This window comes from Glycomyces sp. YM15, from assembly GCF_016918015.1.
Taxonomy (GTDB): Bacteria; Actinomycetota; Actinomycetes; order Mycobacteriales; family Micromonosporaceae; genus Glycomyces.
The window spans coordinates 1-57,671 of the sequence record NZ_JAERMK010000001.1 but is presented as its reverse complement, the minus strand read 5'-3'; the positions used below and the strand labels follow the sequence as shown (position 1 = coordinate 57,671).

The 57,671-nt window shown below is 69.8% G+C and carries 49 protein-coding genes and 1 tRNA gene; 39 read left to right on the top strand and 11 right to left on the bottom strand.

The annotated features are described in order from the left end of the window. Positions 1-59 precede the first annotated feature (59 nt). The 4 genes from JHY01_RS00250 (at position 60) to coaE (ending at position 6,465) form a co-directional block, all read left to right on the top strand. Complete coding sequence (locus JHY01_RS00250) at positions 60-677, top strand: ANTAR domain-containing response regulator (protein WP_091038394.1); 618 nt, start codon at positions 60-62, stop codon at positions 675-677. A 119-nt stretch (positions 678-796) separates the two neighbouring features. Next, positions 797-3,496 carry a DNA polymerase I gene (gene polA, locus JHY01_RS00245; RefSeq protein WP_307814091.1) on the top strand — a complete coding sequence of 900 codons (2,700 nt, stop codon included), beginning with the start codon at positions 797-799 and terminating at the stop codon, positions 3,494-3,496. 212 nt (positions 3,497-3,708) lie between these two features. Further along, positions 3,709-5,202: a 30S ribosomal protein S1 gene (gene rpsA / locus JHY01_RS00240; RefSeq protein ID WP_205323588.1), complete on the top strand. Its 1,494-nt coding sequence runs from the start codon at positions 3,709-3,711 to the stop codon at positions 5,200-5,202. Between the two features lie 72 nt (positions 5,203-5,274). Continuing rightward, a complete protein-coding gene (gene coaE / locus JHY01_RS00235) occupies positions 5,275-6,465 on the top strand; it encodes a dephospho-CoA kinase (protein ID WP_205323587.1) in 1,191 nt (396 codons plus the stop codon). 60 nt (positions 6,466-6,525) lie between these two features. Here coaE and JHY01_RS00230 read toward each other — a convergent pair whose 3' ends face one another. Further along, entirely contained in the window at positions 6,526-7,893 is a 1,368-nt protein-coding gene (locus JHY01_RS00230) for a hypothetical protein (protein ID WP_205323586.1), read from the bottom strand. 127 nt (positions 7,894-8,020) lie between these two features. Here JHY01_RS00230 and uvrB point away from each other — a divergent pair, with 127 nt between their 5' ends. Further along, positions 8,021-10,081: an excinuclease ABC subunit UvrB gene (gene uvrB / locus JHY01_RS00225; RefSeq protein WP_307814088.1), complete on the top strand. Its 2,061-nt coding sequence runs from the start codon at positions 8,021-8,023 to the stop codon at positions 10,079-10,081. Between the two features lie 78 nt (positions 10,082-10,159). On the opposite strand, the gene JHY01_RS00220 is transcribed toward uvrB, so the two are convergent. Continuing rightward, entirely contained in the window at positions 10,160-10,450 is a 291-nt protein-coding gene (locus JHY01_RS00220; protein ID WP_205323585.1) for an antibiotic biosynthesis monooxygenase, read from the bottom strand. Positions 10,451-10,718: 268 nt separating this feature from the next. Here JHY01_RS00220 and JHY01_RS00215 point away from each other — a divergent pair, with 268 nt between their 5' ends. Beyond that, positions 10,719-11,786 (top strand): TerC/Alx family metal homeostasis membrane protein, encoded by a 1,068-nt coding sequence (locus JHY01_RS00215; RefSeq protein WP_205323584.1) that lies wholly within the window; start codon positions 10,719-10,721, stop codon positions 11,784-11,786. A gap of 58 nt (positions 11,787-11,844) precedes the next feature. On the opposite strand, the gene JHY01_RS00210 is transcribed toward JHY01_RS00215, so the two are convergent. Then, positions 11,845-12,789 (bottom strand): NlpC/P60 family protein, encoded by a 945-nt coding sequence (locus JHY01_RS00210; RefSeq protein WP_205323583.1) that lies wholly within the window; start codon positions 12,787-12,789, stop codon positions 11,845-11,847. 430 nt (positions 12,790-13,219) lie between these two features. Here JHY01_RS00210 and bioB point away from each other — a divergent pair, with 430 nt between their 5' ends. Further along, positions 13,220-14,287, top strand: coding sequence for a biotin synthase BioB (gene bioB / locus JHY01_RS00205; RefSeq protein WP_205323582.1), 1,068 nt, complete (start codon positions 13,220-13,222; stop codon positions 14,285-14,287). Between the two features lie 135 nt (positions 14,288-14,422). Continuing rightward, positions 14,423-15,682 (top strand): ABC transporter substrate-binding protein, encoded by a 1,260-nt coding sequence (locus JHY01_RS00200; protein ID WP_205323581.1) that lies wholly within the window; start codon positions 14,423-14,425, stop codon positions 15,680-15,682. Position 15,683: 1 nt separating this feature from the next. On the opposite strand, the gene JHY01_RS00195 is transcribed toward JHY01_RS00200, so the two are convergent. Further along, entirely contained in the window at positions 15,684-16,748 is a 1,065-nt protein-coding gene (locus JHY01_RS00195; protein WP_374199458.1) for a LacI family DNA-binding transcriptional regulator, read from the bottom strand. Positions 16,749-16,974: 226 nt separating this feature from the next. Here JHY01_RS00195 and JHY01_RS00190 point away from each other — a divergent pair, with 226 nt between their 5' ends. The 6 genes from JHY01_RS00190 (at position 16,975) to tyrS (ending at position 25,399) form a co-directional block, all read left to right on the top strand. After that, on the top strand, positions 16,975-19,299 hold the full coding sequence (locus JHY01_RS00190; protein ID WP_205323579.1) for a glycoside hydrolase family 3 N-terminal domain-containing protein: 2,325 nt from the start codon (positions 16,975-16,977) through the stop codon (positions 19,297-19,299). 55 nt (positions 19,300-19,354) lie between these two features. Continuing rightward, positions 19,355-20,452 (top strand): Gfo/Idh/MocA family protein, encoded by a 1,098-nt coding sequence (locus JHY01_RS00185; protein ID WP_205323578.1) that lies wholly within the window; start codon positions 19,355-19,357, stop codon positions 20,450-20,452. 31 nt (positions 20,453-20,483) lie between these two features. Further along, positions 20,484-21,395 (top strand): PmoA family protein, encoded by a 912-nt coding sequence (locus JHY01_RS00180; RefSeq protein WP_205323577.1) that lies wholly within the window; start codon positions 20,484-20,486, stop codon positions 21,393-21,395. A gap of 2 nt (positions 21,396-21,397) precedes the next feature. Beyond that, positions 21,398-22,117 (top strand): cupin domain-containing protein, encoded by a 720-nt coding sequence (locus JHY01_RS00175; protein ID WP_205323576.1) that lies wholly within the window; start codon positions 21,398-21,400, stop codon positions 22,115-22,117. Between the two features lie 112 nt (positions 22,118-22,229). Further along, positions 22,230-24,077, top strand: coding sequence for an RNB domain-containing ribonuclease (locus tag JHY01_RS00170; RefSeq protein ID WP_205323575.1), 1,848 nt, complete (start codon positions 22,230-22,232; stop codon positions 24,075-24,077). A 65-nt stretch (positions 24,078-24,142) separates the two neighbouring features. After that, a complete protein-coding gene (tyrS, locus tag JHY01_RS00165) occupies positions 24,143-25,399 on the top strand; it encodes a tyrosine--tRNA ligase (RefSeq protein WP_205323574.1) in 1,257 nt (418 codons plus the stop codon). Positions 25,400-25,432: 33 nt separating this feature from the next. On the opposite strand, the gene JHY01_RS00160 is transcribed toward tyrS, so the two are convergent. Next, positions 25,433-26,797 (bottom strand): hypothetical protein, encoded by a 1,365-nt coding sequence (locus JHY01_RS00160; RefSeq protein ID WP_205323573.1) that lies wholly within the window; start codon positions 26,795-26,797, stop codon positions 25,433-25,435. 15 nt (positions 26,798-26,812) lie between these two features. Here JHY01_RS00160 and JHY01_RS00155 point away from each other — a divergent pair, with 15 nt between their 5' ends. Next, a complete protein-coding gene (locus tag JHY01_RS00155) occupies positions 26,813-27,823 on the top strand; it encodes a hypothetical protein (RefSeq protein ID WP_205323572.1) in 1,011 nt (336 codons plus the stop codon). Further along, complete coding sequence (locus tag JHY01_RS00150) at positions 27,798-28,832, top strand: HAD-IIA family hydrolase (protein WP_205323571.1); 1,035 nt, start codon at positions 27,798-27,800, stop codon at positions 28,830-28,832. The genes JHY01_RS00155 and JHY01_RS00150 overlap by 26 nt, the downstream gene beginning before the upstream one ends. Before the next feature lie 94 nt (positions 28,833-28,926). Here the strand turns inward: JHY01_RS00150 and JHY01_RS00145 are convergent, their stop codons facing one another. Beyond that, positions 28,927-29,277, bottom strand: a complete 351-nt coding sequence (locus JHY01_RS00145; protein WP_205323570.1) for an SCP2 sterol-binding domain-containing protein — start codon at positions 29,275-29,277, stop codon at positions 28,927-28,929. 211 nt (positions 29,278-29,488) lie between these two features. Then, positions 29,489-29,827 (bottom strand): SCP2 sterol-binding domain-containing protein, encoded by a 339-nt coding sequence (locus JHY01_RS00140; protein WP_205323569.1) that lies wholly within the window; start codon positions 29,825-29,827, stop codon positions 29,489-29,491. A 202-nt stretch (positions 29,828-30,029) separates the two neighbouring features. On the opposite strand from JHY01_RS00140, the gene JHY01_RS00135 reads away from it, so the two are divergent. From JHY01_RS00135 to JHY01_RS00125, 3 genes are read left to right on the top strand one after another with little or no spacing between them, the layout of a single operon-like run. Then, complete coding sequence (locus JHY01_RS00135) at positions 30,030-30,467, top strand: phasin family protein (RefSeq protein WP_205323568.1); 438 nt, start codon at positions 30,030-30,032, stop codon at positions 30,465-30,467. After that, positions 30,464-30,664, top strand: coding sequence for a hypothetical protein (locus tag JHY01_RS00130; RefSeq protein ID WP_205323567.1), 201 nt, complete (start codon positions 30,464-30,466; stop codon positions 30,662-30,664). Before JHY01_RS00135 ends, JHY01_RS00130 begins: the two co-directional genes overlap by 4 nt. A gap of 32 nt (positions 30,665-30,696) precedes the next feature. Next, positions 30,697-31,485, top strand: a complete 789-nt coding sequence (locus tag JHY01_RS00125; RefSeq protein WP_205323566.1) for a TlyA family RNA methyltransferase — start codon at positions 30,697-30,699, stop codon at positions 31,483-31,485. On the opposite strand, the gene JHY01_RS27545 is transcribed toward JHY01_RS00125, so the two are convergent. Then, a complete protein-coding gene (locus JHY01_RS27545) occupies positions 31,482-33,077 on the bottom strand; it encodes a GMC oxidoreductase (protein ID WP_205323565.1) in 1,596 nt (531 codons plus the stop codon). The genes JHY01_RS00125 and JHY01_RS27545 overlap by 4 nt on opposite strands. Before the next feature lie 222 nt (positions 33,078-33,299). On the opposite strand from JHY01_RS27545, the gene JHY01_RS00115 reads away from it, so the two are divergent. From JHY01_RS00115 to JHY01_RS00075, 9 genes are all read left to right on the top strand, one after another. Then, positions 33,300-34,199, top strand: a complete 900-nt coding sequence (locus tag JHY01_RS00115; RefSeq protein ID WP_205323564.1) for an NAD kinase — start codon at positions 33,300-33,302, stop codon at positions 34,197-34,199. A 47-nt stretch (positions 34,200-34,246) separates the two neighbouring features. After that, on the top strand, positions 34,247-35,983 hold the full coding sequence (gene recN / locus JHY01_RS00110; RefSeq protein ID WP_307814084.1) for a DNA repair protein RecN: 1,737 nt from the start codon (positions 34,247-34,249) through the stop codon (positions 35,981-35,983). Between the two features lie 91 nt (positions 35,984-36,074). Next, positions 36,075-37,262, top strand: a complete 1,188-nt coding sequence (gene steA, locus JHY01_RS00105; RefSeq protein ID WP_374199469.1) for a putative cytokinetic ring protein SteA — start codon at positions 36,075-36,077, stop codon at positions 37,260-37,262. Further along, positions 37,259-38,188, top strand: a complete 930-nt coding sequence (locus tag JHY01_RS00100; protein ID WP_205323561.1) for a copper transporter — start codon at positions 37,259-37,261, stop codon at positions 38,186-38,188. Before steA ends, JHY01_RS00100 begins: the two co-directional genes overlap by 4 nt. A 10-nt stretch (positions 38,189-38,198) precedes the next feature. Then, positions 38,199-39,095, top strand: coding sequence for a hypothetical protein (locus JHY01_RS00095; RefSeq protein ID WP_205323560.1), 897 nt, complete (start codon positions 38,199-38,201; stop codon positions 39,093-39,095). Continuing rightward, the gene (murJ, locus tag JHY01_RS00090; RefSeq protein ID WP_205323559.1) at positions 39,092-40,831 is read left to right on the top strand and encodes a murein biosynthesis integral membrane protein MurJ; all 1,740 of its coding nucleotides are present in this window, start codon (positions 39,092-39,094) and stop codon (positions 40,829-40,831) included. The genes JHY01_RS00095 and murJ overlap by 4 nt, the downstream gene beginning before the upstream one ends. Further along, a complete protein-coding gene (locus JHY01_RS00085) occupies positions 40,828-41,925 on the top strand; it encodes a glycosyltransferase family 4 protein (protein ID WP_205323558.1) in 1,098 nt (365 codons plus the stop codon). The genes murJ and JHY01_RS00085 overlap by 4 nt, the downstream gene beginning before the upstream one ends. A 7-nt stretch (positions 41,926-41,932) precedes the next feature. Beyond that, a complete protein-coding gene (locus JHY01_RS00080) occupies positions 41,933-44,173 on the top strand; it encodes a hypothetical protein (protein WP_205323557.1) in 2,241 nt (746 codons plus the stop codon). Positions 44,174-44,233: 60 nt separating this feature from the next. After that, on the top strand, positions 44,234-45,928 hold the full coding sequence (locus JHY01_RS00075) for a CTP synthase (protein ID WP_275889623.1): 1,695 nt from the start codon (positions 44,234-44,236) through the stop codon (positions 45,926-45,928). Positions 45,929-45,989: 61 nt separating this feature from the next. Here JHY01_RS00075 and JHY01_RS00070 read toward each other — a convergent pair whose 3' ends face one another. The 3 genes from JHY01_RS00070 to JHY01_RS00060 all read right to left on the bottom strand — a co-directional run bounded on the left by JHY01_RS00070 (position 45,990) and on the right by JHY01_RS00060 (position 48,500). Then, the gene (locus JHY01_RS00070; protein WP_205323556.1) at positions 45,990-46,343 is read right to left on the bottom strand and encodes a DUF805 domain-containing protein; all 354 of its coding nucleotides are present in this window, start codon (positions 46,341-46,343) and stop codon (positions 45,990-45,992) included. A gap of 183 nt (positions 46,344-46,526) precedes the next feature. Next, positions 46,527-46,883: a DUF805 domain-containing protein gene (locus tag JHY01_RS00065; RefSeq protein WP_205323555.1), complete on the bottom strand. Its 357-nt coding sequence runs from the start codon at positions 46,881-46,883 to the stop codon at positions 46,527-46,529. A gap of 102 nt (positions 46,884-46,985) precedes the next feature. Beyond that, on the bottom strand, positions 46,986-48,500 hold the full coding sequence (locus tag JHY01_RS00060) for an MFS transporter (RefSeq protein ID WP_205323554.1): 1,515 nt from the start codon (positions 48,498-48,500) through the stop codon (positions 46,986-46,988). A 131-nt stretch (positions 48,501-48,631) separates the two neighbouring features. On the opposite strand from JHY01_RS00060, the gene JHY01_RS00055 reads away from it, so the two are divergent. From JHY01_RS00055 to JHY01_RS00005, 11 genes are all read left to right on the top strand, one after another. After that, entirely contained in the window at positions 48,632-49,171 is a 540-nt protein-coding gene (locus JHY01_RS00055; protein WP_205323553.1) for a TetR/AcrR family transcriptional regulator, read from the top strand. Between the two features lie 32 nt (positions 49,172-49,203). Further along, positions 49,204-49,758, top strand: coding sequence for an NUDIX hydrolase (locus JHY01_RS00050; RefSeq protein WP_307814082.1), 555 nt, complete (start codon positions 49,204-49,206; stop codon positions 49,756-49,758). Positions 49,759-49,957: 199 nt separating this feature from the next. Further along, positions 49,958-51,079, top strand: a complete 1,122-nt coding sequence (gene ald / locus JHY01_RS00045; RefSeq protein WP_205323552.1) for an alanine dehydrogenase — start codon at positions 49,958-49,960, stop codon at positions 51,077-51,079. A gap of 225 nt (positions 51,080-51,304) precedes the next feature. After that, positions 51,305-52,177: a ParA family protein gene (locus JHY01_RS00040; RefSeq protein ID WP_374199468.1), complete on the top strand. Its 873-nt coding sequence runs from the start codon at positions 51,305-51,307 to the stop codon at positions 52,175-52,177. A 91-nt stretch (positions 52,178-52,268) separates the two neighbouring features. Then, positions 52,269-53,147, top strand: a complete 879-nt coding sequence (locus JHY01_RS00035) for a ScpA family protein (protein ID WP_205323550.1) — start codon at positions 52,269-52,271, stop codon at positions 53,145-53,147. Further along, positions 53,144-53,896, top strand: coding sequence for an SMC-Scp complex subunit ScpB (gene scpB / locus JHY01_RS00030; protein WP_205323549.1), 753 nt, complete (start codon positions 53,144-53,146; stop codon positions 53,894-53,896). The genes JHY01_RS00035 and scpB overlap by 4 nt, the downstream gene beginning before the upstream one ends. Then, complete coding sequence (locus tag JHY01_RS00025; RefSeq protein ID WP_205323548.1) at positions 53,883-54,620, top strand: pseudouridine synthase; 738 nt, start codon at positions 53,883-53,885, stop codon at positions 54,618-54,620. The genes scpB and JHY01_RS00025 overlap by 14 nt, the downstream gene beginning before the upstream one ends. Positions 54,621-54,664: 44 nt before the next feature. Continuing rightward, positions 54,665-55,039 carry a YccF domain-containing protein gene (locus JHY01_RS00020; RefSeq protein ID WP_205323547.1) on the top strand — a complete coding sequence of 125 codons (375 nt, stop codon included), beginning with the start codon at positions 54,665-54,667 and terminating at the stop codon, positions 55,037-55,039. 137 nt (positions 55,040-55,176) lie between these two features. Continuing rightward, complete coding sequence (cmk, locus tag JHY01_RS00015; protein WP_205323546.1) at positions 55,177-55,854, top strand: (d)CMP kinase; 678 nt, start codon at positions 55,177-55,179, stop codon at positions 55,852-55,854. Beyond that, positions 55,847-57,238 carry a ribosome biogenesis GTPase Der gene (gene der, locus JHY01_RS00010; protein ID WP_205323545.1) on the top strand — a complete coding sequence of 464 codons (1,392 nt, stop codon included), beginning with the start codon at positions 55,847-55,849 and terminating at the stop codon, positions 57,236-57,238. The genes cmk and der overlap by 8 nt, the downstream gene beginning before the upstream one ends. An 85-nt stretch (positions 57,239-57,323) precedes the next feature. Then, positions 57,324-57,397, top strand: a tRNA-Pro gene (locus JHY01_RS00005). The last annotated feature ends 274 nt before the right edge of the window (positions 57,398-57,671 follow it).

Here is a 57,671-nt window from a genome sequence, read left to right as displayed (position 1 = left end):
GTGTGCCTGAACCTTCGCACGCCCCCACGTCCATCCGCGCAGGAAAGGTACGGACCCGCATGACGAGCAAGGCCGCCGAGGAGCCGCGCAAGCGCGTGCTCATCGCCGAAGACGAGGGGCTCATTCGCCTCGACCTGGCCGAGATGCTCACCGAGGAGGGCTACGAGGTCGTGGCCGAGGCCGCCGACGGCGAAGCCGCCGTGCGCCTCGCCCAGGAGCACCAGCCCGACCTGGTCATCTGCGATATCCAGATGCCGATCATGGACGGCCTCCAGGCCGCGGAGAAGATCGTCTCCGCGCGCATCGCCCCGGTCGTGATCCTCACCGCCTTCAGCCAGCGCGATCTCATCAGCCGCGCCCAGTCCGCCGGCGCCATGGCCTACCTCGTGAAGCCCTTCCAGAAGTCGGACCTCGTCCCCGCGATCGAGCTCTCCCTCACCCGCTTCGCCGAGATGACCGCCCTCGAGAAGGAGGTCGCGAACCTCACCGAGCGCCTCGAGGTCCGCAAGCTCGTCGACCGCGCCAAGGGCCTGCTCATGACCCAGTACGGCATGCCCGAGCCCGACGCGTTCCGCTGGATCCAGCGCGCCGCGATGGACCACCGCCTCTCCATGCGCGCCGTCGCCGAGCGCGTCATCGCCGAGGCCGAGCAGAAGGAAGCCCAGGAAGCCGAATAGGCCCCGAACGCTGCTGCAGGCCCGCGTCGCATCATGCGACGCGGGCCTCACCGCTTCCCCGAGCCACGCCGCCACCCTCTTGTGCCGGACATGTCGGACCCACTCGCTAGGCTCGGGGCGTGACCGCTTCGCAATCGCGCCTGCTCCTGATCGACGGCCATTCGATGGCCTTCCGCGCGTTCTTCGCGCTGCCCGCCGAGAAGTTCGCCACCGACGACGGGCAAGTCACCAACGCCGTCTACGGCTTCGCCTCGATGCTCATCAACCTGCTCAAGGCCGAGGAGCCCACCCACGTCGCGGTCGCCTTCGACGTCTCCCGCAAGTCCTTCCGCACCGAGGAGTACCCCGCCTACAAGGACGGCCGCGGCGAGACCCCCGAGGAGTTCAAGGGCCAGATCCCGATCATCCAGGAGCTCCTGGACGCCTTCGGCATCAAATGGCTCACCAAGCAGAACTTCGAGGCCGACGACATCATCGCCACCCTCGCCGCCCGGAGCGAGGCGGCGGGCCTGTCGACCCTCATCTCCTCCGGCGACCGGGACGCCCTCCAACTCGTCAACGAGGCCACCACCCTGCTCTACCCGGTCAAGGGCGTCACCGAGCTCGCCCGCTACACACCTGACAAGGTCGAGGAGAAGTACGGCGTCACCCCCGACCGCTACCGCGACCTCGCCGCGCTCGTGGGGGAGAAGGCCGACAACCTCGCCGGCGTCCCCGGCGTCGGTCCCAAGACCGCCGCGAAGTGGATCGTCAAGTACGGCTCCCTCGACGGGCTGGTCGCCAAGGTCGACGAGATCACCGGCAAGGCCGGGCAGAGCCTGCGCGACCACCTCGACGACGTGCTGCGCAACCACCGCCTCAACAACCTCGTGCGCGACCTCGAACTCGAGCAGGGCATCGACGACCTCGAATGGGAGGGCTGGTCCGTCGCCGAGACCAACCGCCTGTTCGACGCCCTCCAGTTCCGCGCCCTCGGCGAGCGGCTCAACGCCAACCTCGCCGCCAAGGCCGTCGGCGCCGTCGCCGCTCCCGCCGCCGAGGTCGACCACATCGAGGCGGCCGCGCTCGTGCCCGGCGGGCTCGCCGCCTGGCTCGCCGCCCGCGAACGGGACGTCGCGATCGCCTACACCGGCACGTTCGCCTCCGGCTCGGGCTCGTTCGACTCGATCGCGCTGGCCGAAGGCGGCCAGGCGCTCTGGTTCGAGCCCTCGCAGCTCGACGCCGAGGACGAGGCGACCTGGGCGGCCTGGCTCGCCGATCCCGCGAAGGGGAAGGTCCTCAACGACGCGAAGTCGTTCCTGTGGGGCGCCGACGCCGCGGGCTGGCCCGAGGTCCAGGGCATCAGGGCCGACACGGTGATCGCCGCGTACCTCCTCAAGCCCGAGCAGCGCTCGTACGCGCTCGGCGACCTCGCGATGCAGTTCCTCGGCCGCGAGCTGGAGACCGCGGAGACGCCGGCCGACGACGGCGCGCTCGTGGGCCTCGACGCCGCCATGAACGACGGCGCCGCCCGGTTGCAGGCCGATTGCGCCGCCGCGGCGGTCATCGGCGACCTCGCCGCCGAGCAGACCACCCGACTGGCCGACCGGCACCAGGAGCGCCTCGCCGAGAACATGGAGTACCCCCTCGCGAGCGTCCTGGCGCGCATGGAGATCCTCGGGATCGCCGCGGATGAGGGCCACTTCGCGGACATCGAGGCCGGGTTCGCCATGCAGTCGAAGGAGGCCACCGAGCGCGCCCACGAGATCGTGGGCCGCCCCTTCAACGTCGGCTCCCCGAAGCAGCTCCAGGAGATCCTCTTCGAGGAGCTGAAGATGCCGAAGACCAAGCGCACCAAGACCGGTTACACCACGAACGCCGAAGCGCTGCATCAGCTCTACGCGAAGAACCCGCACCCGCTCCTGGAGCAGCTGCTGCGGTTCCGCGACGTGGAGAAGCTCAAGCAGATCGTCGCGACGCTGCGGGCGACGATCCAGACCGACGGGCGGATCCACACCACGTTCCACCAGACCGTGGCCGCCACCGGGCGTCTCTCGTCGGCCGACCCGAACCTGCAGAACATCCCGGTCCGCTCCGAGGCCGGCCGCAACATCCGCGCCGGGTTCGTGGTCTCCGAGGGCTTCGAGTCGCTCATGACCATCGACTACAGCCAGATCGAGATGCGGATCATGGCGAGTCTCACCGGCGACGAGGGCCTGATCGACGCGTTCGTCTCGGGCGAGGACATCCACAGCGCGGTCGCCGCGAAGGTCTTCGGGGTCGCGCCCGCGGCGGTCACGGCCGAGCACCGCCGCAAGATCAAGGCCATGTCCTACGGGCTCGCCTACGGGCTGTCCACGTACGGCCTGAGCCAGCAGCTCGCGGTCTCCACCGAGGAGGCCCAGCAGCTCTCCGACGAGTACTTCGCGCGCTTCGGGAAGGTCCGCGACTACCTGCACCGGGTGGTCGAGGAGGCCCGCAAGACCGGCTACACCGAGACGATCATGGGCCGCCGCCGCTATTTCCCGGACCTCACCTCCGACAACCGCCAGCGCCGCGAGATGGCCGAGCGGGCCGCGCTCAACGCCCCGATCCAGGGCAGCGCCGCCGACATCATGAAGACCGCGATGCTCGGCGTCGACCGCGAGCTGCGGGCCTCCGGGCTCGCCTCGCGGGTGGTGCTCCAGGTGCATGACGAATTGGTGTGCGAGGTTGCACCCGGTGAAGCGAAAGCGCTCGAAACGCTCGTCCGCGAGCAGATGTCGAACGCCGCCGAACTCGCGGTGCCGCTCACGGTGCAGGCCGGATTCGGCGAATCGTGGGAAGCCGCTGCCCACTAGCGGTGGCAGTCGACACGAGCCCCCGGCCCGGACTGGCGCGGCGTTATCGCACACGGTAATCTGGGATGGCCTGGGCATGTCCGCGTCCTCAGAATGGAGTAGGACGCGTTGCCAGCGGCAAGGGCGGCCCGGGAACGAACTGCGAGCATTCGCGTCTAGCGAGGGCGCGGGCGCGAGCCCACGATTCTTACGTATCCGGAGCACCAGCCCACATGACGAGCAGCATCGAGGCCACCTCGAGCAACGCTGAGAACAGCACGGTCGAAGAAGTCTTTTCCGACGAGGAACTCCTCGCGGCGATCGACGCGACCATCAAATACTTCAATGACGGCGATATCGTCGAAGGTACCGTCGTCAAGGTCGACCGGGATGAAGTCCTGCTCGACATCGGCTACAAGACCGAGGGCGTCATCCCCTCGCGCGAGTTGTCGATCAAGCACGACGTGGACCCCGAAGACGTCGTCTCTGTGGGCGATCACGTTGAGGCCCTCGTCCTCCAGAAGGAGGACAAGGAAGGCCGTCTGATCCTCTCGAAGAAGCGCGCCCAGTACGAGCGTGCGTGGGGCACCATCGAGAAGATCAAGGAAGAGGACGGCGTCGTTCGCGGCTCGGTCATCGAAGTGGTCAAGGGCGGTCTCATCCTCGACATCGGCCTGCGCGGCTTCCTGCCCGCGTCGCTGGTCGAGATGCGTCGTGTGCGCGACCTGCAGCCGTACGTCGGCCGCGAGCTCGAAGCCAAGATCATCGAACTCGACAAGAACCGCAACAACGTGGTCCTGTCGCGTCGCGCCTGGCTCGAGCAGACCCAGTCCGAGGTCCGCACCGAGTTCCTCCACCAGCTCGCGAAGGGCCAGGTCCGCAAGGGCACGGTCTCCTCGATCGTCAACTTCGGCGCGTTCGTCGACCTCGGCGGGGTCGACGGCCTGGTGCACGTCTCCGAGCTGTCCTGGAAGCACATCGACCACCCGTCCGAGGTCGTCGAGGTCGGTCAGCCGGTCGAGGTCGAGGTCCTCGAGGTGGACCTGGACCGCGAGCGCGTCTCCCTGTCGCTGAAGGCGACCCAGGAAGACCCGTGGCGCCAGTTCGCCCGCACCCACGCGATCGGACAGATCGTGCCGGGCAAGGTCACCAAGCTCGTCCCCTTCGGCGCGTTCGTCCGCGTCGAGGACGGCATCGAGGGCCTGGTGCACATCTCCGAGCTGGCCGAGCGCCACGTGGAGGTGCCCGAGCAGGTCGTCAAGGTCGGCTCCGACGCCATGGTCAAGGTCATCGACATCGACCTGGACCGCCGCCGGATCTCGCTCTCGCTCAAGCAGGCCAACGAGGCCTTCGTCGAGAACGAGGAGCAGTTCGACCCGACGCTGTACGGCATGGCCGCGCAGTACGACGACCAGGGCAACTACATCTACCCGGAGGGCTTCGACTCGGAGACCGGCGAGTGGATGGAAGGCTACGACGAGGCCCGCGAAGAGTGGGAGCGTCAGTACGCCGAGGCCCGCACCCGGTGGGAGGAGCACGGCAAGCAGATCGCCGAGCGCGTCATCACCGAGGCTCCCGCCAAGCCCGCCGAGGGCGAAGCGGCCCCCAAGGGCGAGAAGAAGGGCGGCAAGGCCCCTGAGAAGAAGTCGGCTCCGGCCGAGCCTCAGGGCACCCTGGCCACCGACGAGGCGCTCGCGGCTCTGCGCGAGAAGCTCGCCGGCAACTAGGTTCGTCGCTCGTTCAGCTGAAATACACTGCCCGTCCCAGGCTGTTCGCCTGGGGCGGGTAGTGTTTTATTTGTGCTTAGAGTCGCATTGACAGGTGGCATCGGAGCCGGTAAGAGCACGGTGGCAGCGAAGCTGTCAGAGCTTGGGGCCCGCGTCATCGACGCGGACGCCCTCTCCCGCGAGGTCGTAGCCCCGAACACCGAGGGGCTCGCCGCGGTGGTCTCCCGTTTCGGCCGCGAAGTGCTCGACACCGACGGTGCGCTGGACCGCGCCGAACTCGCGAAGATCGTCTTCAGTGATCCGCCCGCCCGGTCGGAGCTCGAGGCGATCGTGCATCCGCGCGTTCGGGCCCGCGCCCGTGAGCTCACCGATGCCATGCCCGAGGACGCGATCGTCGTCCAAGACATCCCGCTCCTGGCCGAAACCGGTCAGGCGCCAGGCTTCCATCTCAACATCGACGTGGAAGCGCCGCGAGAGCTCAGGCTCGAACGGCTCGCCGAGCGGGGCCTGCCCCGCGCCGACGCCATCCGCCGCATCGACGCCCAGGCCTCCGACGCGGAGCGCCGCGAGGTCTGCGACGTCGTCATCCACAACCGGGACGGCCGCGAGGACCTGGAGCGCCGCGTCGCGATGCTCTGGGAGGAGCGCATCGTGCCGTTCGCGGAGAACCTGCAGGCCGGCCGTGCCGAGCCGCGCCCCGAGAAACTCCAGTTCGTCGAGTCCGACCCGGCCTGGCCGCGGCGCTTCGAGCACTTGGCCGCGCGGCTGCGCCGCGTCCTCGGCCCCAGCGCGGTCCGCATCGACCATGTGGGCTCCACCGCGGTCGCGGGCCTGCCCGCGAAGGACGTCATCGACATCCAGGTCACGGTGGTCGCGCTGCCGGTCATCGACGCGTTCGCCGACGCCCTCGGCGACGCCGGGTTCTACGGCAGTGCGCTGCACGATGCGCCCAAGCCCGAGTTCCCGAACCCGAGGGTGTGGGAGAAGCGCTTCTACGGGTACGCCGATCCCGGCAACGTCGCCCAGATCCATTTCCGGCCGATCGACAGCCCCGGTCAGCGGTTCGCGCTGCTGTTCCGCGACTGGATGCGCGCCGACGCGGCCGCCCGGGCCGATTACGCCCAGGCCAAGGGCGTGCTCGCCGCGAAGGCCGACTCGACCTCGGAGTACGCCGAGGCCAAGGAGCCCTGGTTCGACCATGAAGGCTGGCCCCGCGCGAACCGCTGGGCCGCCGAGACCGGATGGCACGCTCCGGTCTGCTAGCGGAGGTGAGATGAGGAGGGGCCCGGCCGCGTGTGCCGAGCCCCTTCCGAACGTCCTGGGTCAGCCGATCTGCTCGGCCAGCTCCCAGGGGATCTCGACCATCGGGAAATCCTCATCGGACAGTTCGGCGCTCGCGACGCCGTAGTACGACATCATCTCGACCTCGCTGAGCCGATCGCCGCTGAGGTGGTAGCGGAACGCCGACTGGCCCGCGGCCGCCGCCGTGTCGCCCGCGACCGGGAACTCGACCACGTTCACCGCCGCGCCGTCGACCTCGTCGACCCGGAGCAGGAACGCCTGCTCCGCGACCGCGTCGGCATCGTCGGCCTCCTCCGAGGCCATCTCCAGGAGCCGGAAGACCAGCGTCTCGACCGCTCCGAAATGCTCTGCGGCGTCCTCGTCGGCGAGCGCGTGCGCCTCCCAGCCCTCGGTGGGCGGCGTCTCGGGCGGTTCGTCGCCCTCGGCGGCTAGGGTCGCGTAGCCCCCGGGCCTGGCCAGGAACAGCCGCTGCCCGCTCGCGTCCGTCAGGTGCAGGTACGCGGTCATGGTGCGCCAGTCGATCGACCCGCGGCCGGTGGTCAGTTGCCCGTCGCCGGTCGGCACGGTCAGGTCCACGGTGGCGGTGTCCTCCCAGTTGCCTTCGCGCACTTCGGCAATGGTCTCGGCCAGGTCCTCGTCGACGGCGGTCGGCGCGATCGCCGGGCCGCCCAGGAGGTCGGTGGCCTCGAGCCCGCTCGCGTCGAACTCGACGTCGCGCAGGAAGTCCACGGCCGAGAGGTTCGGCTCGCCCGTGTTCACCTGGAAGCGGCGCAGGTCGCCGTCCGCGTCGAGCGAGTACAGCGCTTCAGGGCTCGCCTCCTGCTCACCGGACTCGCCGGTGTCGGTCTCGACCATGATCGGCGCGCGGAAGGAGTCGACCGGCTCGCCGTCGATGACGCCTTCCTCCCTCCAGGTGGCCTGCTGGGCGAGTTCGGCGGGGTCGTCGGCTTCGGCGGCGGTCAGCGTGAACAGCGATGACGCGAGGATGTCGATGGTCGTCTCCAGAGGCGTCACCGCGCCGGAGAGCATCTGCCTGGTCGTCCAGCCGTCCTCGGGGACGCGCAGCTCGCCGAAGGCCGCCGCGTCGTCGGCGCGAGTGGCGATGAGGCCCGGGATGGCCTGCACGAGCCTGTGGGCGCCCTCGGCGTCGGGAACGCGCGCGTACAGCATCGGGACCTGCCAGTCGAGGTAGCCGTCGGCGGTCACCGTCTCGCCGTCCATCGGGACGCTGATGCGCACCGCGACCGGATCGGCGCCGTGGTTGCGCTCGCGCATCCCGGCCAGCAGGGCGGCCTCCTCCTCGTTCACGGGCCGTTCGGCGCTGGAGGCGCCCGGACCGCACGAGACGGCGAACCATCCGGCGACCGCGATCGCGACCATGATGGCCATGACCCACATCAGGGCCGATTTCCAGGGAGTTGCGGTAGTGGAGCTCACGCAGGGACCAACGAGCCGGACCGGGAAAAGTCACTAGTAGGGTGCGGCCTCTGTCGTACCCCGGCGCTACCGTTGGACCGTGGCATTCGACATTCCCCGCGCCGAAGGGCGCTTCGAGGTGGTCAGCGACTGGGAGCCGTCGGGCGACCAGCCGACGGCGATCGCCGACCTGACCGAACGCATCAACCGAGGCGAGCGCGACGTGGTCCTGCTCGGCGCGACCGGCACGGGCAAGTCGGCCACCTCCGCCTGGCTGATCGAGCAGCTCCAGCGGCCCGCGCTGGTGATGGTCCACAACAAGACCCTCGCGGCGCAGCTGGCGAAGGAGCTCCGCGAGCTCCTCCCGAACAACGCGGTCGAGTACTACGTCTCCTACTACGACTACTACCAGCCCGAGGCGTACGTCGCGCAGTCCGACACCTACATCGAGAAGGACGCGTCGATCAACGAGGAGGTCGAGCGGCTGCGCCACCGCGCCACCTACTCGCTGCTGACCCGCCGCGACGTGGTCGTCGTGGCCACCGTCTCGGCGATCTACGGCCTCGCGACCCCCGCCGAGTACCTCGAACAGGCCACCGAGGTCGCGATCGGCCAGCAGTGGGACCGCGACAAGCTGCTCCGCCGCCTCGTCGACGTCCAGTACAGCCGCAACGACATCGCCTTCACCCGCGGCACCTTCCGGGTGCGCGGCGACACGATCGAGATCATCCCGGCCTACGAGGAACTCGCGATCCGCATCGAGATGTTCGGCGACGAGATCGACCGTCTCTACTACCTCCACCCGCTCACCGGCGACGTGGTCCGCGAGGTCGACCGGGTGCTCATCTTCCCCGGCTCGCACTACGCCACCGGCAACGACCGCATGGCCCGGGCGATCCGCACCATCGAAGCCGAACTCGAGGAGCGCCTCGCGGAACTGGAGTCCCAGGGCAAGCTCCTGGAAGCCCAGCGCCTGCGGATGCGTACCGTGTTCGACCTCGAGAACATGAAGCAGATCGGCACCTGCAACGGCATCGAGAACTACTCGCGGCACATCGACGGACGCGAGGCCGGCACGCCGCCGCACACGCTGATCGACTACTTCCCGTCCGACTTCGTCACCATCCTCGACGAGTCGCACCAGACCGTCCCGCAGATCGGCGCGATGTACGAGGGCGACGCCTCGCGCAAGCGCAACCTGGTCGACTACGGCTTCCGGCTGCCGAGCGCGCAGGACAACCGGCCGCTGCGCTTCGACGAGTTCCGCGAGCGCGTGGGCCAGAGCGTGTACCTCTCGGCCACCCCGGGCAAATGGGAGCTCGAGCAGACGAACGGCCAGTTCGTCGAGCAGGTCATCCGCCCCACCGGCCTGGTCGACCCGCACGTGGAGGTCCGCCCCACCAAGGGCCAGATCGACGACCTCATGCACGAGATCAGCGAGCGCGCCAAGAAGAACGAGCGCGTGCTCGTCACCACCCTGACCAAGAAGATGGCCGAGGACCTCACCGACTACTTCATGGACAACGGCATTCGGGTCCGGTACCTGCACTCCGAGGTCGAGACGCTCCGCCGGGTCGAGCTGCTGGGGGAGCTGCGGCGCGGCGACTACGACGTGCTCGTCGGCATCAACCTCCTCCGCGAGGGCCTCGACCTGCCCGAGGTCTCGCTGGTGGCGATCCTCGACGCGGACAAGGAGGGGTTCCTGCGCTCGGGGACCTCGCTGATCCAGACGATCGGGCGCGCGGCCCGCAACGTCTCCGGCGCCGTGATCATGTACGCCGACAAGCTCACCGATTCGATGAAGTCCGCGCTCGACGAGACCGACCGGCGCCGCGAGAAGCAGATCGCCTACAACAAGGAGCACGGCATCGACCCGCAGCCGCTGCGCAAGCGCATCGGCGACATCATGGAGGACCTCTACGACTCGGCCGCCGAGACCGCGAAGCTGGTCGAGGACGACCCGTGGGCGACGCTTCCGAAGGGCAAGCGCGAGCAGGGCGCCGGGAAGGTCCGTTCGGAGATCCTCAAGCAACTCGACGAGCGCAATGAACAGATGCTCGCGGCCGCAAGGGAACTCAGGTTCGAGCTGGCTGCCGCCTACCGCGACGAGATCGCCGATCTCAAACGCGAACTCCGAGAGATCGACGAAGCCGGGGCATGAGACGACGAGAACGGCTCGCAGCCCGGGCTGCGAGCCGTTCCGCGAAGCTTCATCTAGCCGACGCCCTCGCGGTGCCGCCTATTCGACTCCATCGAAGTGCTCGACCAACGGAGGCTGTGCGAAGAACGGGCCGATGGCCTCGCGCCACTTCGGGAACCTGTCGGTCTCGCGGAAGCCCTCCTCGTGGGCCTGGACCGAGTCCCATTCGATGAGGAGCACGAAGCGGCTCGGCGTTTCGACGCCCTGCGTCATGCGCATCGAGCGCAGGCCGGGGGAGACCTTCACGAATTCACGGGCGGCGCGGTACGCCTCCTTGAAGGCGTCCTCCTGCCCCGGGGTGATCTTGATTTCAGCGACTTCGAGAACCATAAACGGAGCTTTCCACAGCTTCTGCCACATCGACACCACGCGGCGTAGTGTCGAGAGTGAAGTCACAAACCTGACAGGTGACAAGTCGGGTTCAGGCAGGCAGAATGGTCCCGTCTGTTCAGAATCAGGTATGTGGGGAGTATCCCGCAGCGCTCGTCGCTGTTAGCGTCGTCGTCAATGCACGGGACCGCGATCGGTCCCCGGTGGCGCTGGTCCGCGAGGACCGGGAGAGACCATGTGACCCTCCAAAGGCAAGGAAGGCAACACATTGGACCTCCCCGCGTGGGCATGGGCTCTCACGATGGTGGTGCTGGCGTCCGTGGTCGTACTCGACCTTGCGATGGCCATCCGCAACCCCCACAAACTCTCTACAAAAGAAGCGGCCTCCTGGGCCGGCGTGTACATCGGCGCCGCGCTGGTGTTCGGCATCATCATGTTCGCCACGCAAGGCGCGGCCTACGGCGGGCAGTTCTACGCCGGCTACCTGACCGAGCTGGCGCTCTCGGTCGACAACCTCTTCGTCTTCCTGCTCATTATCCAGGGCTTCCGGGTTCCGGCGGTGCTCCAGTCGCGGGTGCTGCTGGTCGGCATCGTCCTCTCGATCATCCTTCGCGGCGGCTTCATCGCGGTGGGCTCCGTGCTCATCGCGAAGTTCAGCTGGGTCTTCCTCATCTTCGGCGCGATTCTCATCTGGACCGCGATCGGGCAGCTGCGCGAGAACGCCCACGAAGGCGAAGGCGAAGAGGAGCATTACGAGAAGTCCCGCTTCATGAAGTTCGCCGAGTCGAAGATGCGCGTCAGCGCCGACTACCACGGCAGCAAGCTCTTCGCCCGCATCGACGGCGTCAAGTTCGTGACGCCGCTGCTGCTGGCGATGATCGCGATCGGCTCCACGGACATCCTGTTCGCGCTCGACTCGATCCCGGCGATCTTTGGCCTCACCCAGGAGCCGTACCTGGTCTTCACCGCCACGATCTTCGCGCTCATGGGCCTGCGTCAGCTGTACTTCCTGCTGGCCGCGATGCTCAAGTCGCTGAAGTACCTGCACCTGGGCCTGGCCGCGATCCTCGGCTGGATCGGCGTCAAGCTGGTCATGAACGGCCTCGCCGAGAACCAGCTGCCGTTCATCAACGGCGGCCACCACATCGAGTGGATGCCGCACATCCCGACCACGCTCTCGCTCGGGATCATCGCCGGCGTGCTGGTCGCGGTCGTGTTCGCCAACTGGATCCTGCTGCGCCGCCAGGGCAAGTCGTTCAAGGAGCTCTTCGCGGAGTCCGAGGCATCGATGGAGGCCGGCAGCGGCACCCCCGCCGTGGCCGTCGCCGAGAAGTAAGCACCGCAAGCGAAACGGCCCGCCCTCCCGGTTTCGGGAGGGCGGGCCGTCCGGCGTCTCAGGCCTGTACGGGCAGGCGGCGGCAGGCGGTGATGCCGGCCAGTTCGGAGTCCTTGAGCGATTCGACGACGACCTTGCCGTAGACCGAGGACGAGAAGATCACCTCGGGCAGGTCGGACTGGCCGCGTTCGGCCATGATCGCCGGGGTCTTCGGATCGCCGCCGTGCTCGAGGAACACGAGGTCGCCCGGGTGGAGGTTCTCGAACTCGACCGCCTCGCCGGACTCGATGAGCGCGTCGTTGAAGCGCGGCACGTCGATCCCCAATTGGCGGTAGACGATCCAGATCAGCCCGGGGGCGTCGATCCCGTAGGCGCTGACGCCGCCGTGGAGGTAGGGGATCTCCAGGAGCTGCTGGGCGAGCTTCACCGCATCGAGCCCGGCGGAGATGAGCCCGGTCGAGGGCGGCTCCGCCTTCGAGAGCACTGCGACGGGTTCGTTGGCGAGGTCCCGCTGGGGCACCCAGCCGGGCTGCCGCGGCCCCGGCAGGCTCACGGGGACCCAGCCGCGGTAGGCGGCCCCGACGACCCGCAGGCGGGTGCCGAGCGTGACGCCGGGGATGGCGACGTCGCCGCCGGGTTCGTCGCGCACCGCGGTCGCGGTGGCGCTCACGAAGTGCTCGACGCCGTCGGCGTCGCCCTCGGCGGGGTACACGAGCTGGTCGAGCGGGACCCAGCCGGTGGCCTCCTGCTGCTCGCAGGACACCTCGGCCCAGCCGTCGGCGATCTGTCGGACCTCGACGCGGGTGCCGAGGAGGCACTGGGTGCGCACGCGTCCTTTGAGGCCGTTGGCGCGGATGTCGTTGGTGAGCCGGGCGACCCATTCCCGGATCGCGGAGGGCACGCCCAAAGCGAGTCGGTCCTCCGGTCCCGGGGCCGACGGTTGGGCCCAGAGGGTCGCGACTGCGACGGCGATCAACGCCGGTTGTCCAGGTGCGATCGGCACGGTGTGGTTCTCTCCGATATTCTCGGGTGTGCAAAGTGTCGGTGCGGGGCAGTGGCTGAACCTACTTCCCCGCGCTGTCAGCACCGACCACCCATTTTGGCATCCACTCCGGCATCGCTGCCAGAGCTTCCCGGCTCGGACGACGTCAGACGCCGACTCCACGGGTGGGTTCCTGTTTCCTTCCCTCGCGGGCGTTGCACTCATCGCCGACTATTGCCGGTCCTATATGAGTTCCACAGGCTTGACGTCCCGCATACCCTGCGGTAGGGCCTTCTCGGCTTGGTTCTCGCCGTCGGCCGTGTTCCAATGTAGCACCTCTGTGTCGTCGCGTCGCAACAGGTCTGAGGCTGACCTTCGTCGGCGATTTCGCCCAATGGCCGTGAACCATGCGAAACGTCCTGCCCGTCCGCGCTGTGGCAAGATTTTTGCCATGACCGCAGTGCATGATGCCCTCAGCCGCCTGTCCGCCGCCGCCGACGCGGGGGAGGACCCGGCCGCCGCCGATCTCGAGGCGGTGCTGGCGAGCACTGATGCCGAGCTCATGGACGTGGTGGCCGCCGCCGCGAGACTTCGCTTCCGCCACTTCGGGAACACCGTCAAACTCAACTACCTGGTGAACCTCAAGAGCGGGCTGTGCCCCGAGGACTGCGGCTACTGCTCGCAGCGCCTCGGCTCGAAGGCGGACGTCCTCAAGTACACGTGGCTGAGCCCGGAGCAGGCCGCCGATCAGGCCGCGGCCGGGGTCGCGGGCGGCGCCTCGCGGGTGTGCCTGGTCGCGAGCGGGCGCGGTCCGACCGATATGGACGTCGAGCGGGTGGGCAAGACGATCGCCGCGGTGAAGAACGCCGCGCCGGGCGTCGAGGTGTGCGCGTGCCTGGGCCTGCTCAAGGACGGCCAGGCCGAGCGTCTCGCCGACCTCGGCGCGGACGCCTACAACCACAACCTCAACACCTCCGAGGACTCGTACGCCGAGATCTGCTCGACCCACACGTTCAACGACCGGGTCGACACCGTCAACGCCGCGCACGGCGCGGGCCTCTCGCCGTGCTCGGGACTCATCGCGGGCATGGGCGAGTCGGACGCCGACCTCGTCTCGGTCGCCTTGGGGCTCAGGGGTCTCGACGTGGACTCGATCCCCGTGAACTTCCTGCTGCCCTTCGACGGCACGCCGCTCGAGGGCACCTGGGAGCTCGACCCGCGCCGCTGCGTCCGCATTCTGGCGATGGTCCGCCTCGCGAACCCCGCCGCCGAGGTCCGCCTCGCGGCCGGACGCGAGGTCCACCTGCGGCACCTGCAGGCCGTGGCGCTGCAGATCGTGAACTCGATCTTCCTGGGCGACTACCTCACGAGCGAGGGCCAGGCCGCGAAGGACGACCTCGCCCTCATCGCGGACGCGGGCCTCGTGCCGCTCGGCCTCGAGGCGATGCCCGAAGCGGCGCGCGAAGCGGTGAAGCCCCGCAAGCGCGGCGCGGGCACCGACGTCGCCCCGAACGCCTAGGGTGAACGACCGACCGCAATCCTGACCGAACGCCGGACCCCGTAAATCGACAAAAGCGCATACGATTTCGCTTCACGTGTTACTTACTCACCAGTAAGTGACCCATCGGTAGCGAATACGTCAGAGGTCATCGTCATGCGTTCTCCCACAACGGTATCGGCAATCGCGGCATTGGCCGCGACGGCGTCCATGGCCCTCGTGGCCTGCACCGAGCCCGAGGAGGAGGCCACCCCGGGCGTCACCGCGGACACTGTGACGATCGGCACGCACCAGCCGCTGACCGGTCCCGCGGCGGCCGGGTACGCGGCGATCTCGGCGGCCACCTCGGCCTACTTCGAGTACGTCAACGCGGGCGGCGGCATCAACGGACGCACCATCGAGTACCTGGTCAAAGACGACTCCTATGACCCGACCGCCACGCAGACCGCGGTGACCGAGCTGGTCGCGCAGGACGACGTGCTCGCCATCGTCAACGGCCTCGGCACCCCCACGCACGCCTCGGTGCTCGACTACGTCGACGACGAAGGCGTCCCGGACCTGTTCATCTCGTCGGGCTCGCGGGAGTGGAACCAGCCGGGCATCTACCCCAACACCTTCGGCTTCAACGCCGAATACGTCACCGAGGGCGCCGCGCTCGCCCAGTACGCCGTCGACCAGCGGCCCGATGCCCGGATCTGTGTGCTCGGCCAGGACGACGACTACGGCGAGGGCATCCTCGAAGGCGTCGAGATCGTCATCGACAGCAACGAGGTCGCCCACGTCGAGACCTACCTGTCCTGGGACGAGGACCTGACCGACCAGATCGTCGCGCTCATGACCGCCGGCTGCGAAGTGAACATCCTCGGCACCATCAACGGCTTCACCGCCATGGCGATGGCCACGGCCGCACAACTCGACTGGTCGCCGGAGTGGTACGTCTCCTCCTCCGGCGCCGACTACCCGACCCTGCTCCAGTACCTCGGGGACGCCGGTCCGACCCTCCTCGAAGGCATGGTCAGCGTCAACTACCTGCCGTTCAACGCCGACAGCGAATGGAACGCGCTGTTCAGGCAGATCAACGACGAGTACAACGACGGCGCGCCCTTCACCGCCAACACCGTGTTCGGCATGAGCGTCGGCTACCTGTTCGCCGAGGCGCTCGCCGCCGCGGGCGAGGAGCCCACGCGCGAATCCCTCATCGCCGCCGTCGAATCGGGCGACCTGCTCGGGAACGGCATCGTGCCGCTGGCCTACAGCGAGGACAACCACGCCGGATACCAGACGGTCGGCATCGCCACGATCGACGACGGCGTCCAGGACTACGAGGGCACCACGTACCACCTGAACGTCGGCCAGGTGACGGAGGTCGAGGCCGCGCCGGTGCCGCTGGTGAACGCGGGCATCCCGCAGGGCTGAGCTAGCTCTCGAGCCGCGCGGTCGACTCGCGGACGACCAGCTCGGTGGCGAGTTCCAAACGGGGGGAGTCGATGTCGTTGCCCGCCGCCATCTCGAGCACCGTGCGGGCCGCGAGGGCGCCCATCTCGGCGAGCGGCTGGCGGACCGTGGTCAGGGGCGGGCTGGTCCAGCGCGATTCGGGGAGGTCGTCGAAGCCGATCACGCTCACGTGCTCGGGGATGCGCAGACCCGCCTGGCGGATCGCCTCGTAGGCGCCGAAGGCCATCTGGTCCGAGGACGCGAAGATCGCCGTGGGCGGCTCGGGCAGGCGCAGCAGCGCGGCGGCCGCGTCGAAACCGGACTGGTGGTAGAAGTCCCCGTCGTAGACCAGCGCCGGGTCGAAGGGCAGCCCTGCGGCGTCGAGGGCGGCGCGGTACCCGTCGAAGCGCGCCCGGGAGCACAGCACCTGCTTGGGGCCGTGGATGAAGCCGATACGGCTGTGGCCCAAGGAGATCAGGTGTTCGGTGGCGGCGAGGCCGCCCGCCCAGTTCGTGGCGCCGATCGCCGGCGCGTCCATCGTGGGGCCGCCCGAAGGGTCCAGCACGACCATGGGGACGCCGAGGTGGCGCAGCTGCTCCAGGATCGGGGACGCGAGCTGGGAGACCACCAGGATCACGCCGTCGGAGGCGCGGGTGCGGAGGTTGTCCAGCCACTGCTCGGTCGAGGCGCGGCGGCGGTGGACCGCCGAGACCACGGTGCCCACGCCCGCGGCGTGGGCCGCGTCCTCGACGCCGCGGATGATCTCCACGGCCCAGGGGCTGTCCAGCTCGTTGAAGACCAGGTCGACCAGGCGCGCGCGACTGGGCGCGCGGGTGGAGCGGCGGCGCTGGTATCCGCGCTCGTTCAGCAGTTCCTCGACGCGTTTGCGCGTCTCGGGGGCGACGTCCGAGCGGCCGTTGATGACGCGCGAGACCGTCGGCACGCTGACGCCGGCCTCGTCGGCGATGGCGCGGATCGTGATGCGCCCGTGTTCGTCTTCGCTCAAGGGTCCTCCTGGTCGTTCCTGCCCCAACCGTAGTGCCGACATCTTATAGCGGCACCTCTGGGCTCCCGGATTCCACCCGAAACTTTCGAGAAGTTTGCTCGAATAAGCGTCCTGGGCAAACGCATCCCAGGTCCAAATCAAGCCTAGAAGTAGCTCGTCATCAATGTTATGGTGTGCAAACCTGCATCGAAAACGATCAGAAAAGTTTCAGAAACTATCGGCCCGGAACCAGCGGTTCCAGTCTTCCGGGCCGCTTGAGTGGAGCAGCATGGACACCGACACCCCCGCGGACGCGGCCGAACGCGCCGCCGGTCTTGTCAAGCGGATGACGCTCGAAGAGAAATGCGCGCAGCTGTACAGCCTGTGGCGCGGCGTCGACGCGGACGCCGCCGACATGGCCCCGCACCAGAGCGAGCAGACCGGCGGGGTCTCCGAGGACGAGGCCATCGCGCACGGGTTGGGCCAGCTGACCCGCCCCTTCGGATCGGCTCCCGTTCCGGCCGCCGAGGGCGCCGCCAACCTCGCCGCCCTCCAGCAGCGCATCCGAGCCTCCAGCCGCTTCGGCATCGCGGCCCTGGCCCACGAGGAATGCCTCACCGGCTTCATGGCCCACGGCGCCACCATCTTCCCGACCGCGCTGGCCTGGGGCGCCACCTTCGACCCCGAGCTCATCGGCGCGATGGCGCAGCAGATCGGCGTCACCATGCGCAGTGTCGGCGTCCATCAGGGCCTCGCCCCCGTGCTCGACGTCGTCGCCGACTCGCGCTGGGGCAGGACCGAGGAGACCATGGGCGAGGACCCGTACCTCACGGGCACCCTCGCCACCGCATACGTCTCCGGCCTGCAGGACTCCGGGATCATCGCCACACTGAAGCACTTCGCCGGGTACTCCGCCTCGCACGCGGCGCGCAACTTCGGTCCGGTCTACATGGGCCCCAGGCAGTTCGCGGAGACCTACCTGACCCCGTTCGAGATGGCCGTGCGCATCGGCCGCGCCGGCTCCGTGATGCCCTCCTACGCCGCGAACGACGGCGTCGCCTCCCACGCCAACCCCGAACTCCTGCAAGGCGTCCTGCGCGACGAGTGGGGCTTCGACGGCACCGTCGTCTCCGACTACTTCGGCGTCAACTTCCTCAACTCCCTCCACAGCGTCGCCGCCGACCGCACGGACGCCGCCGTGCTCGGGCTCGCGGGCGGCGTGGACGTCGAACTGCCGAGCGTCGACTGCTACGGCGAGCCCCTCCAGGCCGCCGTCGCCGCCGGGCGCATCGACGAAGGCGTGATCGACCGCGCCGTCGAACGCGTGCTCACCCAGAAGATCGACCTCGGCCTGCTCGACGAGCTCCCCGAGCCCGCCGCGGCGATCGACCTCGACCCGCCCCACGCCCGCGCGCTGGCCGCCGAGGTGGCCCGCAAGTCGATCGTGCTCCTGGCGAACGACGGCACGCTGCCGCTGCGGGCAGCGCCCGGGCGGATCGCCCTCGTCGGACCCGTCGCGGACGACAAGGCCGTCATGCTCGGCTGCTACGCCTTCCCCAACCACCACGGCCGCAACGACGCCGCGTCGATCGACTCCGACGACCCGTACCCGCACGTCGACATGGGCGTCTCGATCGCCACCGTCGTCGAGCGGCTCGCCGCGGACCTCCCGGGCGCGGTCATCGAGCACCTCGCCGCGGGCTCCGTCCTCGACGCCACCGACGCCGACATCGCCGCGGCCGCGAACGCCGCCGCAGCGGCCGACCTCGCGATCGTCGCGGTCGGCGACCGCTCCGGGCTCTTCGGTCGCGGCACCTCCGGCGAAGGCTGCGACGCGCCGACCCACGCGCTGCCGGGACGCCAGGCCGAACTGGTCGAAGCGGTGCTCGACTCGGGCACGCCCACGGTGCTCGTGGTGATCTCCGGGCGCCCGTACGCGCTCGGCACGGCTCCGGAACGGGCCGCCGCGATCGTGCAGGCGTTCCTTCCGGGCCAGGAGGGCGCGGGCGCGATCAGCGCGGTGCTGACCGGTGCGGCCGAGCCCGAAGGACGCCTGCCCGCGGGCGTCCCGGCGCGTCCCGACTCGCCGCCCGCCACCTACCTCGCCCCCGAACTCGCCCGGCGCTCCTCGGTCTCCTCGGTGGACCCCACCGCCCAGTACGTCTTCGGCCACGGCCTCTCCTACACCGAGTTCGAATGGGGCGCAGTCGAACTCATCTCCGGCGCGGAGGTCGGTCCCGACGGGGTCGTCGAACTCGCGGCGCGCGTGCGCAACACCGGCGCGCGCCACGGCACCGAGGTCGTGCAGCTCTACCTCCACGACCCGGTCGCCTCCGTCGTCCGCCCCGTGCAGCGCCTGGTCGGGTTCGCGCGGCTCGAACTGGCTCCCGGCAAGGCCAGTGAGGCCCGCTTCGCGATGCCCCTCGACCTGGCGGCGTTCGTGGGCGTCGACGGCGAGTGGGTCGTCGAGGCCGGGACGCTCGAACTGCGCGTCGCGCGATCGGCCGCGGACACTGTGGCCACGCTGAACGTCGAGGTGACCGGCGCCCGTCGGCTGGAACCGGGCACCCGCGCCCTGGCGACCGAGGTCACCGTCGCAACCGTTGTCAGCTAGTATTGACCCCGATGCTGGAAAGCGTTTACAGACCCTCGTGACAAAGGAGTCCACTGTGTCCTCCCCCTACCGTCTCGCCGTGGTCGGCACCGGCGGCATCGCCCACCTGCACGCCGAACAGCTGCGCGATCACTGCCAGGGCCGGATCGAGCTGGTCGCGGCCGTCGACCCCGACACCGACCGCCTCGACGCGTTCAAGGAGAAGTTCGGCGTCGAGCACGGCTACGCCTCGATCGAAGCGCTCCTCGCCGCGGAGACCCTCGACCTGGTCGACCTGTGCACCCCGCCCGTGGCCCACGCGCCCGGCGCCATCGCCGCCCTCGAAGCCGGGGTCGGCGTCATCTGCGAGAAGCCCCCGGCCCTCAGTCTCGCCGAGTTCGACCGGATCGCGGCCGCCGCGGCCGTGTCGAAGGGCGACTTCGCGCTCATCTCCCAGCATCGCTTCGGCTCCGGCGCCGACCGCGTGCGCGACATGACGGCCTCGGGCGTCCTCGGCCGCCTCGCCGTCGCCAAATGCGACACCCTCTGGTACCGCCCCGAGGAGTACTTCGCGGTCGAATGGCGCGGGCGCTGGGAGACCGAGGGCGGCGGCCCCACCATGGGCCACGGCATCCACCAGATCGACACGCTCCTGTCCATGGTCGGACCCTGGTCCGAAGTGGTCGCCACCGCGCACCGCCACCGCCGCATCACCAACACCGAGGACGTCTCGCACGCGATCGTCACCCTCGAATCCGGTGCGTCCGTGGTCATCACGAACTCGCTGCTCTCCCCGCGCGAGGTCTCGCAGATCCGGCTCGACTTCGACAACGCCACCGTCGAACTCGACCACCTCTACGGCTACGGCGACGACAACTGGAGCGTGCACCCGATCGCCGCCGCCGCCGAGGAGGTGCACCGCGCCTGGGCGGGCGAGCCGCGAGGCAAGTCCTCGGGCCACTACGCCCAGTTCCTGCGCATCGCCGACGCCCTCGACGGCAAGACCGCCCCGCCGGTCACCATCGAGGACTCCCGCCGCACTCTGGAGCTGCTCGCGGCGATCTACGCCTCCGCCTTCACCGGCAAGCGCGTCCGCGCCGGCGAGATCGACCCGACCTCGCCCTTCTACCAGCGCATGGACGGCACCGGCGCCCCCTGGCCCGACCGCAAGTGACGACCCACCGGAAAGACTGGAGAGAACACCGATGACGCTGAACCTCGCCGACGACGGCACCGCCCTCTCGATCACCAAGGGCGACTTGCAGATCCTGCGCTACGTCTACCGGCCCGACAACGACCAGTTCGAGTCCCCCCGGCCCTACTTCGAGCCGCTCCGCGACCTCGCCGGGAATCAGGTGAGCCTCTACCGCCCGCACGACCACGTGTGGCACAAGGGCATCGCGCTCTCGCTGCCGAACGCCGGCCCCGAGAACTTCTGGGGCGGGCGCACCTTCCGACGCGGCAAGGGATACGTGGACGAGAAGAACGACGGCTCGATGGTCCACCAGGAGTTCACCGAGCTGTCCTCCGACGAGAACGGCGTGAAAGCCGTCGAGCGGCTCGACTGGATCACCGAGGACGGCCGCCACTTCTTCTCCGAGACGCGACGCTTCGCCGTCACCGTCATCTCGGACGACAAGTGGGTGCTCTCCTTCTCCACCGCGTTCACCAACGACACGCAGGACACGGTCGTGATGGGCAGCCCCACCACCGAGGGCCGCGAGAACGCCGGCTACGGCGGATTCTTCTGGCGCGGACCGCGCTCCTTCACCGAGGGCACCGTCTACACCGCCGAAGGCGAAGGCGGCGACGAGAAGATGGGCGAGCGCGGCGACTGGCTCGCCTTCCGTGGCAAGCACGACTCCACCGACGCCGTCTCCACCCTGGTCTTCACCGACCACGCGGAGAACCCCGGAGCGCCCGTCAAGTGGTTCGTGCGCAGCACCCCGTTCGCCGCGGTCTGCCCCGCGCCGTTCTTCGACACCGAACTGCCGATGGCCCCCGGAGACACCGTGACGCTGCGCCACGCCGTCGCGATCTGCAACGGCGACACCGGGATCGACGGCGCCGCCAAGACCGCCGACCTCGCCGCCGCCGAACTGGCCAGGCTGGGGTAGCCATGACCGGCTTCCCCGGCGGCACGGCCGTCTCCCTTGTCACGGTCTACGACTGGCCCACCGTCGACGGCCAGGCGGGCGGCAGCCCGCACCTGCACACCGCCTCCACCGAGGGCTACGTCGTCGTCAGCGGCACCGGAGCGGTCGAGACCCTCTCGGGGAACGGCTTTGAGCGCCGCGATCTCGCGCGGGGGACCGTCCTGTGGTTCACCCCCGGGACGGTCCACCGCCTCGTCAACGGCTCGGGCGACCTCCAAGTCGTGGTGGTCATGCAGAACGCGGGCATCCCCGAAGCCGGGGACGCCGTGTTCACCTTCCCCGAAGCGACCCTTGCCGACCCGGAGGCCTACAAAGCGGCCGCCTCCGCCCCGGCCGCCCCGGACTTGAGCGAACGCGAACGCGGCGAGGCCACCCGGGCCCGCCGGGACCTCGCGATCGAGGGTTACCTCGCCCTGCGCGAACGCGTCGAGACCGAAGGGCCGAAAGCCATGCAGCCCTTGTGGGACAAGGCGGCCCAGCTCGTGTCGTCCCGCACCGAGACCTGGCGCGGGCTCTGGGCCGACGGGCCGCGGGCCCAGGCCGACGCCACCGGCGCCCACCTGGACGCCCTCGCGAAGGCCGACGCGACCCACCTGTGCGACGCCCACGTCGGCGACCCCGGGGACGCGGCCGCCAAATGGGGCATGTGCGGACGCCTGGAGACCTGGGACCTCCGCCCCTGACCGAAGCGCGACAACGGGCCGGACGTTCGCCGAACGAACGTCCGGCCCGCGCCTTCCATACCTCATCGTGTGGCTCCGGTTACGATTGTCGCCGGACTTCGAAGGAGCGCAGTTGGTCGACCACAACCCAGCCGAGACCGGGATCATGATCGACGCCGCGACCACGGTCGATCGCGACGACGCCGTCTGGATCGAACCCGACGGCGACGGCTTCGACGTCTGGGTCCACATCGCCCGCGTCGCCGACCACGTCACCAGGGGCGGTCGCGCCGACACCGAGGCCCACCGCCGCGTCCACACCCGCTACCGGCCCGAGCACACCAAGCACATGCTCCCCGCGCCCGTGGTCGAAGCCGCCTCCCTCGAACCCGACCGCGAGAACGACACCTTCGCCGTCCACCTGCGAATCGACCACGCCGGGCAGGTCCGCTCCGCCGACCTCGGCCCCGGCCGGCTCACCAAGTCCTGGGTCATGACCCACGGCGAAGCCGCCGACGCCGCGAACCACCCCGGCCACCCCCTCCACGGCACGCTCGCGCTCGCCCTGCGCTTCTCCCAGACCATGCTCGCCGCCCGCCGCAACGCGGGCGCCCTCGCCTTCTACGACCTCCTCTCCGGCTTCGCCACCAACGAAGAGGGCCAGCTCGTGCGCCTCGACAGCTCGATGCGCAACTCCGGCTACATCATCGTGCAGGAGTTCATGATCGCCGCCAACGCGCAGATCGCCGCGTGGGCCGTGCGCGAGGACCTGCCGATCCTCTTCCGCAACCACCGGCTCGCCGCCGTCGCGGGCGACCCCGCCGAACTCCGCGCCGAACTCGACTCGATCGCCGCCACCGGCGACGGCGCCGCCTTCGAGATGCTCCGCGCCCGCATGCGCATGGTCGCCCGCGCCGCCACCTACGGCCCCACGGTGCACGGCCACCACGGCCTCCAGCTGCCCGCCTACACGCACGCGACCAGCCCGATCCGCCGCTACCCCGACCTCGTCGTCCAGCGCATCCTGCTCGCCGCCGCCCTCGGCCGCCCGAGCCCCTACCCGATCGAGGAACTCGAAGCGGTCGCCGTCCACGTCAACGAACGCGTCGAGGAAGAACGCCGCGCCAAGGCCGAGTACTTCAAGCAGAGGGCCCACGAGGAGACCGCGCGGCACGCCGAGACCGCCGACTTCGCGGCCCTGCCCTACAAGCAGTTCGCCCGCGTCCTCCAGTTCGCCGTCGAACGCGGCGAGACCCCCGCCGGGCTCGCCGCCGATACCGCCCGCCGCCTCGACGCCCGCGAGCTCCAGCTCCGCGAGTTCGCCTCCGTCTACCTCTACGGCCGCGGCGATTTCGAGCCGCTGCGCGAGCGCATGAACCGGATGCTCGCCGACGAGCCACAGCAGGCCCAGTCGATCGTCAACGTCTACCTCCAGGACCGCCTCGGCGGCCCGGTCAGCAACGAGACCAACGTGCTGTGGACCGTCGAGGACGCCCCCGGCTTCGAGGGGCCGCTCTTCTCCGCGCAGGTCTCCATCCGCTACAACGGCGAACAGGTCGACTCGCCGAAACGGTTGCAGCGCAACAAGAAGGAAGCCCGCAACCAGGCCGCGCTGGCGCTCGTCGCCGCGCTGGCGAGGATGCCGGACCCTTCTTCCGACGTGACCGCGAAGCCGCGCACGGAGGGCCCGAAGAAGCTCCTCGTGGACGCCGCGGTCAACCCCGCCGAAGCGGTCCAGATCTACGCCGCCAGGGGAGCGGTCAAACCGCTCACCTGGGACTTCTCGGTCGACGGTCCCTCGCACGAGCGGACCTTCACCTGCCGCGCTGAGGGCTGGATGCCGGTCTCGGGCGAGCGCATCGCCGCCGAGGGGAAGGGCCCGACCAAGCAGGCCGCGAAGACCAATGCGGCCCTTGAACTGCGCGTCCAGATCGAGGTCGCCCTCGCACTCGGCGAGACGGGGCGGCACGCGGACGCCTGACGGCGCGGGTCACGCCCGGCCTCGGAGCGCGAAATGCGTTTCGGCCGCTAGGGCACAATGGGGACGTGCATATTCTCGACGACTTCGCATGGCGCGGCCTCATCCAGGACTCCACCGGTATCGACGCTCTCCGCGAGCACATCGACGCGGGCCCGGTGACCTTCTATGTGGGCTTCGACCCGACCGCCGTCAGCCTGCACGTCGGCCACCTCATGCAGGTCATCACCGCCCGCCGCCTCCAGCGGGCGGGCCTGAAGCCGCTGCTGCTCGTGGGCGGCGCGACGGGCCAGATCGGCGACCCGAAGGAGGCGGGCGAGCGCAGCATCAACCCGCCCGAAGTCGTGGCCGGCTGGGTCGAGAAGATCCGGGCGCAGCTCTCGCCGTTCGTCACCTACGACGGCGAGAACGGCGCGATCCCGGTCAACAACCTCGACTGGACCAGCGAGATGGGCGTCGTGGAGTTCCTGCGCGACGTGGGCAAGCACTTCCCGGTCTCGAAGATGCTCGCCCGCGAGGTCGTGCGGGCCCGGCTCGAGTCCGGCATCTCCTTCACCGAGTTCTCCTACCAGCTCCTGCAGTCCAACGACTTCTACGAGCTGCACCGCCGCCACGGCTGCACCCTCCAGTTCGGAGGTTCGGACCAGTGGGGCAACATCACCGCCGGGGTGGACTTCGTGCGCCGCAAGGCGGCCGAGCACGTGCACGCCTTCGTGACCCCGCTCGTCCTCAAGGCCGACGGCACGAAGTTCGGCAAGACCGAGGGCGGCACGGTCTGGCTCGACCCGGAACTGACCAGCCCGTACGCGTTCTACCAGTTCTGGGTGAACGCCGCCGACGCCGACGTGGTGGGCTACCTCAAGTACTTCTCGTTCAAGTCCCACGAGGAGATCGAGGAGCTGGAGCGGGCCACCGCCGAGAAGCCCGCCGCGCGGCTCGCGCAGAAGGCGCTCGCGGAGGAGATGACCACGCTGCTGCACGGCGCCGAGGAGACCGCGCACGTCGTGGCCGCCTCACAGGCCCTGTTCGGCCGCGGCGAGCTCGCCGAGCTGCCCGAGTCGACGCTGCGCGCCGCGCTCGTGGAGGCCGGTCTCGCCGAGTTCACCAAGCCTGACGTCACCGTGGCCGAGGCCATGAAGGAGTCCGGCGTGGTCGCCAGCCTGGGCGAGGCGCGCCGCGCCGCGAAGGAGGGCGGGGCCTACCTGAACAACGTGCGCGTGAGTGATCCTGCGGCCGTTATCGACCCTTCTGACCTGCTTCACGGGCGGTACGGAGTGATCCGGCGCGGTAAGAGGACCGTCGCCGGGTTCGAGGTCGTCAGCTGAGGCATACACTTGGTTGGTTTTGTCGCGGTGAATTTAGAGGGGGAGAATCGAGTGGCTGAAGACGGCCGCGCCCGCAAGGGTGGAGATGACCGACGAGGCGGCTACGGCCGTCGCGAGGGCGGCGGCTACGGCGACCGTTCGGGCCGGAGCGGCGGGTACAACCGCCAGGACGGCCGAGGGGACAGCCGGGGCGGCTACGGCCGCTCTGAAGGCCGCGACGACCGCCCGCGGCGCTACGAGGACCGGGACGACCGGCCGCGTCGCGACGGCGACAACCGTGGTGGATACAGCCGCGATGATCGCGGCCCGCGTCGCGATGACGACCGCGGCGGGCGCAGCGGTGGTTACAACCGTGACGACCGCGGCGGGCGCAGCGGTGGTTACAACCGTGACGACCGCGGCGGGCGCAGTGGCGGCTACAACCGCGACGACCGTCCGCGCAGCGGCGGTTTCAACCGTGACGACCGCGGCCCGCGCCGCGACGGCGACAACCGCGGTGGCGGCTTCAACCGCGACAACCGTGGTGGATACAGCCGCGATGACCGCGGCCCGCGTCGCGATGACGACCGCGGTGGACGCAGCGGTGGTTACAACCGTGACGACCGCGGTGGACGCAGTGGCGGTTACAACCGCGAGGACCGTCCGCGCAGCGGCGGGTTCAACCGCGACGACCGCGGCCCGCGCCGCGATGACGACCGCGGTGGACGCAGTGGCGGTTACAACCGCGACGACCGCGGCCCGCGCCGTGACGGCGACAACCGCGGCGGTTACAGCCGCGACGATCGAGGCGGCCCGCGCCAGTTCGAGAGGCGCAGCGAAGGCAACCGCGACAACCGCGGTGGCGGCTTCAACCGCGACGACCGAGGCGGCCCGCGTCGCTACGACGACCGCCCGCGCCGCGATGACGACCGAGGCGGCCCCCGCCGCTTCGAAGGCAACCGGGACGACCGTCCCCGCCGCGACGGCGACAACCGCAGTGGCGGTTTCAACCGCGACGACCGCGGTCCCCGTCGTTTCGAGGGCAACCGTGACGATCGGCCGCGCCGTGACGGCGATGACCGTCCGCGTCGCTTCGACCGGGACGACCGTCCTCGCCGCGACGGCGATGACCGTCCCCGCCGTTTCGAGGGCGGCCGCGACGACCGCGGGCCGCGCCGCGACGACGACCGTCCGCGCCGGTTCGAGAAGCGCGAAGGCGGCCGTGACGAGCGTCCCCGCAGCTTCGAGAAGCGCGACGACCGCGGTCCCCGTCGTGACGACCGGGGCGGCCCGCGCCGCTTCGACCGCGACGACCGTCCCCGCCGCAGCGACCGGGTCGACGACCGACTCGGGCGCGACGGCAAGGAGCGCCGCGGCAAAGACGCCCTGCGTCCGCTCGAGGAGCGCGAGGCCGGGCACGAAGGCCCGATCCGCATGGGCGAGTCCGACGAGGCCCCGGATCTTCCCGATGGCATCGAGTACGGCTTCGACCAGCTCGACAAGGAGACCAAGGCCGGGCTGCGCAGCTTGAACAAGCAGCTCGCCGAGGCCGTCGGCAACCGGCTCATCGCCGCCGCCGCGCTCCTCGCCGAGGACGACGTCGAAGGCGCGCTCGAGCAGGCCCGCTACGCCCGCCGCAAGGCGTCCCGCGTGGCCGTGGTCCGCGAGGTCACCGGTGTGGCCGCGTACGGCGCCGAAGAGTGGCAGCTGGCCGTCAACGAGCTGCGCGCCGCGCAGCGCCTGGGCGGCACGCACGACCACGTCGCACTGATCGCCGACTGCGAACGCGCCCTTGGGCACCCCGAGCGCGCGATCGACCTGTACCGCGAGTTCGGCAGCGACGAGAGCGTCGACCCCGAGGTCCGGGTCGAGCTGCTCATCGTCGCCTCCGGCGCCCGCCGCGACATGGGCATGGGTGAAGCCGCGACCGCGATGCTGAAGGTCGGCGGGCTCAACTCGCCGAAGACCGAGCCTTGGGTCGCCCGTCTCCGCTTCGCGTACGCCGAGGGCCTCCTGGCCGACGGCCGCGAAGACGAAGCCCGCGAATGGCTCTCGAAGGCGGTCGCCGCCGACGAGACCGGCGAGACCGGCGCCGCCGAGCGCCTGCTCGAGCTCGAGGGCATCGTCGTCGAGGAGTACGACGAGGACGACGAGTTCGAGGACGACGACGACTACGAGGACGACGAAGACGACCTCGAAGACGACGAGGACTCGGACGACGACCGCGATGTCGAAGACGAGGACGACGAAGACGATGAGGACTTCGACGACGAAGCGGACGACGTCGAGGACGAGTCCGAGGTCGACGTAAGGACCGAGACGACGCCCGCGCGGCCTTCGACCACGCCGTTCGCGACCGCACCGTTCGAGACACCGGCGTCGTCGAGCGCCGGGTCCACCCCCGACGCTGAGGAGTCCGATGACTCGATTGAAAGGCGCGCCTGAGGCACTCGCCGGCGCTTACGACCAAGCGCTGCTCGACCTCGACGGCGTCGTCTACCTGCTCAGTCAGCCGATCCCGGAAGCGGCCGCGACCCTCGCGGCCCTTCCGGGGCTCGACTGCGACCCGGTGTTCGTCACCAACAACGCCTCCCGCAGCCCGCAGACGGTCGCGGAGGCCTTGCGCGGCATGGACATCCCTGCGGAGGACACCCAGGTGCTCACCTCGGCGCAGGTGGTGGCCGAAATCCTGCGCGAGCGCCTCGGCGAAGGCGCCCGGATCCTCGTGACCGGTTCAGAGGCGCTGCGTGTCGCCGTCGAGTCCCAGGGCCTGGTGGCGACGGCGGATCCGAAAGCGGCCCAAGGCATCGGCTACGGCATGATCCCGTCCTTGACATGGCGGGACCTCGCCGACCTGACCATCGCGGCCCGCAACGGGGCCGTGTGGGTCGCGACGAACCTCGACGCCACCCTGCCCACACCGGACGGTCCGCTGCCCGGCACGGGCGCGCTGGCGGGGGCGATCGCCACGGCACTCGGCCGCGGTCCGGACGTCGTCGCGGGGAAGCCGGAGCCCGGGATCTACCGGTCCGCTTTGGCGCGCAAACCGGGAGGCCGGGCGATCATGGTCGGCGACCGCCCGGACTCGGACATCGAGGGCGCCAACCGGGCGGGTATCGACTCGCTGCTGGTCTTCACCGGTGTCGTCTCGCCGCGCGAGGCGATGCTGCTGCCGCCCGAGCAGCGTCCGACGTACCTCGGCTGGAACCTCGGCGCGCTCACCGAGTCCCACCCCGAGCCCGACTGGAACGACGCCGTCGACCGCATCGAATGCGGGGGATGGACGGCGGCCTTGGACGGCAAGGAGATTCGTCTCAGCGGCCGGGGCGCCGACCTGGACGCGTGGCGGGCCCTCTGCGAGTTGAGCTGGGCCGCAGCCGATATGGCCGGCTACGACCCGACCGTGCCGCCGATCCCGGTGGGCGAGGCCGCGGAGAAGCTGCTGTCGGCCTGACGAGGACAAGCGAGAAGCCCGGACTGCCGCAGTCCGGGCTTCATTTTCCTTGTGGCGCTGAACCGGTGGGGCGCAGCGCCTCAGACGTGGCGGCCTACGCGTCGACCTTGAGGGCCTTGCGCAGCTTGGCGAGGTCCTTCACGGAGGCCTTGATCTTGATCTTGCCGGTCAGGAGCGCCTTGGCGGGCTTGAGCTCCTTCTTGGACAGGGCGATCAGGTCGTCAGAGCCGATGAGGATGCGGACCTCGGCGTCGGCGGCGTCGCCGTCGAGCAGGTCGGTCAGCTTGTTGCCGGAGAGCTTGGCGCTGAAGGCCTGGTCGAGGTCGGTGATCTCAACGGCCAGAGTGCGTTCGAAGCCTTCCTCGAGCTCGAGCTCGTCGGACTTCCTGGCGACCTTGCCCGCCATCTTCTCCAGCACATTGCGGCATTCGTCAACAGTGGCCATACGGTCCTCCCGGTTTAGTTCTTGAGCTCGAAGCGCTCGACTGCCGAGAGATTACAACGTGGCCCGAATGCCGTTGCGTCCGACCGGGACGCATTTGACCCGATGGCCTGAGGAGGGCGCGGGACGGGCCTCACGGCCCGCGCCCGCGCACCCTACGTGACGCGCGTCGTCCAAGTCGCCCAATGTGAACCGAAGGCGCGAGTCGGACGGGCTACAGCACGCCGCGGAGCTTCATGAGGTCCATCATGTTGGCCTTCAACTTGACCTGGCCTCCGGTGAAGGCCTTCATGAAGTCGAGCTCCCCGGCGACGAGCTTGAGCAGGTTGTCCGAGGAGACGACCATGCGGATATCCGCGTCGGGGTTGTCGCCGTCGGTGATGCCGGTCAGCTTGCCCTGGTCGAACTTGCCGTTGAACGACACCGAGAGGTCGGTGATGTCGGCGGCGAGCGAGCGCTGGAAGCCCTGGAGCTTGCGCACCGTCTTCGGGTTCGAGGCGAGGTTCTCCGCGAACTGCTCGAGTGCGGTCCGGCATTCGTCGATGGTGGCCATGGGCCCTCCTGTTTCGATCGGCGCGGGCGCGTCGGTGCGCCCCGTGAGAATGTTACCGGCCAGTACGGCCATGCGGGCATGGCCGTGGGCCGGTAGCTTGGCAGTACCGTTGACGCCAGAGCCAGACTACGGCTCGCGAGCCTCACCGAGGCGGGGACGGCAACCCGCGGACTCGGCAGACCCTGAAGGGAGTGGGACCACCATGACGGACTCCGCCCGCGCCTACTTCGACTCATTCCTCGGCATGGCCGGCGAACCCGCACGCCGCGCCCGCAACCTCGCCGGCAAGGTCCGCGAGGACCTGCGCACCGGCTCCGAGCAGGTACGCGAGCAAGGCAGCCGCACCGCCTCCGACATCGGCCGCCTCATCCGCGCCGAATTCGACGCCAACCTCACCCGCTTCGGCGTCGCCACCCAAGCCGACCTCGACGACCTCAACCTCCGCCTCGAACACTCCGAAGAGCAGATCCGCGACCTCCGCATCCGCCTCGCCGAAGCCGAGGCCCGCCTGGCCGCCGCAGCGGCGAAGCCGACCGAGACGCGGCAGCGCGACGCCGAACGCCCGGCTCCCGCCGAAACGCCCTCGTCCGCCCCCGCCGCGACCATGGAGCCGATCGACGACGAGGAAGAGGACGCATGACCGACACGCCCAGCCCGGGGGCCCTGGCGAACCGCCTGAAACCCGCAGACGACACCGACGACGTCGAACTCGAGGTCGAAGAGGCCCTCGGCCACCTCGAAGCGCTGCCCGACCTGCCCGTCACCGAGCACGTACGGGTCTTCGAAGGCGTCCAGCAGCGCCTCTCCGAGATCCTCAGCAACGTCGACGACGCCTAGCGTCCAACCCTAGAAAGCACCGATCCCGCGCCATGCCGACGCGCTACCGACTCGACGCCGAACTCGTGCGCCGCAAGATCGCCCGCTCCCGCGAGCACGCCCGCGAACTCATCGCGGCCGGCCGCATCCACCTGCGCGGCATCCCCGCCACCAAACCCGCCACGAGCGTCACCGGCGACGACTCCATCCGCCTCGTCGGCGACGTCGACGACTACGTCTCCCGCGGCGCCCACAAGCTCATCGGCGCCCTCGACGCCTTCGACGTCGACCCGAAGGGCCTGCGCGTCCTCGACGCCGGCGCCTCCACCGGCGGCTTCACCGACGTCCTCCTGCGCCGCGGCGCGGCCGAAGTGCTCGCCGTCGACGTCGGCTACGGCCAGCTCGCCTGGAAACTGCAGACCGACGACCGCGTCGTCGTCCACGACCGCACCAACGTGCGCCACCTCACCCCCGAACTGCTCGGCGGGCCCGTGGACCTCACCGTCGGCGACCTCTCGTTCATCTCGCTCGAACTCGTCCTGCCCGCGCTGGCCGCGTGCACGAAGCCCACGGGCATGATGCTGCCGATGGTCAAGCCGCAGTTCGAGGTCGGCAAGGGCCAGGTCGGCGCAGGCGGGGTCGTGGGCGACCCGGCTCAGCGCGCCGACGCGGTGTGGGGCGTGATCGAGAAGGCCGGGCAGCTCGGCTGGACCACCACCGCGGTGGCCGCGAGCCCACTGCCCGGCCCGAAGGGGAACGTGGAGTTCTTCTGCCGCATGGTCACCGAAGGTGAACCGATCGACCGCGCCGGTGTCGACGCGGCCTGCGGCGTTCCGGCCTAATCGAAGTCGGCGGCGATGATCGCCTCCAGATTCCGTTCCGCCAGTGCCGTGATCGTCACGAGCGGGTTCACACCGATCGAGCCCGGGATGAGCGAGGAGTCGGTGACGTAGAGCCGCTCGTAGCCGTTGAGGCGCCCGTACGCGTCGGTGGCCTCGCCGAGGACGCACCCGCCGAGTGGGTGGTAGCAGAAGTCGTCTGCGAAGGCCCGGTCGTCGCCGAACAGGTCGTACCGGTACGAGGTGCCGTGCTTCCGGTTGATGCGGTCGAACATCGACTTCGCGGCGGCGACGCCCGGTTGCGCCTGCTCGAGGCTCCAGTCGAGCACGGCCTTGTCGGCGGCGGCGTCGTACGTGAAGCGGCCGCGCTCGGGGTTGTCGGTGATCGCGAGGTAGAGGCTGATCCAGGTCTCGATGCCGGCCGGGAGCGGCGCGAGCTCGGCGAACACCCGCGCTTCGGGGTTGTCCCAGTCGTCGATGCCCATCACGGGAATCGTGGACTGCTTGAGCCCGGTGGGGTTCCAGACGTGGTTGGCGCGGGCGGTCATCACGTTGCCGTTGGGGCCCCAGCCGGAGCCGACGGCCTCGTCGAGGTCGGGCAGGGCGCCGGTGTCGCGGGCGCGCAGGAGCAGTTCGGTGGTGCCGAGGCTCCCGGCGCCGAGGAACAGGTGGCGGCAGGTGAGGCGCTTGGCCTCGATGAGCTCGTCCGCGTCGTCGCGGTGCTCGACGTGGATGACGTAGTTCCCGGCCTCGTCGAGTTCGATGGCGCGCACTTGGTGGCGGGCGGCGATGGTGACGTTGCCGGTGGCGAGCGCTGAGGCGAGGTAGGTCTTGTCGAGGCTCATCTTGCCGTGGTTGTTGCCGTAGATGACCTCGCCGCCGAGGGCGGATTTCGGGGCGGTCCCGGCGGCTTCGCGTTCCATGTGGTCGAAGTCGTAGACGTCGGGCACGAAGACCGTCTTGAGTCCGGCGGCTTCGGCCTGGGCGGCCGCCACGCGGCTGAAGCGGTAGTACTCGGTGGACTTGTAGAACTCGGGGTCGATGGTGTTGACCTGGAGTTCGGCCTGCGCGAGCGGGAAGTGGCGCTCGTACATCGCGTTCGCGTCGACGCAGGGGAGGACTTCTTCGAAGTAGTCGCGGCGGGGGACCACCGCCATGCCGCCGTTGACGAGCGAGCCGCCGCCGACGCCGCGTCCGACATAGACGGACATGTCCGCGTAGTTGACGCGGTCGAGGACGCCCGGGTAGGGGTCGATGTCGCGGTCGACGACGTCGAGCCACAGGAGGGTCGACAGGGGCGCTTCGGTGCGGCGCTTGAACCACATGCTGCGCTCGTCGGGACTGGTCATGGTGCAGAAGACCTTGCCGTCCCCGCCCGGTTCGTTCCAGAGGCGGCCCATCTCGAGGACGGTGGTCTCGACGCCGGCCTCGCCGAGGCGCAGGGCCGAGACGGCCGCGCCGTAGCCGGAGCCGATGACGACGGCGGGGACGTGGGCGCCGTTCGCGGCGGCGGCCCGGGGTCCGACGGTGGTGAGCCCGGCCGCTGCGGCGGTGGTGAGGGCGGTATAGCCGAAGAGCTGTCTGCGTGTCGCCACGGGGTCTCCTTGGTCTCGGGTGGTGTTGGGGACACATTGTGCCGCAAGGGATCACACCTGGCCAGCTCTCAGAGCGGCTTGTCTCCCAAGGGAAGCCGGATGCGGGGCATTCGTGCGGAACCGCGTTGTGCAAGCGTTCTCCTCGGTATGCTCTCCGGTACTCCCGGTGAACCCGACTGGAGTACAGTTCGAGGCCCTGGAACCGTCTGAGTAGGAGCGCGAGTGGAGCCGCAGCAGAAGCCGAGCCGTGTCTTGGTGGTCACGCATCCGCTTCGCGAGGACGTCGCCGAGCTCGCCCGGAAGCTCGCGGCCGCCCTGCAGGCCGAAGGCGTCGCCGTGAAGATCTGCTCCGGCGCGACCCGCTCGCTCCTGCGCCCCGACGCGCTCGTGATCGGCGACGAGGTCACCGGAGAGAACGCCGACCTCGTGCTCGCCCTCGGCGGCGACGGCACCGTGCTGCGCGCCGCGAGGCTCGCGGGCGAGGCCCAGGTGCCGCTGCTCGGCGTCAACTTCGGCAAGGTCGGCTTCCTCGCCGAGGCCGAGACCGGCGAACTCGAGACCGTCGTCTCGCGCCTTCTCGACGGCGAGTACACCGTCGAGGAGCGCACCGCGCTGGAGGTCGAGGCCATGGGCACCGACGGCGAGCAGCACGTCTCGTGGGCCTTCAACGACATCGCGGTGGAGAAGGCCGAGCCCGCGCGGATGCTCGAGCTGTACATCGAGATCGACGGCACCCGCATCTCCCGCTACGGCTCCGACGGCGTCGTCGTGGCCACGCCGACCGGTTCGACCGCGCACGCGATGTCGGCGGGCGGCCCGGTGGTCTGGCCCGATGTGGACGCCCTCGTGGTGGTGCCCATGAACGCGCACGCCCTGTTCGCCAAGCCGATGGTGGTGCATTCCTCCTCCTTGATCCGCATCGGCGTGGAGTCGGTCGGCACCGAGGGCTCGCTCATCGCGGACGGCAAGGAGCTCACGCGGCTCACGTCCGGATCGACGGTGACGATCCGCCGCTCGGACCGCCCGGTGCGCCTGGTGCGCATGTCCGGTCAGCCCTTCGCCTCCCGTCTCGTGTCGAAACTCTCTCTGCCCGTTGACGGTTGGCGTCACGGCCGGGTCTAGGGCTCACCACGCGGCGGATGTCAGACAGACCGGCTAGGCTTCGAAGCGTGTTGGAGGAGCTTCGCATCCAGAACCTGGGCGTGATCGCTGACGCCACCTTGCCGCTCGATTCCGGCCTGACCTGCATCACCGGTGAGACCGGCGCCGGTAAGACCATGGTCGTCGCCGGTCTGGGGCTGTTGTTCGGCGGTCGTGCCTCCCGTGCCCCCCTCGGCGCGGAGAAGGCCCTTGTGGAGGGCCGATTCGTCGTACGCGAGAGCGCGCTCGAACTGCGTGAACGCGCCATCGAGGCCGGTGCGGACCTGGAGGACGGCGAGCTGCTGCTGGCCCGCTCGGTCTCCTCGGAGGGCCGTTCGAAGGCCTGGGTCGGCGGCCGTTCCGCGCCCGTCGGCGTGCTGTCCGAACTGGGTGAGCTGGCGATCTCGGTGCACGGCCAATCGGACCAGATGCGGCTGCTGCAGCCCGCCGAGCAGCGGGCGGCGCTCGACCGCTTCGCCGGGGCCGACCACGGCAAGGTCCTCGACTCCTACCGCGCCGTCTTCCACGAACTCGGGGCCTGCGCCGCCGAGCTCTCGCGGCTGCGCACCAGCGCCCGCGAGATGGCCCGCGAGGCGGACATGCTGCGCCTGGGCCTCGATGAGATCACCGCCGTCGACCCGCAGGAAGGCGAGGACGCCGAGCTCGCCGAAGAGGCCCGCCGCCTCGAGAACGCCGAGGCCCTGCGCCTCGCCGCCGCCACCGCGCACGGCGCGATCAGCGGCGATCCGACCACGGGCGAAGGCGGTGCGACCGACACGGTCGGCGCGGCCGCGCGCGCCCTGGAACACGACGCCCACTCCGATCCGAAGCTCGCCGAGTTCGCCGAGCGCCTCGCCGAGGCCGGCGCGCTCCTCGCCGAAGCCGCCGTGGACCTCTCCGCGTACCTCGACGACCTCTCGGCCGACCCGCGTCGCCTGGAGGAGATCTACCAGCGCCAGGCGGCCATGAAGACCCTGTACCGCAAGTACGCCGAGGACCTTCCCGGCGTGCTGGCCTGGGCCGAGAACGCCCGTAAGCGACTCGGGGAGCTCGACGTCTCCGACGAGCGCGTCGCCGAGCTCGAATCCCAGCATGCCGAGCTCACCGCGCGGGCCGCCGAGCTCGCCTCGCAGCTGCGCGCGTCCCGCCGTGCCGCCGCCGAGCGGTTCTCCGCGTCGGTCTCGGCCGAACTCAAAGGCCTCGCGATGCCGCACGCCGAGGTCACGGCCGCGGTCGAGCCGCGTCCGGCCGGTCGCGGCGGCATCGATCTCGCCGTCGAAACGGCGGTCTCCGGTGCCACCGAGGACGGCGCCGACGAGGTCGAGCTCCTGCTGCGCCCCCACCCGGGTTCGCTGCCGGCGGCGCTGCACAAGGGCGCCTCGGGCGGTGAGCTCTCCCGCGTCATGCTCGCGATCGAAGTGGTCTTCGCCGAGATCGGCGGCCCGCCCGTCCTCGTGTTCGACGAGGTCGACGCCGGGGTCGGCGGCGGGGCCGCGATCGAGATCGGCCGCTGCCTCGCCAAGCTCGCCCGCCGCCACCAGGTCCTGGTCGTCACCCACCTGCCGCAGGTCGCCGCCTTCGCGGACCGCCACCTGGTGGTCTCGAAGGACACTTCGGGGGCCGTCACGGTCTCCGGCGTGCGCGTGGTCGACGACGCGGAGCGGGCGCGTGAGCTCGCTCGCATGCTCGCGGGGATGCCCGATTCGCACCTGGGCGTGGCCCACGCCGAGGAGCTCCTGGCAGAGGCCGCGAAGATGAAGTCCTGACGACGCTCCACCCGCGCGGCCCGCTCCGGCGAGCCGTCGCCACGGAGGGTGCGATCGGATGGCATGATGATGCACGATGCGTGTACCTAGCTTGCGTTTGCCCGGGCGGAACCCGGAGGGTGATCCCTCCGATGATCGGCTGGTCGGCACCGCCCGCCTCGACCGCCGTACCAAGCGGCTGTGCGGCCGGCTCGAACCCGGCGACATCGCGATCATCGACCATGTCGACCTCGACCGGGTCGCCGCCGACACTCTGGTCGGCACCGGCGTCCCGGTGGTCGTCAACGCCGCCAAGTCGATCTCCGGCCGCTACCCGAACCTCGGCCCCGAAGTGCTCGTCAAGGCCGGGATCGTCCTCATCGACGGCGTCGGCGACGAGATCTTCGACCGGGTGCGCGAAGGCCGGTCCGTCTCGGTGGACCTCGAAGCCGGGCAGATCTACTCCGGCGCCGACCTGATCGCCGAGGGCGCGGTCCAGACCGAGGAGTCGGTCAGCGCCGACATGGAGGCCGCCAAGGAGGGACTCTCGATCCAGCTCGAGGCGTTCGCGGCCAACACCATGGAGTACCTCAAGCGCGAGCGGGACCTCCTGCTCGACGGCGTCGGCGTGCCCGACGTGAAGACCTCCTTCAACGGCCGCCACGCGCTCATCGTCATCCGCGGCTACAACTACAAGGAGGACATCGACGTCCTGCGCCCCTACATCCGCGAGTTCAAGCCCGTGCTCGTGGGCGTCGACGGCGGCGCGGACGCCCTCCTCGAAGCCGGGTACACGCCCGACATGATCGTCGGCGACATGGACTCCGTCTCGGACGACGCCTTGCGCTGCGGCGCCGAGATCGTCGTCCACGCCTACGCCGACGGGCGCGCTCCCGGCATGGAGCGCATGGACAAGCTCGGGGTCCCCGCGATCCCGTTCCCGGCCGCGGCCACCTCCGAGGACATCGCGATGCTCATGGCCGACGAGAAGGGCGCCGAGCTCATCTGCGCGGTCGGCACGCACGTCACCATGGTCGAGTTCCTCGACAAGGGACGCGGCGGCATGGCCTCCACCTTCCTCACCCGGCTGCGCGTCGGCGGCAAGCTCGTCGACGCCAAGGGCGTCTCGCGCCTCTACCGCCAGGACATGTCGATCTCCGCGCTGCTCCTGCTCATCGTCTCCGGCCTCGCCGCGATGGCCACGGCCGTGGCCATCTCCACCGTCGGGCGCTCCTTCGTGGACGTCATCGCCGACTGGTGGGACGGACTGCTCTTCCAAATCCAAAGGCTGTTCTCGTGATCAACTTCCGCTACCACCTGGTGAGCCTCACCGCGGTGTTCCTCGCCCTCACCGTGGGCCTCATCCTCGGCACCGCCGCCCTCAACGGCCCCGCCATCGAAGCCTTCGAGAGCAACATCCAGAGCCTGCGCGACAGCAACGCGCAGTTGCGGGAGCAGGCGGCGCAGATGGAGAAGGACCTCGAGGAGGACCAGGCCTTCGCGAACGCGGTCGCCCCGTCCTATCTCGCCGGTCAACTCGCCGAGAAGCACGTCCTCGTCGTCGCCCTGCCCGGCGTGGAATCCGACTATGTGGACAGCACCGTCGAGATGCTCGGGTACGCCGGGGCCACCGTCTCCGGCCGGATCTCGATCCTCGACGACTACTTCGACCCGGCCAACACCGGTGCCCTCGGCGATCTCGCGGAGCGGACCACTCCCGAAACGATGACCACCCCCGTCACCTACGACGGCGTGACCGCGATGAGCTACCTGCTCGCCGCCGTCACCACCGGCGAGGCCGCGGGTGCGACCGTGGCGATCACCCCCGGCGACATCACCACCGTCACCACCGGCCTGACCGAGCTGGGGATGCTCACCGTCGAGACCACGCCCACGGGCGTCGCCGACGGCGTCATCATCATCGCCGGATCCGGCTTCGTCGACTCCGACGCCGCCGACCGCAACGCCGGGATGGTCGCGCTCGCCAACGCGTACGCCGCCGACGACCCCACGGTCTACGCGGCCACGACCGACACCGGTGACGGCAACCCGATCAAGACGCTCCTCGCCGAGAACGGCGAGACCGTCGCCACCGTCGACAACGTCAACCTCACCCAGGGGCAGATCGCCGCGGTCGCCGCGCTCGCCGACTTCGTCAACAACGACACCGTCAACCACCTCGGCACCGGGGAGGGCGCTTCAGACCTGCTTCCCGGCGCGGCCTAGTATCGCGGCCATGAGCCAGCTAACGCGCACGGTAGGGCGGGCGTTCATCGGAGGCCTCGCCGCGGGCGGCACGATCGCCGCGATCAGCGCCGTACGCCGCTCCAAGTGGGCGGCCGACCTGGAACGGGTCAACCACAAGGGCGACACCGTGTCCCTGGCCGAAGGCCCCGGGATCACCGTGGGCGCCACCGCCGGAGCGGTCCTCGGGGCGAACTCCCCGGCGTACGCCGCCGCCGCGGCCACCGCCGGACTCACCGCCGGAGCCGTCGGCCTCTACGACGACATGGCGGACGCCAAGGGCGAGAAGGCCAAAGGCTTCAAAGGCCACGTGGGCGCGCTCCTCAAGGGCCGCATGAGCGCCGGGCTCGTCAAGGTCCTCGGCATCTCCACCGCCGGGATCGCCGCGGCCGCCCTCATCGACCTGCAGAACGGCGAACTCACCGACGAGCGCCGCCCCCTGCTGCGCCGCGTCTGGAACGTCGGCGTCGGCGGCGGTGTCATCGCCGGTGCCGCCAACGTGGTCAACCTCTTCGACCTGCGGCCCGGCCGCGCCCTCAAAGTGGTCACCCTCGCCTCCGCGCCCCTCTCGCGGCCCGCCGGCCCGAAGCCCCGGCGCAGCACCGCGGCGGCCGGAGCGAACACCGCGCTCGCGGTCTCCGCGGCCTCCGGTGCGGCCATGGCCGAAGACCTCGAAGGCAAGACCATGCTCGGCGACGGCGGCGCGAACGCCCTCGGCGCGCTCCTCGGCCTCGCCTACATCGCCCGCACCGGCATGATCGGCCGCCACGTCGCCCTCGCGGGCGTCGCGGCCCTCATCGCCGCCTCCGAAAAGGTCAGCTTCACGAAAGTGATCGCCGAGACACCCGTGCTGCGGGAGTTGGACGAGCTGGGTCGGACGAAGTCTTGACCGAGACCCGACGCGAAGTCGGTCGTGCCGCCTCGGTCATCGGTGCGATCACCGTCGCCTCCCGCCTGGCCGGATTCGGCCGCACCATGGTGTTCACGTGGGCCATCGGCCTCGGAACGCTGGGCACCGCCTACCAGACCGCCAACAGCATCCCGAACATCATCTTCGAGCTCGTCGCCGGCGGCGCGCTCGCCGCCCTGGTGATCCCGCTCCTCGCCGCGCCGCTCGCGCGGAACGACCCCAAGCAGGTCAGCCACATCGCCTCGGCGCTGATGACCTGGGCGCTGACGATCCTCATCCCCGCCGGCCTCCTCGTCGCCGCCTTCGCCCGCCCGATCATCGTCCTGCTCATGCCGGACAACAGCGCCGTCGACGACGCGATCGCCAGAGAAGCGACGATCGACGCCGCGACCGAGATGCTCGTCCTCTTCGCCCCGCAGATCCCGCTCTACGGCGTCGCGGTCGTCCTCACCGGCATCCTGCAGTCGCACCGCCGCTTCGCCTGGCCCGCCCTCGCGCCGCTCCTCTCCAGCATCGTGATGGCCCTGGTCTACGTGATCTACGGCGGCATCTCCGGACGCGAGGACAAGGTCGAGAACCTCGGCCAAAGCGAGATCGTGTTCCTCGCCCTCGGCACCACCTGCGGCGTCGCCGTCCTCGCCGGCTGCCTCATCTTCCCGCTGCGCGGCCTGGGCCTGCATCTGCGGCCCGCCTGGCGGCTCGACACCCAAGTCGCCTCCGGCCTGAAATCCCTCGCCATCGCCGGAGCCGTCACCGTCGGCGCCCAGCAACTGTGCCAGGCCCTGCTCATCCGCCTCGCCAACGGCGGCTCCGACCCCGGCGCCGTAGCGGTCTTCACCGTCTCGCAGACCTTCTTCCTCCTGCCCTGGGCCATCCTCGCCGTCCCCCTCGCCACCGCCGCCTACCCCGTTCTGGCCGAAGCGTTCTCCCTCGGCGAGCACGACCGCTACCAACGCCGCCTCTCCCAGACCGGCCGCGCGGTGCTGCTGCTCTCCGGCCTCGGCGTCGCCGCGCTTGCGGGCCTCGCCGAACCCATCGCGACCGTCCTCTCCTCGGTCTCGGCCGACAAGAGCGCCAACACCCAGATGCAGATCCAGGGCACCCTCACCGGTCTCGCCTTCGGGCTCTTCGGCTACTCGGTCTTCGCGATCTACTCCCGCGGCCTGTACGCCATCGGCCGCAACAAGTACGCCGCCGGAGCCACCTCGATCGGCTGGGCCGCAGCCGCAGTCGCCGCCGTCGCCCTCTCCGAGAGCATGCCCCTCGCGGACCGCACCCTCGCGCTCGCCATCGCCTGGTCGATCGGCATGACCGTCATCGGCCTCGCCCTCACCGCCGCCATCGCCCGCCACACCGGCGCCGCGAGCCTCAAAGGCATCCCCCGGGCCGCCCTCGCCACGATCGTCGCCGCGATCGCGGCAGTCCTCGCCGCCCGCGAGATCATCGCCCTCTGGGGCCACGCCGACTCCTTCTACTCGGCCCTACTCCAGGGCGTCGTCGTCGGCGCCGCGACCGGTGTCGTCTACCTCGGCACCGCCGCGCTCATCGGCGGTTCCGGTGTCGTGCGGCCCGTCCTGCGACGCGCTGGCATAATCCGAGCGTCTGGAGAACCCGACGGCAGCGTCCCCGAAGGCCAAGCGCCCGACGAGAACGCATCTGACGACAGCGCATCCGACGACCACGCACCCGACGAACCCAGTGGAGCTGACAAGTGAGCCATCGCCGTATCGCCTTGGTGCTCGGCCCTTCGACCGGCGGCATCGGGACGCACGTCGCGTCGCTCGCGGCGGGACTCGTCGCACGAGGCGACGCCGTCCTGGTCGTCGGCCCGCCCGAGACCGAGGAGCGCTTCGGCTTCCGCGCCAAGGGCGCGCGCTTCGCGCCCGCCCCCATCACCGCCAAGCCCTCGCCGGAGCTGCCGCTCGCCTGGTGGGCGGCCCGGAACGCCCTGCGCGGCATCACCGGCCGCGGCGTGGACCTCGTGCACGCCCACGGACTCACCGGAGGCCTCACGGCGCTCGCGGCCCGCCCCGCGGGCGCGGCCCTCGTCACCACCTGGCACAACCAGCTCATCACCACCGGGATCAAGCGGCGCGTCTCCGACGAGCTCGAGAAGCGCCTCGCCCGCGGCGTCGACGTCGCCCTCGCGGCCTCCTCCGACCTCCACGAGCACCTGATCGACCTCGGCGCGCGCGACGCCCGCCTCGCGCCCGTCGCCGCCCCGCCCCGCATCGCCGTCAGCGATGCCGAAGCGATCCGCGCCGAACTCGGCATCGGCGACCGGCCGCTGCTGCTCTCCGTGGGCCGCCTGCACCCGCAGAAGGACTACGACACCCTCATCGCCGCCGCGCAGCGATGGACCTCCCTCGACCGGCAGCCGGTCGTCGCGATCGCCGGTGACGGCCCCGAACGGATGCGCCTGGAAGGACTCATCGACGCCTCCGGAGCCGACGTGCGCCTGCTCGGCCACCGCACCGACGTCGCCGACCTCCTCGCCGCCGCCGACCTCGCCGTCATCTCCAGCCAGTGGGAAGCCCGCCAGCTCTTCGCGCAGGAGGTCATGCAGGCCGGCGTGCCGCTCGTGACCACCCGCACCGGCGGCATCCCCGAGCTCGTGGGCGACGCCGCCGCGTACTTCGAGGTCGGGGACGTGGACGGCCTCGACCAGACCGTGCGCGGCCTCCTCGACGATCCCGCCCGCCTCGCCGCCTACGGCGAGAAGAGCCTCGCCCGAGCCGCCACGTGGCCCGACGAGGCCCAGATGCTCGACGCCCTCGACGCGCTCTACCTGGAACTGACGGGAAGATAGCGCCGCCGTGTCGCGAAAACTCGATGCCGGGCGCCTGACCCGCAAAGCCCGCAAGGCGATCGCCCGCGGCATCACCGAGAACCTCGGCCGGATCGGCGCCTGGTCCGGCGTCGCCCTCCTCGCGGCCGTGGCGGCCTTCCAACTCCTCCCCGAGGACGGCGAGGAGTCACTGCCCAGCACCGTCGACGCCGTGGTGTTCCTCGGCGTCAGCGGCCTCACCTGGACCGACATCGACGCCCAGACGACCCCGAACCTCGCCGAGCTCGCCCAGAACGGCTCGCTCGCCGAGCTGAACACGAACTCCGGCCGCAACTTCACGTGCGCCCTCGACGGCTGGCTCACCCTCTCGGCCGGCGCCTCCGCCGTGAGCGACCCCTACGGGCAGGGCTCGGAGTGCGAGCCGGTCACCGACGACGGGATCAGCGTCGAGGACGACACCGCGACCGTTGGGGACATGACCGACCTCGTGACCCTCAACCGCGACCTCGACCAGGGCACCCAGCTCGGCACCCTCGCCGCCGGGACCAGCTGCGCCACCGCGATCGGACCCGGAGCGGCGTACGCGACCGCGAACTCGGTCGGCCGCGTCGGCGACTACTCGCCCGGCATGCCCGGCGGCGACGACCTGGACGAGGCGCTGGCCGAATGCCCGCTGACCGTCGTCGACGGCGGCATCCTGCCGGTCGAGACCGAGTCGCGGGCCGACGCGCTCGCACAGCTCGACGCCACGGTGGGCGAACTCCAGGCCGCCCGCGGCGAGGACTCGGCGCTCATCGTCTCCGGGATCGGCCAAGTGGCCGAACCGAACCGGCTGCTCGCCACGGTCGCGAACTTCGGCGACGAGGACGGCCACAACCTCCTCGACCTGCCCGCCGAACGCCCCGGCTACCTGCGGCTCACCGATCTGACCGCGACCATCCTGACGCTCCTGGACTCGCCGCTCCCCGACACCTCGACCGGCACGGCCGCCGGCGCCACCGAGGACTCGCTGACCTATGAGGACCGTCAGGCGGTGTTCGACGACACCGACGCGCGGCTCATGGCCGCCGACGTCGCCGCTCCGGCCACCCAGTGGCTCCAAGTGCTCCTGTTCCTCGCCCTGACCTTCGTGGCCTGGCCCCTGCTGCACCTGCTGCGCCGCGCGGGGCAGCCCGGCGTCAAGCCGCCGCCGCTGTGGCTCATGCGCCTGAACATCGTCTCGGCGCTCGTGTGCGCCCTGTTCGTGGCCGCCGCGATCCTCGCCGACTTCTTCGGCTGGTGGTCGGCCGCGCGCCCCGGCGTCGTCGGTCCGCTCACGGCCCTCGGCATCGCCGTCGTGTGCGCGTTCGTCGCGATCGGCCTGCCCGGCCGCCACGGGCCCGCGAGCCTCATGATCTCGGTGTCCGCCTTCGGCATCATCGTGACCGTCCTCGCGATGCTCCTGCACACGCATGACCCGCTCGGGACACTCCTCGGCGACTACACCGTGGCCGACTCCGCCTCGAACGAGCTCGGGCCGGTCGCCACCGGCATGTTCATCGCCTCGCTGTGGCTGCTCGCCGCGACCGTGTCGTGGCGGCTCCCGCGCCGCTACCAGTCCCCGGCCATGGCCGGGATCGGCTGCGTCGGCGTGCTCATCGCCTCCGCCGGGTTCTTCGGCGACTCCGTCCCGGCGGCCGTGGCCCTCATCGTCGGCACCTGCCTCGCGGCGGCGCTCGCCACCGGCGGCTGGGTCACCTTCCAGCGCTTCGTGTGGTCGGGCCTCGCCGGGGTCGCGGTGCTGTTCGGCCTGATGTGGATCGACTTCCAGCGGCCCGTCGCCGAACGCGGCGAGCTCGGCTCGTTCCTCGGCGACGTCATGGGCGACACGAACGGCGTCATCGCCTCCGGCATCGGCTCGAACATCGTCGCGCTCTTCACCTCGCCGCTGAGCGTGCTCACCATCATGGCCGGGGCCTACTGCTGGCTCATCCTCCTCCGCCCGGGAGGCGGCCTGCGCCGGGCCTTCGGCCTGTACCCGCCCCTGCGGGCCGGATTCGCCGCCGCCGTGGTCGGCGCGGCCGTCGCCGGACTCCTCCTCGGCAAGGGCCTCATGAGCCTCGGTTCGGCCCTCGCCGTCATGGTTCCCTTGGCGGTCATCATGAGTCACCGCGTGCTGGCCCGCGCGCACGTCAAGGACGGCCAGTACTCGGACATGATCGTCGACGCACCGTCGTGGGTCGATGAGGAAAACGACGGTGAAAGTGTTAGTGTGGAATCCCGTGGATGATGCGATCCACCGGCTGCTTTTCTAGCGGCTCGTTCGCCACGAACATCACGGGAGTCCGCTTTGGCCAGCGCCGCTAATGGTCAGATCCGCACCACGAAGCACCTCTTCGTCACCGGTGGAGTCACCTCCGCTCTCGGCAAGGGCATGACCGCCGCGAGTCTCGGCAATCTGCTGACCGCGCGCGGCCTGTACGTGGTGATGCAGAAGATCGACCCGTACCTCAATGTCGACCCCGGCACGATGAACCCGTACGAGCACGGCGAGGTCTTCGTCACCGACGACGGCGGCGAGACCGACCTCGACATCGGCAACTACGAGCGGTTCCTCGACCGGAACCTGTCGAAGCACGCCAACGTGACCACCGGCCAGGTGTACTCCGACGTCATCGCCAAAGAGCGCCGCGGCGACTACCTCGGCGCGACCGTGCAGGTCATCCCGCACATCACCAACGAGATCAAGTCCCGCCTGGCCGCGATGGCCGACCCGGACCCCGAGACCGGGCGCGTCCCGGACGTCGTGATCACCGAGGTCGGCGGCACCGTCGGCGACATCGAGTCGCTGCCGTTCCTGGAGGCGATCCGCCAGTACCGGCACGACATCGGCCGCGACAACTGCTTCTTCCTCCACGTCTCGCTCGTGCCGTACCTGGCCGCGTCCTCGGAGATGAAGACCAAGCCGACCCAGCACTCGGTGGCGCAGCTGCGCAGCATCGGCATCCAGCCCGACGCGATCGTGTGCCGCTCGGACCGGCCGCTGCCGGACGGGCTCAAAGGCAAGATCGCCGGGTTCTGCGACGTGGACGAGGCGGCGGTCGTCTCCGCGCCGGACTCGAAGTCGATCTACGAGATCCCCAAGACCCTCCACTCGGAGGGTTTGGACGCGTACGTGGTCCGCAAGCTGGACCTGCCGTTCCGCGATGTCGACTGGACCCGCTGGGACGACCTGCTCGACCGCGTCCACCACCCGGTCGCCACCGTCGAGGTCGCGATCGTCGGGAAGTACGTCGAACTGCCCGACGCGTACAAGTCCGTGGTCGAGGCGCTCAGCGCGGCCGGCTTCGCGAACCGCGCGAAGGTCAAGGTCCGCTGGGTCATCTCCGACGAGTGCGCCACCGCCGAGAGCACCGCGAAGGCGCTCGCGGGCGTCGACGCCGTCGTGATCCCGGGCGGCTTCGGCGACCGGGGCGTGCCCGGCAAGCTGCAGGCGCTCACCTGGTCGCGCACCCGCCTCGTCCCGACGCTCGGTCTGTGCCTCGGCATGCAGTGCATGGCGATCGAGGGCCTGCGCGAGGTCGCCGGGCTCGTGGGCGCGAACTCCGAGGAGTTCGACCGCGAGGCCGAGCACCTGGTGATCTCCACGATGGCCGACCAGACCGACATCGTCGCCGGGCGCGGCGACATGGGCGGCACGATGCGCCTGGGCACCTACCCGGCGGAGCTCGCCGAGGGCTCGATCGCCGCCGAGGTCTACGGCGCGACGGAGGTCAACGAGCGCCACCGCCACCGCTACGAGATCAACAACGCCTACCGCGACCAGCTGCTGAAGTCCGGCTTCGTGATCTCGGGACTCTCGCCCGACGGCCGCCTCGTCGAGTTCATCGAGCTCGACCGCGACGTGCACCCGTACTACATCGCGACCCAGGCCCACCCGGAGCTGAAGTCCCGCCCGACCCGCCCGCACCCGCTCTTCGCGGGCCTGGTCGAGGCCGCGCTGAAGCGCCAGGCTTCCGAGCGCCTCGATCTCGAAGCGGCATAAGCGCACACGATGAAAGGCGGGCCACTCCCATCGGGAGTGGCCCGCCTTTCAACGTTGGGAACTAGGCGGCCTTGGGATCGGGGCCGTACTGGTTCGGGCCGGGCTTGCCGGCGGTGGCGGTCAAGACGATCAGGATGATCGGGCCGGCGAGCGGCACGAAGCTGATGAGGTACCACCAGCCGGACTTGTCGATGTCGTGCAGGCGGCGGACGGTGACCGCCAGGGCCGGAAGGAAGACGGCCAGCGCGTAGACGGCGTACAGGGCCGTGAGCGCGGGTTCCCGCGTGATGAGGAACGGCAGGTACAGCGCGAACATGATGATGGCGTTGAACAGTACGAACATCCAGTACTCCGTGCGGCGAGCGCGCCCTGAGAATCCGACGTAGTTCTTGATTACGTTGATGTACCAGTTCATTCTGGTTCCTTCCAAGGGGTCGTTCCACTGGGGAACGGATGGGGCAAGGGGCAACCGGCCCTGGGCTAGGGCCGAAGGAGAACTTAGCACGTTCGCCGTGCAGATTGGACGGGAGTTTTCAGTGGTCAGGGGAACGACGCCGAAGGCGGGGCTCGATTGAGCCCCGCCTTTTGCCGTTTCCGGTTACGCGCCTTTGGGATTGGGTCCGTACCTGTTGGTCCCCGGCTCGCTGTCGAACAGGTTGAAGACGAGCAGGACGATCCAGCCGACGAACGGGACGAGCCCGATCCACCACCACCAGCCGGTCCGGCCGGTGTCGTGGAGCCGGCGCACCTGCACCGCGATGCTCGGGATGAGCACCGCGAGGCCGTAGAGCCAGCCGATGAAGTTCCAGAAGTTCGGGTCGTTCGGGTCGTTGCCCAAGCACTGGAGGATCGCGCCGATGATCGCGTTGACCAGGACGAACCACCAGAACTCGCGACGGCGAGAACGGCCGCTGAACACCGCGTACTTCTTCAGAGCCGTCATGTACCAGCTCATGGCGTGCCCCTTCCTCGCTCCTGCGGAGCGATCGCCTTGAGCGGCCCCGAACGAAGCCGCTCAGCGCGATCGTAGGACACAACGGTCGAGAACGGACCGGTTTCAGCGCCGCGCAGGGGCGTTCGACCTCAAGGTCCGGCCCACGGCCACGGTGGCGACGAGCACCAGCACCGCCGCGACGACCGCCACCGCCCGCAGGCCGTCGGTGAACGCCGTCCTCGCGGCCTCCATGAGCGCGTCCCCGGCCTCCACCGGGAGCGTCGCGGCCACGTGCGCGGCCTCGCCCAGTGTCTCCGCGGCTTCCGACGGTGCATCCCCGAGCTCGGCCCGGTAGATCCCGGTCGCGAGCGAACCGAGCAGGGCCACGCCCATCGCACCGCCGAGCTCGTACGCGGTCTCGGAGATCGCCGAGGCCGCGCCCGCCCGGTCGGCCGGAGCCGCCGCGAGGATCGCGTCGTTCGTGACCGTCTGCGCCAGACCGGAACCGCCGCCGATGAGCGCGAACGCCACGGCGACCACCGCCGCCCCCGCGTCCACCCCGATGAGCGTCATCGCGGCGAACCCGGCGATGACGAACACCAGACCTCCGATGATTGTGCGCCCCATCCCGATCCGCTCCGAGAGGCGGACCGCGAACAGCCCGGCCACCACTGAGACGGCCATGCCCGGCAGGAGCAGCAGCCCCGCCTGCATGGGGGAGAAGCCCAGCACCAGCTGGAGGTACTGCGTCAGCAGGAACAGCGCCGAGATCAGCGCGAACACGATCGTGAAGTTCGTGGCCAGCGAGGCGCTGAAGCGCCGCAGTCGGAACAGGCCCACGTCGATCAGCGGGTGCTCCAGGCGCTTCTGGCGCCGCACGAACCAGACGCCGGCCACCGCACCCGCGGCGATGGCGGCCGCCGCCGCCACCGTGACGCCGTGCTCGGCGATCGTCTTGACCCCGTAGACGAACGGGAACATCGCCAGGAACGACAGCGCGACGCTCGGCAGGTCGATCCGGCCCGGGTTCGGGTCCTTCGACTCGGGCAGCAGGAATGGCGCGGCCAGCACGACCGCGAGCGAGACGGGAGCGGCCATGAGGAAGACCGAGCCCCACCAGAAGTGCTCGAGCAGCCAGCCGCCGAGGATCGGCCCGAGGGCCGCCCCGGCGGAGAAACCCGAGGCCCAGATCGCGATGGCGAATTTGCGCTGGCGGTCGTCGTGGAACAGGTTCCGCATGAGCGCCAGCGTGGTCGGCATGAGGGTCGCACCGGCGAGGCCGAGCAGTGCCCGCGCGGCGATGAGCGCTTCGGCGCTGGGCGCGTAGGCGGCGAGCACGCTCGCGACGGCGAACGCGGCCGAGCCGATGACGAGCAGCCTGCGGCGGCCCACGCGGTCGCCGAGGGTGCCCATGGTGACCAGGAGCCCGGCGAGCACGAAGCCGTAGACGTCGACGATCCACAGCAGCTGCGAGCCGGTGGGCGCGAGGTCTTCGGACAGGAATGGCACGGCGAAGCCGAGCACCGTCATGTCGACGGAGATGAGCAGCACCGGGAGCACCAGCGTGGCCAGCGCCCAACCCTGCTTGACGCTGATGCGGGCGCGGGGCTCCTGCGGTGCGCGAAGCGTGGCGGCCATGGGTTTCACTCTTTCTTGACGTGAGCCGCGGCACGGCTCGCGAGGCGGCATCCCAGACGCCGGGCATGCCGGAGGTCGACATACCCCTCGACTGTACCGTCCGGACGGTACAGTTGGCATCAGGAGGAAACATGAAAGAGCCGGAGATCACCACCCGGGACCGCATCCTGAACGCGCTCCAGCGCCTCCTCGTCGACGAGGGCAGCGCGGGCGTGACCTTGGAGAAGGTCGCCGCCGAGGCCGGCGTCTCCAAAGGCGGCCTGCTCTACCACTTCAGGTCCAAGCCCGATTTGTACGACGGCCTGGCCCGCCGCTTCCGCGAGCAGGAGGAGGCCAACATCGCCAGAGCGCGAGAGGCCGGCGCGGTCGAGACCTTCCTGCGCGTCTCCGAGATCGAGTCGGCGGAGTCCGCCGCGGGCCTGTGGGCCCTGCTCACCGCCATGCGCGGCAAAGACCAGCTCTCCGAGACCGCGCAAGCGGACGTGCTCTTCATCTTCGAAGGCTGGGCCGCGCTCCTCAGGGAGCAGATCGAGGACCCGATCACCGCGGAGATCGTGCGCCTCGTCGGCGACGGCCTGTTCCTGTCGGCCCTCTCCGGCGCCCCGTTGCCGTCCCGGGAGACCGTCGACGCGATCCTGCGGCGTCTCAAGGACGCCGCCGGAGAATCCTGATCCCGAAACCTGAGCGGACTACTGTGGCCCTCGTGCATGAGTACCGAGTCCTCGACAGCGAAACCATCCACCGCGGCTGGGCCTACGACCTGACCGCCGAGACCATCGCGATGCCCGGCGGGGGCACCGCCCGGCGCGAATTCCTGAAGCACGTCGGCGCGGTCGTCACCGTGCCGATCGACGAGCAGGGCCGCGTCGGCCTCATCCGCCAGTACCGCGTCCCGCCCAAGGAGCAGATGTGGGAGTTCCCGGCGGGCCTGCGCGACATCGAGGACGAGGACCCGGCCGTCGCCGCGCGCCGCGAGCTCGCCGAGGAGGTCGACCTGCAGGCGGCCGAGCTCGTCAAGCTCGGCGAGTACTACACGACCCCGGGCATCTCGGACGAGCTCATCCACTACTACCTCGCCACCGGCATCTCGCTCGTCCCCGAGGCCGAGCGCCATGAGCGCACCGATGAGGAGACCCACATCGAACTCGTCTGGTGGGACCTCGAGAAGGCCCTCGCGGCCGTCGCCGACGGCGAGATCCGCAACGGCGTGTGCGCCCTCGCGCTGACCCTTACGAAACTGCACCTCGACCGAAACTGACCCGCAATATCCAAGGCGCACGCTCACATGGCCCGTCGCATCGTTGTGCGGCGGGCCGCCTTACGATCACGGCGACGACGCCGTCCGAACCGCTGAACCCACAAGGAATGCGGGCTCCTGGACGTCTGGCGTCCTAGACTGCCCGTGCGGGATGCCGACCGGCCCCGAACTGGCACAACGCTTCGGAAGGAACCCGCACGTGAAAGTCGCCGTCCCCCGCGAGATCAAGAACAACGAGTACCGCGTCGCCCTCACCCCCGCCGGGGTCCACGAGCTCGTCGCCGCCGGCCACGACGTCGCGATCGAGACCGGGGCCGGCCTCGGCTCCGCGATCACCGACGCCGACTACCGCGAGGCCGGGGCCCTCATCTGCCCTGACGCCGATTCCACCTGGGGCGCAGGCGATCTCGTCCTCAAGGTCAAGGAGCCGATCCAGGACGAGTTCCACCGGATGCGGCCCGGTCAGACCCTCTTCACCTACCTCCACCTGGCCGCGAGCGCCGAATGCACCGACGCGCTGCTGGAGCGCCACATCACCGGCATCGCCTACGAGACCGTGCAGACCCCCGACGGGCGCCTCCCGCTCCTGGCGCCGATGAGCGAAGTGGCCGGGCGCCTCGCCGTCCAGGCCGGCGCGTACCACCTGCAGCGGCCCGAAGGCGGCCGCGGCACCCTCATGGGCGGCGTCCCCGGGACCGCGCCCGCGCGCGTGGTCATCATCGGCGCGGGCGTCTCCGGCATGAACGCCGCCGCCATCAGTGTCGGGATGCGCGCCGACGTTGAGCTCCTCGACCTCAACGTCGACAAGCTCCACGCCGCCGACGACCTCTACCAGGGCCGCCTGCGCACCATCGTCTCCAACCGCTTCGAGGTCAAACGCGCCTGCCGCGAGGCCGACCTCGTCATCGGCGCCGTCCTCGTCCCGGGAGCCAAGGCCCCCACCGTGGTCGACGACGAAGTGCTCGCCGAGATGAAGGACGGCGCGGTCCTCGTCGACATCGCGATCGACCAGGGCGGCTGCTTCGCGCACTCGAAGGCCACGACCCATGACGACCCCACGTTCACCCACGCGGGCAAGCTCTTCTACTGCGTCGCGAACATGCCCGGGGCCGTGCCGAACACGTCGACGTACGCGCTCACGAACGCCACGCTCCCGTACGTCATGAAGCTCGCCAACCTCGGCTGGGTCGAAGCGCTGAAGGCCGACCCGGCCCTCGCGCTGGGCCTCAACACGTATGCCGGGCAAGCGGTCAACGAACCCGTCGCGATCACGCACCACCTGCCGCTCAAGCCGATCGCGCAGGTGCTCGCGGAGAACTGACGTCCTGACAGGACCTGGGCCGCGCTCCGCGCAGCGGGCGAACTCACGCCGGGTGCCTCGGAGTCTCCCAAGCCGTCGACAGCCTCGTTACACTGACGTACAGTCGCTAAGACAGGCAATGGTGAGACGCCCGGCACCCGGTGTCGACCTCGCACCCGGAGGCGCGAAGAAATGAGCAGTGTGGACAGCAACGACAAATGGGCGGCCCTGCGCGGTGCCGCGCAGATGCCTCCCGCTGACGGAACCGAGGACCTCTCCTCGCCCGACCCCGAGGCCTACACGAACAAGCGCGAGATCCCGCAGCCCCAGCCGCTGGAACGCCACGGTCCTGCCCGCGTCATCGCCATGGCCAACCAGAAGGGCGGGGTCGGCAAGACCACCACGACCATCAACCTCGGTGCGGCCCTTGCCGAATACGGCCGGAAGGTCCTCCTCGTCGACTTCGACCCGCAGGGCGCCCTCTCCGTCGGCTTCGGCACCAACCCCCACACGCTCGACCTGACGGTCTACAACCTCCTCATGCAGGACGACGTCGACATCGACGACGTCATGGTCAAGACCAACGTCGCGGGCCTGCGCCTCCTCCCGGCCAACATCGACCTCTCGGCCGCCGAGATCCAGCTCGTCAACGAGGTCGCCCGCGAGCAGACCCTCTCCCGCGTCCTGCGACCGGTCATCCCCGACTTCGACTACATCCTCATCGACTGCCAGCCCTCCTTGGGGCTCTTGACGATCAACGCGCTCACCGCCGCCCACTCCGTGCTCGTCCCGCTCGAGTGCGAGTTCTTCTCGCTGCGCGGTGTCGCCCTCCTCCTCGACACCGTCGACAAGGTCCGCGAACGCCTCAACTACGACCTCGAACTCGACGGCATCCTGGCGACCATGTACGACTCCCGCACCACCCACTCGCGCCAGGTGCTCCAAAGGGTCGTGGAAGCCTTCGGCGACAAGGTGTTCTCCACTGTCATCACCCGGACCGTGCGCTTCCCCGAGACCACCGTCGCGGGCGAGCCCATCACCACCTGGGCCCCCGCCTCATCGGGCGCCCGCGCCTACCGCCAACTCGCCCGCGAGCTCATCGCCGCGACAGACAAGTAGAAGCGCAGGAACCGGGACCCGATCGCTCTCCAGCGCTTGAAACCCAGAGTTCACCCCGTCGTGTCCGGAACGCCCGTCTAAGCTTGCGTGCGTGACCGACCAGCAGCCGCCCCAGCTCCCGACCCAGCGGGAGGGCGAACCGGAGGAGGCCGAGAGCGGCTTCCACGTCCGGCTCGCCAACTTCGAGGGCCCGTTCGACCTGCTGCTCCAGCTCATCGGCAAGCACAAGCTCGACGTCACCGAACTCGCCCTCCACCAGGTCGCCTCCGAGTTCATCGCCTACGTCACCGGCCTCGACGACGCCTGGAACCTCGAGGAGACCTCCGAGTTCCTCCTCATCGCCGCCACCCTCCTGGACCTCAAGACCGCCCGGCTCCTGCCCGGGACCGTCGTCGACGACGAAGAGGACCTCGCGCTCCTCGAAGCCCGCGACCTCCTCTTCGCCCGCCTCCTGCAGTACAAGGCCTACAAGGAGGCCGCCGGGGCGCTCGCGATGTTCGTCGAGTCCGCCTCGACCCGCATCCCCCGCAACGTCGGCCTCGAAGACCGCTACAAAGGCCTCCTCCCCGAACTCGTCCTCGACCTCACCCCCGAAGCCTTCGCCGCCTTGGCGGCCAAGGCGATGGTCCCCAAACCGCCGCCCACCGTCGGCACCGGCCACATCCACATGCAGCGCGTCTCGGTGCGCGAGCACGCCGTGATCCTCTCCCGCCGCCTCCAGCGCGTCCACACCGCGACCTTCCGAGCCCTCACCTCCGACTGCGAATCCCACCTCGAAGTGGTCGCGCGGTTCCTGGCCCTCCTGGAGCTCTACCGCGAGGCCCTGGTCGGCTTCGAGCAGATGCAGGCGCTCGGCGAGCTCACGGTGCGATGGCTCGGCGGCACCGGCAACACCGAGATCGACGTCGACGAATACGCGGGCACACCCGCAGAACCGGAAGCAACAGCGGGGGAGGAATCGAGCACATGACCGAGCACCTGGGGGAGTCCCTCGAACAAGACCTGGCGACGTGGAAGATGCCTGGCGCGCGCCAGGAGGCCGCGCCGCTGCGACCGGACACGCCCGCCGACGAACCACCGAACGAGGACGAGTACTCGGCCGCCCTCCAGACCCGCGCCGAACCCGAAGAGGACGAGGAACCCGAGGCCACGGCCACCAGCCCCGTCCCCGACGACGTCGACCTCGGCGCGGTCCTGGAGGCGATCCTCATGATCGCCGAAGAACCCCTGAGCGAGGAATTCCTCTCCTCGGTATTGGAGCGGCCACGTTCACAGGTGCGCGAGCAACTGGGCCGACTCAGCGCCGAATACACTGGTGACGGACGCGGATTCGATCTGCGTCGCCAAGCCGGAGGCTGGCGCTTCTACACCCGGGCCGATTACGCGCGCTACGTGGAGCGGTTCGTCACCGACGGCGCCTCCGCCCGCCTCACCAAGGCGGCGCTGGAGACGCTCGCCGTGGTGGCCTACCGGCAGCCGGTCACCCGCGGCCGCATCTCGGCCATCCGGGGGGTCAACTGCGACGGCGTCATGCGCACGCTGGTGGCGCGCGGCCTGGTCGAGGAGTGCGGGACCGACCCGGACTCGACGGCGACGCTCTACCGCACCACCACCCTGTTCTTGGAAAAAATCGGACTGGACACGGTCGACCAGCTACCAGAGTTGGCCCCGTTCCTACCGGACGACGTGACGGATATCGAGGAAGATGAACAACGCTGACGAAGAGGGCATCCGCCTGCAGAAAGTGCTGTCGCAGGCCGGGATCGCCTCCCGCCGTGCCGCAGAGGACCTGATCTCCCGCGGCAAGGTGAAGGTCAACGGTGAGCGCGCCCACCTCGGCCAGCGCGTGGACACGTCGAAGGACATCATCCACGTCTCGGGCAAGCGGGTCGTGACCGACGTCGACAAGGTGTACTTCGCGATCAACAAGCCGCGCGGCATCATCTCGACCATGGAGGACGACGAAGGCCGCCCCTCGCTCGCCGGCATCGCCAAGGGCATCGACCAGCGCGTCTTCCACGTGGGCCGGCTCGACACCGACTCCGAGGGCCTGCTGCTGCTCACCAACGACGGGGAGCTCGCCAACCGCATCATGCACCCCTCGCACGGCCTCCCGAAGGTCTACCGCGCGCAGGTCGCCGGGATCATGGACCGCGCCACCTGGAACAAGCTGCTCAAGGGCGTCGAGCTCGAGGACGGCCTCGCCAAGGCCGACAAGCTCAAGATCATCGACGAGCACGCCGGGCAGTCGTTGATCGAGATCACCATCCACGAGGGCCGCAAGCACATTGTGAGGCGACTCATGGACGAGGTCGGGCACCACGTCTCGCGCCTCGTGCGCACCGAGATGGGGCCGGTCAAGCTGCGGAACCTCAAGCCGGGGACGATCCGCAGGCTCACCCCGAACGAGGTCGGAGAGCTGTTCCGCGAGGTCGGACTCTAGCCTGCTGTACTGACGGAAGGGCAAGGCCCGGTTAGGGTTCGGGCATGTCAACCATTCTGAACGTGATCTGGTTCGTCCTGGCCGGGCTCTGGCTCGCCATCGGGTACTTCTTCACGGGCCTGCTCTTCTGCATCTTCATCGTCACCATCCCGTTCGGCATCGCGAACATGCGGCTGGCCGGATACGTGCTGTGGCCCTTCGGGCGCACGGTCGTGTACGACCGGAACGCCGGGTGCTTCTCGCTGCTTGGCAACGTCCTGTGGCTGATCCTCTTCGGGTGGGAGCTCGCGCTGGCGCACCTCGTCACCGGGTTCCTGCAGGCGATCACCATCATCGGCATCCCGCTGGCGGTGGCGAACTGGAAGATGATCCCGATGGCGCTGTGGCCGATGGGCGCGCGGGTGGTCGAGCGCCGCTGAACCGCGGCGTCCCCGATGGCGAGGTCATTCCCGGCCGCGCGCGCTTGCGGCTCCGCAGGCGTTCGCCGCGGGTTACCAGGTAGAACCGGGCATGATGTAGGTTTGCTTGGTTTGCAGTTGAAGAACGGAGCGCGACAGTGCCTGAGCAGAAGAGCGGACCGGTCGTCGCGATCGACGGCCCGTCCGGGGCCGGGAAGTCGACCGTGGCCAAGACTTTGGCGACCGCGATCGAAGCCGCGTACCTCGACACCGGCGCCATGTACCGCGCCGCGACGCTGGCGGTCCTCAACGCCGGCGTCGACCCCTCGCAGACCGCGCAGGTCACCAAGACCGTGAAGAACGCGAAGCTCGAATTCGGGACCACCCCCGAGGACCCGTTCACCCGCGTCGACGGGGAGGACGCCGACCTGGCGATCCGCGGCGACGACGTCACGAAGGCGGTCTCGGCGGTGGCCGGGAACAAGTCGGTGCGGAAGTTCCTCATCGACGAGCAGCGGCGGATCATCGCCGATGCCAAGGCGGGCATCGTGGTCGAAGGCCGCGACATCGTCTCGGTCGTCGCCCCCGACGCCGACGTGAAGGTCTACCTGACCGCCGACCCGGTCGAGCGCGCCAAGCGCCGCGCGGCCGAGAACGGCGCCGACGCGAACGCCACCGCGAAGGACATCGAACGGCGGGACACCGCCGACTCGAAGACCACCAAACCCCTGGAGGCTCCGGAGGGGGCCGTGGTGATCGACTCCACGACGCTGCCGATCGTGGAGGTAGTGGCCAAGATTCTGGCCTTGCTGAACAACAGGGACATTGATGACTGACGAAGCGACCTGGACCGACGACGACGGTTGGAGCGAGAGCGACGACGTCGAGGAACGTGGTCCGGTCCCGACGGTGGCCGTGGTCGGCCGCCCCAACGTGGGCAAGTCGACACTGGTCAACCGCATCCTGGGCCGCCGCGCCGCGGTGGTGCAGGACGAACCGGGTGTGACCCGCGACCGGGTGGCGTACGACGCCGAGTGGGCCGGGCGGGAGTTCAGCCTGATCGACACCGGCGGCTGGGACCCGGACGCCGAGGGCATGGCGAAGTCCATCGCCCTGCAGGCCGAGCTGGCGATGCGCACCGCGGACGTGATCGTGTTCGTGGTCGACTCGCGTGTGGGCCCCACCGACGCCGACGAGGCGGCCGTGCGCATCCTGCGCTCGACCCGCAAACCGGTCCTCCTGGTGGCCAACAAGGCCGACTCGGAGCGCCAGGAAGCCGAAGTCCACGAGCTGTGGAGCCTGGGCCTCGGCGAGCCGTTCCCGATCTCAGCCCTCCACGGCCGCAACTCGGGCGATCTGCTCGACAAGATCATCTGGGCGTTCCCCGAGCAGCCCACGGGGCAGCTCAAGGAGCGCGGGCCCCGCAAGGTGGCCCTCGTCGGCCGCCCGAACGTCGGCAAGTCGAGCCTCCTCAACCGCATCGCCGGCGAGGAGCGCGCGGTCGTCGACAACGTCGCCGGGACCACGGTCGACCCGGTCGACTCCGTCGTGGAGATCGACGGCGAGGACTGGATCCTGGTGGACACCGCGGGTCTGCGCAAGCGCGTCAAATTCGCCTCGGGCACGGAGTACTACGCCTCGCTGCGGACGGAGGCGGCCGTCGAGGCCGCCGAGGTCGCCCTCGTCCTCCTCGACGCCTCCGAGCCCATCAGCGAGCAGGACCAGCGGGTCCTGACGCAGGTCACCGAGTCCGGCCGCGCGATGGTCCTGGCGTTCAACAAATGGGACCTCGTGGACGAGGACCGGCGCTATTACCTCGAGAAGGAGATCGACCGCGAGCTGGGCCAGGTCTCCTGGGCCCCGCGCGTGAACGTCTCGGCCATGACCGGCCGCGCCGTCGAGAAGATCGCCCGCTCGCTGCGCGAAGCCCTCGAAGGCTGGGGCCAGCGCATCAGCACCGGCGAGCTGAACAAGTGGATCAGCGACCTTCAGGCCGCGACGCCGCACCCGGTGCGTGCGAACAAGGCCCCGAAGGTCATCTACGCGACCCAGGCCGCCGCCGAACCGCCGCGCTTCATCCTCTTCACGAACGCGCCGTTCGACAAGCAGTACCTGAAGTTCATCCAGCGCAAGCTCCGGGAAGACTTCGGCTTCGTGGGTACACCCATCGAACTGGTGGTCAAACCCCGCGAATCCCGCAAGAAGGACAAGCGCAAATAGCCAGTCTCACACTGGGGACCTCGCCTCCGGGGCCCCAGGGGCTATAGGCTAAAGTTGTCACCGCTGCGGACAACGCGGCGGAAAACGGGCTGTGGCGCAGCTTGGTAGCGCACTTGACTGGGGGTCAAGGGGTCGCAGGTTCAAGTCCTGTCAGCCCGACAGTGTGATGTCTCAGGACATCGGAAACAGGTCGAACCTGCAAAGGTTCGGCCTGTTTTGCTATGCAGGTCTGGTGGGTCCTTGGGTCGGCCGGTGGGTTGGTAGTCGCGGTCGGGGTCGAGGGTGAATTCGCGGAGGAGTGCGCCTGTGGCGGCGTTGATGACGCGGATGTGGAGGCCTTCGACGATGAGTAGGACGCGGGTGCCTTCGTGGATGCGGCCGATGCCGATGTGGTGGAGTTTCCTGTTGTGGCGCAGGGTGACCGACCCGGCTT

Coding starts and splice junctions, on each gene's coding strand:
- scpB (WP_205323549.1), top strand. CDS start 53,144: ATGACCGAGCACCTGGGGGAGTCCCTCGAACAAGACCTGGCGACGTGG.
- JHY01_RS00125 (WP_205323566.1), top strand. CDS start 30,697: ATGCCGACGCGCTACCGACTCGACGCCGAACTCGTGCGCCGCAAGATC.
- JHY01_RS00155 (WP_205323572.1), top strand. CDS start 26,813: ATGGGCGAGTCCGACGAGGCCCCGGATCTTCCCGATGGCATCGAGTAC.
- JHY01_RS00060 (WP_205323554.1), bottom strand. CDS start 48,500: ATGGCCGCCACGCTTCGCGCACCGCAGGAGCCCCGCGCCCGCATCAGC.
- JHY01_RS00040 (WP_374199468.1), top strand. CDS start 51,305: ATGCCTCCCGCTGACGGAACCGAGGACCTCTCCTCGCCCGACCCCGAG.
- JHY01_RS00250 (WP_091038394.1), top strand. CDS start 60: ATGACGAGCAAGGCCGCCGAGGAGCCGCGCAAGCGCGTGCTCATCGCC.
- JHY01_RS00140 (WP_205323569.1), bottom strand. CDS start 29,827: ATGGCCACCATCGACGAATGCCGGACCGCACTCGAGCAGTTCGCGGAG.
- JHY01_RS00220 (WP_205323585.1), bottom strand. CDS start 10,450: ATGGTTCTCGAAGTCGCTGAAATCAAGATCACCCCGGGGCAGGAGGAC.
- JHY01_RS00200 (WP_205323581.1), top strand. CDS start 14,423: ATGCGTTCTCCCACAACGGTATCGGCAATCGCGGCATTGGCCGCGACG.
- JHY01_RS00190 (WP_205323579.1), top strand. CDS start 16,975: ATGGACACCGACACCCCCGCGGACGCGGCCGAACGCGCCGCCGGTCTT.
- rpsA (WP_205323588.1), top strand. CDS start 3,709: ATGACGAGCAGCATCGAGGCCACCTCGAGCAACGCTGAGAACAGCACG.
- JHY01_RS00230 (WP_205323586.1), bottom strand. CDS start 7,893: ATGGCCATCATGGTCGCGATCGCGGTCGCCGGATGGTTCGCCGTCTCG.
- JHY01_RS00070 (WP_205323556.1), bottom strand. CDS start 46,343: ATGAACTGGTACATCAACGTAATCAAGAACTACGTCGGATTCTCAGGG.
- der (WP_205323545.1), top strand. CDS start 55,847: ATGACTGACGAAGCGACCTGGACCGACGACGACGGTTGGAGCGAGAGC.
- JHY01_RS00055 (WP_205323553.1), top strand. CDS start 48,632: ATGAAAGAGCCGGAGATCACCACCCGGGACCGCATCCTGAACGCGCTC.
- JHY01_RS00130 (WP_205323567.1), top strand. CDS start 30,464: ATGACCGACACGCCCAGCCCGGGGGCCCTGGCGAACCGCCTGAAACCC.
- JHY01_RS00020 (WP_205323547.1), top strand. CDS start 54,665: ATGTCAACCATTCTGAACGTGATCTGGTTCGTCCTGGCCGGGCTCTGG.
- JHY01_RS00135 (WP_205323568.1), top strand. CDS start 30,030: ATGACGGACTCCGCCCGCGCCTACTTCGACTCATTCCTCGGCATGGCC.
- JHY01_RS00065 (WP_205323555.1), bottom strand. CDS start 46,883: ATGAGCTGGTACATGACGGCTCTGAAGAAGTACGCGGTGTTCAGCGGC.
- JHY01_RS00175 (WP_205323576.1), top strand. CDS start 21,398: ATGACCGGCTTCCCCGGCGGCACGGCCGTCTCCCTTGTCACGGTCTAC.
- bioB (WP_205323582.1), top strand. CDS start 13,220: ATGACCGCAGTGCATGATGCCCTCAGCCGCCTGTCCGCCGCCGCCGAC.
- JHY01_RS00145 (WP_205323570.1), bottom strand. CDS start 29,277: ATGGCCACTGTTGACGAATGCCGCAATGTGCTGGAGAAGATGGCGGGC.
- JHY01_RS00095 (WP_205323560.1), top strand. CDS start 38,199: ATGAGCCAGCTAACGCGCACGGTAGGGCGGGCGTTCATCGGAGGCCTC.
- JHY01_RS00195 (WP_374199458.1), bottom strand. CDS start 16,748: ATGTCGGCACTACGGTTGGGGCAGGAACGACCAGGAGGACCCTTGAGC.
- JHY01_RS00025 (WP_205323548.1), top strand. CDS start 53,883: ATGAACAACGCTGACGAAGAGGGCATCCGCCTGCAGAAAGTGCTGTCG.
- JHY01_RS00180 (WP_205323577.1), top strand. CDS start 20,484: ATGACGCTGAACCTCGCCGACGACGGCACCGCCCTCTCGATCACCAAG.
- JHY01_RS00150 (WP_205323571.1), top strand. CDS start 27,798: ATGACTCGATTGAAAGGCGCGCCTGAGGCACTCGCCGGCGCTTACGAC.